The 57,015-nt window shown below is 72.8% G+C and carries 48 protein-coding genes (1 of these 48 only partly in view); 29 read left to right on the forward strand and 19 right to left on the reverse strand.

The window, feature by feature from the left end; all coding sequences use genetic code 11:
- From DZA62_RS37035 to leuS, 4 genes are all read right to left on the reverse strand, one after another.
- Window positions 1–242, reverse strand: partial view of a DNA internalization-related competence protein ComEC/Rec2 gene (locus DZA62_RS37035; RefSeq protein ID WP_116952165.1) — the start only. The gene continues 2,776 nt to the left of window position 1, outside the view; only the first 242 of its 3,018 coding nucleotides appear in the window; it begins with the start codon at window positions 240–242; its stop codon lies off the left edge, out of view.
- 140 nt (window positions 243–382) lie between these two features.
- Window positions 383–1,096 carry a helix-hairpin-helix domain-containing protein gene (locus DZA62_RS36550; RefSeq protein WP_198664257.1) on the reverse strand — a complete coding sequence of 238 codons (714 nt, stop codon included), beginning with the start codon at window positions 1,094–1,096 and terminating at the stop codon, window positions 383–385.
- Window positions 1,097–2,019: 923 nt separating this feature from the next.
- Window positions 2,020–3,063, reverse strand: coding sequence for a DegV family protein (locus tag DZA62_RS27580; protein ID WP_198664258.1), 1,044 nt, complete (start codon window positions 3,061–3,063; stop codon window positions 2,020–2,022).
- A gap of 6 nt (window positions 3,064–3,069) precedes the next feature.
- The gene (leuS, locus tag DZA62_RS27590; protein ID WP_232827617.1) at window positions 3,070–5,922 is read right to left on the reverse strand and encodes a leucine--tRNA ligase; all 2,853 of its coding nucleotides are present in this window, start codon (window positions 5,920–5,922) and stop codon (window positions 3,070–3,072) included.
- A gap of 194 nt (window positions 5,923–6,116) precedes the next feature.
- Between leuS and DZA62_RS27595 the strand changes: the two genes are divergently transcribed.
- A complete protein-coding gene (locus tag DZA62_RS27595; RefSeq protein WP_116952167.1) occupies window positions 6,117–7,331 on the forward strand; it encodes a TerC/Alx family metal homeostasis membrane protein in 1,215 nt (404 codons plus the stop codon).
- 6 nt (window positions 7,332–7,337) lie between these two features.
- Here DZA62_RS27595 and DZA62_RS27600 read toward each other — a convergent pair whose 3' ends face one another.
- Window positions 7,338–7,973, reverse strand: coding sequence for a vitamin K epoxide reductase family protein (locus DZA62_RS27600; protein WP_116952168.1), 636 nt, complete (start codon window positions 7,971–7,973; stop codon window positions 7,338–7,340).
- A 105-nt stretch (window positions 7,974–8,078) separates the two neighbouring features.
- Between DZA62_RS27600 and DZA62_RS27605 the strand changes: the two genes are divergently transcribed.
- From DZA62_RS27605 to DZA62_RS27625, 5 genes are read left to right on the forward strand one after another with little or no spacing between them, the layout of a single operon-like run.
- Window positions 8,079–8,810, forward strand: a complete 732-nt coding sequence (locus DZA62_RS27605) for a DUF4129 domain-containing protein (protein WP_116952169.1) — start codon at window positions 8,079–8,081, stop codon at window positions 8,808–8,810.
- A complete protein-coding gene (locus DZA62_RS27610; protein ID WP_157987948.1) occupies window positions 8,807–9,271 on the forward strand; it encodes a hypothetical protein in 465 nt (154 codons plus the stop codon). Before DZA62_RS27605 ends, DZA62_RS27610 begins: the two co-directional genes overlap by 4 nt.
- Window positions 9,268–10,245 (forward strand): AAA family ATPase, encoded by a 978-nt coding sequence (locus DZA62_RS27615; protein WP_116952171.1) that lies wholly within the window; start codon window positions 9,268–9,270, stop codon window positions 10,243–10,245. The genes DZA62_RS27610 and DZA62_RS27615 overlap by 4 nt, the downstream gene beginning before the upstream one ends.
- Window positions 10,242–11,573, forward strand: coding sequence for a DUF58 domain-containing protein (locus DZA62_RS27620; RefSeq protein WP_116952172.1), 1,332 nt, complete (start codon window positions 10,242–10,244; stop codon window positions 11,571–11,573). The genes DZA62_RS27615 and DZA62_RS27620 overlap by 4 nt, the downstream gene beginning before the upstream one ends.
- On the forward strand, window positions 11,570–11,998 hold the full coding sequence (locus DZA62_RS27625; protein WP_116952173.1) for a hypothetical protein: 429 nt from the start codon (window positions 11,570–11,572) through the stop codon (window positions 11,996–11,998). The genes DZA62_RS27620 and DZA62_RS27625 overlap by 4 nt, the downstream gene beginning before the upstream one ends.
- Window positions 11,999–12,198: 200 nt before the next feature.
- Here the strand turns inward: DZA62_RS27625 and DZA62_RS27630 are convergent, their stop codons facing one another.
- Window positions 12,199–13,926: an aminotransferase class V-fold PLP-dependent enzyme gene (locus DZA62_RS27630; RefSeq protein ID WP_116952174.1), complete on the reverse strand. Its 1,728-nt coding sequence runs from the start codon at window positions 13,924–13,926 to the stop codon at window positions 12,199–12,201.
- 162 nt (window positions 13,927–14,088) lie between these two features.
- Here DZA62_RS27630 and DZA62_RS27635 point away from each other — a divergent pair, with 162 nt between their 5' ends.
- The 3 genes from DZA62_RS27635 to DZA62_RS27645 all read left to right on the forward strand — a co-directional run bounded on the left by DZA62_RS27635 (window position 14,089) and on the right by DZA62_RS27645 (window position 20,289).
- A complete protein-coding gene (locus tag DZA62_RS27635; RefSeq protein WP_116952175.1) occupies window positions 14,089–16,221 on the forward strand; it encodes a PhoX family protein in 2,133 nt (710 codons plus the stop codon).
- Window positions 16,222–17,291: 1,070 nt separating this feature from the next.
- Window positions 17,292–19,427: a PhoX family protein gene (locus DZA62_RS27640; protein ID WP_116952176.1), complete on the forward strand. Its 2,136-nt coding sequence runs from the start codon at window positions 17,292–17,294 to the stop codon at window positions 19,425–19,427.
- A gap of 127 nt (window positions 19,428–19,554) precedes the next feature.
- Complete coding sequence (locus tag DZA62_RS27645; RefSeq protein WP_116952177.1) at window positions 19,555–20,289, forward strand: cupin domain-containing protein; 735 nt, start codon at window positions 19,555–19,557, stop codon at window positions 20,287–20,289.
- A gap of 117 nt (window positions 20,290–20,406) precedes the next feature.
- On the opposite strand, the gene DZA62_RS27650 is transcribed toward DZA62_RS27645, so the two are convergent.
- Window positions 20,407–21,288: an NAD-dependent epimerase/dehydratase family protein gene (locus tag DZA62_RS27650; protein ID WP_198664259.1), complete on the reverse strand. Its 882-nt coding sequence runs from the start codon at window positions 21,286–21,288 to the stop codon at window positions 20,407–20,409.
- A gap of 86 nt (window positions 21,289–21,374) precedes the next feature.
- Between DZA62_RS27650 and DZA62_RS27655 the strand changes: the two genes are divergently transcribed.
- Window positions 21,375–23,243 (forward strand): glycerophosphodiester phosphodiesterase, encoded by a 1,869-nt coding sequence (locus tag DZA62_RS27655; protein ID WP_198664260.1) that lies wholly within the window; start codon window positions 21,375–21,377, stop codon window positions 23,241–23,243.
- 34 nt (window positions 23,244–23,277) lie between these two features.
- Here the strand turns inward: DZA62_RS27655 and DZA62_RS27660 are convergent, their stop codons facing one another.
- The 3 genes from DZA62_RS27660 to DZA62_RS36555 all read right to left on the reverse strand — a co-directional run bounded on the left by DZA62_RS27660 (window position 23,278) and on the right by DZA62_RS36555 (window position 27,070).
- Window positions 23,278–26,364 (reverse strand): M14 family metallopeptidase, encoded by a 3,087-nt coding sequence (locus DZA62_RS27660; protein WP_116952179.1) that lies wholly within the window; start codon window positions 26,362–26,364, stop codon window positions 23,278–23,280.
- A 146-nt stretch (window positions 26,365–26,510) separates the two neighbouring features.
- Window positions 26,511–26,873: a DUF2203 domain-containing protein gene (locus tag DZA62_RS27665; RefSeq protein ID WP_198664261.1), complete on the reverse strand. Its 363-nt coding sequence runs from the start codon at window positions 26,871–26,873 to the stop codon at window positions 26,511–26,513.
- A gap of 32 nt (window positions 26,874–26,905) precedes the next feature.
- Window positions 26,906–27,070 carry a hypothetical protein gene (locus tag DZA62_RS36555; protein WP_198664262.1) on the reverse strand — a complete coding sequence of 55 codons (165 nt, stop codon included), beginning with the start codon at window positions 27,068–27,070 and terminating at the stop codon, window positions 26,906–26,908.
- A gap of 272 nt (window positions 27,071–27,342) precedes the next feature.
- Here DZA62_RS36555 and DZA62_RS27670 point away from each other — a divergent pair, with 272 nt between their 5' ends.
- The 3 genes from DZA62_RS27670 to DZA62_RS27680 are packed head-to-tail and all read left to right on the forward strand — an operon-like array spanning window position 27,343 to window position 31,120.
- A complete protein-coding gene (locus tag DZA62_RS27670; protein ID WP_116952181.1) occupies window positions 27,343–27,864 on the forward strand; it encodes a (2Fe-2S)-binding protein in 522 nt (173 codons plus the stop codon).
- On the forward strand, window positions 27,861–30,269 hold the full coding sequence (locus DZA62_RS27675) for a xanthine dehydrogenase family protein molybdopterin-binding subunit (RefSeq protein ID WP_116952182.1): 2,409 nt from the start codon (window positions 27,861–27,863) through the stop codon (window positions 30,267–30,269). The genes DZA62_RS27670 and DZA62_RS27675 overlap by 4 nt, the downstream gene beginning before the upstream one ends.
- Complete coding sequence (locus DZA62_RS27680; protein WP_116952183.1) at window positions 30,266–31,120, forward strand: FAD binding domain-containing protein; 855 nt, start codon at window positions 30,266–30,268, stop codon at window positions 31,118–31,120. Before DZA62_RS27675 ends, DZA62_RS27680 begins: the two co-directional genes overlap by 4 nt.
- 49 nt (window positions 31,121–31,169) lie before the next feature.
- Here DZA62_RS27680 and DZA62_RS27685 read toward each other — a convergent pair whose 3' ends face one another.
- On the reverse strand, window positions 31,170–31,976 hold the full coding sequence (locus DZA62_RS27685) for a hypothetical protein (protein WP_116952184.1): 807 nt from the start codon (window positions 31,974–31,976) through the stop codon (window positions 31,170–31,172).
- A complete protein-coding gene (locus DZA62_RS27690) occupies window positions 31,976–32,485 on the reverse strand; it encodes a SigE family RNA polymerase sigma factor (RefSeq protein ID WP_116952185.1) in 510 nt (169 codons plus the stop codon). Before DZA62_RS27690 ends, DZA62_RS27685 begins: the two co-directional genes overlap by 1 nt.
- A gap of 143 nt (window positions 32,486–32,628) precedes the next feature.
- Between DZA62_RS27690 and DZA62_RS27695 the strand changes: the two genes are divergently transcribed.
- The 3 genes from DZA62_RS27695 to DZA62_RS27705 all read left to right on the forward strand — a co-directional run bounded on the left by DZA62_RS27695 (window position 32,629) and on the right by DZA62_RS27705 (window position 34,045).
- Window positions 32,629–33,117 (forward strand): anthrone oxygenase family protein, encoded by a 489-nt coding sequence (locus tag DZA62_RS27695; protein WP_116952186.1) that lies wholly within the window; start codon window positions 32,629–32,631, stop codon window positions 33,115–33,117.
- Window positions 33,118–33,167: 50 nt separating this feature from the next.
- Window positions 33,168–33,653 carry a MarR family winged helix-turn-helix transcriptional regulator gene (locus DZA62_RS27700; protein WP_198664263.1) on the forward strand — a complete coding sequence of 162 codons (486 nt, stop codon included), beginning with the start codon at window positions 33,168–33,170 and terminating at the stop codon, window positions 33,651–33,653.
- A gap of 62 nt (window positions 33,654–33,715) precedes the next feature.
- Window positions 33,716–34,045, forward strand: coding sequence for a putative quinol monooxygenase (locus DZA62_RS27705; protein WP_116952187.1), 330 nt, complete (start codon window positions 33,716–33,718; stop codon window positions 34,043–34,045).
- Here the strand turns inward: DZA62_RS27705 and DZA62_RS27710 are convergent.
- Window positions 34,020–34,442 (reverse strand): DUF2000 family protein, encoded by a 423-nt coding sequence (locus tag DZA62_RS27710; RefSeq protein WP_198664264.1) that lies wholly within the window; start codon window positions 34,440–34,442, stop codon window positions 34,020–34,022. The genes DZA62_RS27705 and DZA62_RS27710 overlap by 26 nt on opposite strands.
- A gap of 49 nt (window positions 34,443–34,491) precedes the next feature.
- On the opposite strand from DZA62_RS27710, the gene DZA62_RS27715 reads away from it, so the two are divergent.
- Window positions 34,492–35,298 (forward strand): helix-turn-helix domain-containing protein, encoded by an 807-nt coding sequence (locus DZA62_RS27715; protein WP_116952188.1) that lies wholly within the window; start codon window positions 34,492–34,494, stop codon window positions 35,296–35,298.
- A 35-nt stretch (window positions 35,299–35,333) separates the two neighbouring features.
- Window positions 35,334–36,347: an aldo/keto reductase gene (locus tag DZA62_RS27720; RefSeq protein WP_116952189.1), complete on the forward strand. Its 1,014-nt coding sequence runs from the start codon at window positions 35,334–35,336 to the stop codon at window positions 36,345–36,347.
- 5 nt (window positions 36,348–36,352) lie between these two features.
- Here the strand turns inward: DZA62_RS27720 and DZA62_RS27725 are convergent, their stop codons facing one another.
- A complete protein-coding gene (locus tag DZA62_RS27725; RefSeq protein ID WP_198664265.1) occupies window positions 36,353–36,691 on the reverse strand; it encodes a YciI family protein in 339 nt (112 codons plus the stop codon).
- Window positions 36,692–36,836: 145 nt separating this feature from the next.
- On the opposite strand from DZA62_RS27725, the gene DZA62_RS27730 reads away from it, so the two are divergent.
- From DZA62_RS27730 to DZA62_RS27740, 3 genes are all read left to right on the forward strand, one after another.
- Window positions 36,837–37,208 (forward strand): VOC family protein, encoded by a 372-nt coding sequence (locus DZA62_RS27730; RefSeq protein WP_116952191.1) that lies wholly within the window; start codon window positions 36,837–36,839, stop codon window positions 37,206–37,208.
- A gap of 655 nt (window positions 37,209–37,863) precedes the next feature.
- The gene (locus DZA62_RS27735) at window positions 37,864–38,661 is read left to right on the forward strand and encodes a DUF5134 domain-containing protein (RefSeq protein ID WP_198664266.1); all 798 of its coding nucleotides are present in this window, start codon (window positions 37,864–37,866) and stop codon (window positions 38,659–38,661) included.
- Window positions 38,662–38,841: 180 nt separating this feature from the next.
- Window positions 38,842–39,771, forward strand: a complete 930-nt coding sequence (locus DZA62_RS27740) for a trypsin-like serine peptidase (protein ID WP_116952193.1) — start codon at window positions 38,842–38,844, stop codon at window positions 39,769–39,771.
- A 193-nt stretch (window positions 39,772–39,964) separates the two neighbouring features.
- On the opposite strand, the gene DZA62_RS27745 is transcribed toward DZA62_RS27740, so the two are convergent.
- Both DZA62_RS27745 and DZA62_RS27750 read right to left on the reverse strand, forming a co-directional pair.
- On the reverse strand, window positions 39,965–41,299 hold the full coding sequence (locus DZA62_RS27745; protein WP_116952194.1) for a family 4 glycosyl hydrolase: 1,335 nt from the start codon (window positions 41,297–41,299) through the stop codon (window positions 39,965–39,967).
- On the reverse strand, window positions 41,296–42,048 hold the full coding sequence (locus DZA62_RS27750; RefSeq protein ID WP_116952195.1) for a DeoR/GlpR family DNA-binding transcription regulator: 753 nt from the start codon (window positions 42,046–42,048) through the stop codon (window positions 41,296–41,298). The genes DZA62_RS27745 and DZA62_RS27750 overlap by 4 nt, the downstream gene beginning before the upstream one ends.
- A gap of 182 nt (window positions 42,049–42,230) precedes the next feature.
- Between DZA62_RS27750 and DZA62_RS27755 the strand changes: the two genes are divergently transcribed.
- From DZA62_RS27755 to DZA62_RS27775, 5 genes are read left to right on the forward strand one after another with little or no spacing between them, the layout of a single operon-like run.
- Complete coding sequence (locus tag DZA62_RS27755; RefSeq protein ID WP_232827618.1) at window positions 42,231–43,328, forward strand: PfkB family carbohydrate kinase; 1,098 nt, start codon at window positions 42,231–42,233, stop codon at window positions 43,326–43,328.
- 43 nt (window positions 43,329–43,371) lie between these two features.
- Window positions 43,372–44,736, forward strand: coding sequence for an extracellular solute-binding protein (locus tag DZA62_RS27760; RefSeq protein ID WP_116952197.1), 1,365 nt, complete (start codon window positions 43,372–43,374; stop codon window positions 44,734–44,736).
- Window positions 44,737–44,776: 40 nt separating this feature from the next.
- The gene (locus tag DZA62_RS27765) at window positions 44,777–45,664 is read left to right on the forward strand and encodes a carbohydrate ABC transporter permease (RefSeq protein ID WP_116952198.1); all 888 of its coding nucleotides are present in this window, start codon (window positions 44,777–44,779) and stop codon (window positions 45,662–45,664) included.
- Window positions 45,661–46,464 (forward strand): carbohydrate ABC transporter permease, encoded by an 804-nt coding sequence (locus tag DZA62_RS27770; RefSeq protein ID WP_116952199.1) that lies wholly within the window; start codon window positions 45,661–45,663, stop codon window positions 46,462–46,464. The genes DZA62_RS27765 and DZA62_RS27770 overlap by 4 nt, the downstream gene beginning before the upstream one ends.
- Window positions 46,465–46,502: 38 nt before the next feature.
- The gene (locus tag DZA62_RS27775; protein WP_116952200.1) at window positions 46,503–49,199 is read left to right on the forward strand and encodes a sugar-binding protein; all 2,697 of its coding nucleotides are present in this window, start codon (window positions 46,503–46,505) and stop codon (window positions 49,197–49,199) included.
- A gap of 61 nt (window positions 49,200–49,260) precedes the next feature.
- Here DZA62_RS27775 and DZA62_RS27780 read toward each other — a convergent pair whose 3' ends face one another.
- Window positions 49,261–49,983, reverse strand: a complete 723-nt coding sequence (locus tag DZA62_RS27780) for a TetR/AcrR family transcriptional regulator (protein WP_116952201.1) — start codon at window positions 49,981–49,983, stop codon at window positions 49,261–49,263.
- 92 nt (window positions 49,984–50,075) lie between these two features.
- Between DZA62_RS27780 and DZA62_RS27785 the strand changes: the two genes are divergently transcribed.
- Together DZA62_RS27785 and mptB are read left to right on the forward strand one after the other, a co-directional pair.
- The gene (locus DZA62_RS27785) at window positions 50,076–51,071 is read left to right on the forward strand and encodes an aldo/keto reductase (RefSeq protein WP_116952202.1); all 996 of its coding nucleotides are present in this window, start codon (window positions 50,076–50,078) and stop codon (window positions 51,069–51,071) included.
- A gap of 295 nt (window positions 51,072–51,366) precedes the next feature.
- A complete protein-coding gene (gene mptB, locus DZA62_RS27790; protein WP_116952203.1) occupies window positions 51,367–52,836 on the forward strand; it encodes a polyprenol phosphomannose-dependent alpha 1,6 mannosyltransferase MptB in 1,470 nt (489 codons plus the stop codon).
- On the opposite strand, the gene DZA62_RS27795 is transcribed toward mptB, so the two are convergent.
- Window positions 52,820–54,373 (reverse strand): M28 family metallopeptidase, encoded by a 1,554-nt coding sequence (locus DZA62_RS27795; protein WP_116952204.1) that lies wholly within the window; start codon window positions 54,371–54,373, stop codon window positions 52,820–52,822. The two genes, mptB and DZA62_RS27795, sit on opposite strands and share 17 nt — an antisense overlap.
- Before the next feature lie 241 nt (window positions 54,374–54,614).
- Here DZA62_RS27795 and DZA62_RS27800 point away from each other — a divergent pair, with 241 nt between their 5' ends.
- Window positions 54,615–55,532, forward strand: coding sequence for an AEC family transporter (locus tag DZA62_RS27800; RefSeq protein WP_116952205.1), 918 nt, complete (start codon window positions 54,615–54,617; stop codon window positions 55,530–55,532).
- A 17-nt stretch (window positions 55,533–55,549) separates the two neighbouring features.
- Here the strand turns inward: DZA62_RS27800 and DZA62_RS27805 are convergent, their stop codons facing one another.
- Window positions 55,550–56,614: a Y-family DNA polymerase gene (locus DZA62_RS27805; protein ID WP_116952206.1), complete on the reverse strand. Its 1,065-nt coding sequence runs from the start codon at window positions 56,612–56,614 to the stop codon at window positions 55,550–55,552.
- Between the last annotated feature and the right edge of the window lie 401 nt (window positions 56,615–57,015).

Consider the following 57,015-nt stretch of genomic DNA (forward strand, 5'->3'; position numbering starts at 1 on the left):
ATCGCCCCGGTGACGACGACGGCGATCGTGCAGCCGACGAGGCCGACCCGCCAGTGGACCAGCACCCCGGCCAGCGCGCCGAGCCAGAGTCCGAGCGCCGCGGGGACGAGGCGCAGATCGAGTGGTTCGGCGGCCTCCGGCTCCGCCGGCGGGTCGGCCGGGGCGGAGGCTCGCAGCGCGGCGCCCGCCTGGATCGAGCCCGACGACCTCGACCGTGTCGCCCAGCGCCGAGGACCGGACACCGAAGGACGACCCGTCGCGCTCGCCGCGCCGTCCGCCGCAGCTGGGCGCACGGCCGGGAGGGCCGAGCCCGACGCCGCGCCGCGAGCGCGTGCTCTGCCCGCACGCGGCGGGGTGGGCATGCCTGGGGCTGGGGGGCGACTCACAGCGTCACCAGGGGTTCCAGTTCGGCGAACCGTTGCTCGCCGATGCCGGAGACCTCGCGTAGCTCGTCGATGCTGGTGAACCGCCCGTTCTGCTCGCGCCAGTCGAGGATGCGGCCGGCGAGCGTGGGGCCGATTCCGGGCAGGGACTCGAGCTCGGCGGCGGTCGCGGAGTTGAGGCTGACGGGTCTGGACGACGTCGCCTCGGGCGGGTCGCCGGCGGGTGGAGCGGGCTGCGCGGGCGGCGCGGCTGGAGGCGGATCGGCGGTGACGAGGACCTGCTCGCCGTCGGCGAGGACGCGGGCGAGGTTGATCGGGGTCAGGTCCGCGTCGGGCGTCGCGCCGCCGGCCGCGTCGATGGCGTCGACGACCCGGGAGCCGGACGGAAGCTCGACGACGCCGGGGCGGGCCACGAGGCCGGCGACGTGGACGATGATCGGAGCGGCTGTGCCCGTGGCCGGGGCACCCGGTTGATTCGGCGGCGCGCCGTCGGCGGGCGCCTCGGCCGACGGCGCTGTTGGGTCGGGTGTGTCGGCCGGTGGCGTGGTCCCGGCGACGGGTGTGCCGGTGGCAACGAGTTCGGGCTCGATGGGCACGACCTCCGGCCGAGCCCGCAGGAACAGGACGGCCGCGCCGATCGCTCCGATGAGCACGACGAGCACGATGACGGCGAGCTGGATCCGCTCCAGCCCCAGCCGCCCGAAGCGCACCACCGGTGCCGACGGTGCCGGATCTGGGGTCTGTGTGGGCGGTGGCGCCGCAACGCCCGACCGCGCCGCCGGCGGCACCGCCTCCGCCGACGAGTCAGCCGACTCGGCCGAGTGGGCGGGTCGCGCCGTGGGCCGACCCGAGTGGGCCGGTCGTGCCCAGGGTGGCCTCGACGCGACTGGTCGTGCGCCCGCGGGCTCCGCGTTCCGGGGCCGCGCGGGCTGCGCAGGCTGCGCGGCCCGCACCGTCCTCGGCGCTGATTCGGCTGTTCGTGGCCACGCCCGCCTCGAGGCGTTCGCTGGTGCGCCCAGGAGCGTTGCCTCCCGCGGCCGCACGCGCTGTGATGCCGACACAGCCAACGGGTCGGCCGCCAGTTCCGGGTCGACCGGCCGTTCCGGGTCGACCGGCCGTTCCTGGTCCACCGGCCGTTCCTGGTCCACCGGCGGTCCCGGGTCGACCAGTTGTTCCCAGGGCGGGGTGTCCGGCTCGTCCTGCCAGCCGGGCGGTTCGAACTCGGCAGCGGGCTCCGTTCGGCCAGCCCAGCGTCGACCGGCGACGTGCGCTACGCGGGAACGGGCGAGCGCCGCCGTGTGGTCGTCGACGGGGCGGGAACGGAACGATCGCATGCCTGCGACGCTAGGTCGCCGCACCGACCGCGACGGCCACCGAAAGCGGGGTTTGTGGACAACTGAAGGAACTGGTCAGGGCTGTGGACCGACCGGCACACGCGCCCCGGGGCGACGAGGCGGCTCACTCTCGCGCACGCCGGCGACGAGCTGCGGAACGGGGTCAGCCGACGCAGAACTCGTTGCCTTCGGGGTCCTGGAGGACCGTCCAGGCGTTGCCGAACTGCTCGACCGGGCCTGGCCAAGGCAGGCGGAAGAAGATCGTCAGCGCGGACCGGCCACAGCCGGCAGCAGGAGGCGCCTCAGTGCGGGCTGACCACGACCGCCAGCAGCCCAGGCCCGACATGGGCACCGATGACGGCGCCAACCTCGGTGACGACGATGGAACGCACGGAAGGGAGGCGGTCGGTGAGGCGGGCGGCCAGTTCGTCGGCGCGGGCGGCGTTGTCGAGGTGGTGGACGGCGAGGTCGACCCGGCCGCCGGCAGCCAGGGCGCGCTCGACGGCGAGGTCTTCGAGGCGGGCGCGGGCCCGCGCGGACGTGCGGACCTTCTCGAGGAGGTCCACCCAGCCGTCGCGGAGGTGGAGGAGCGGCTTGATCGCCAACGCCGTGCCCACCACGGCCGAGGCGGCGCCGACCCGGCCACCGCGGCGCAGGTACTCGAGGGTGTCGACGTAGAAGAAGGCGGACGAACGGACGGCGCGGTCGAGGGCGAGCGAGGCCACCTCGTCGGCCGTCAGCCCGCGCTCCGCCGCCGACGCGGCCACGAGGACGGCGAACCCGAGCCCCATGCCCAGCGACCGGGAGTCGACCACATGCACCGGGATCGGCGCGTCGCGCGCGGCGAGCCGGGCCGCGTCGGCCGTCCCGGACAGGCTGCCGGAGATGTGCACCGAGACGACGTCGGCGTAGCCCTCGGCGGCCGCCGACTCGTACACGTCGAGGAACGCTCGCGGGCTGGGCCGCGACGTGGTCACGGGGACGTGCGCCCGCAGCGCGTCGGCCACTTCGCGGGGACCGAAGCGCGGTTCGACGGCGACACCGCCGCGATGGAACGGCGCCCCCGAGGGGGCACGATGCGTAGCGGACGCGCCGGCCGCGGCACCGGCGCCGCCCGCCGGGCTGTCGCCGGCCATCCCGCCGGGCTGACCGCCACCAGCCACGCCGCCGCCGGCTGAACCGCCGGGCCGGACCCTGAAACCGACGTCAGCGCCCGGCGCCCACTCGTCGACGGCGACACCGTCGACGACCACCTGTAGCGGCACCACCCGGATGCCGTGCGCCTCGACGTCGCCGGCGGCCAGGTGTGCCGTCGAGTCGGTGACGATCGCGACCCGCCCCGTCAAGGGACGTCAGCCCGGGACGACGTTGACCAGCTTGGGCGCCCGCACGACGACCGTGCGGACGGGCCGGCCGTCCAGTGACCGCTGCACCGCCTCGGACGCCAGCGCCAGTTCGCGCAGCTCGTCGTCGGCGATCGACGGCGGCACCTCCAGCCGGTCGCGGACCTTGCCGGCGACCTGGACGACGCAGGTGACGGTCTCGTCGACCAGGTACGCGGGATCGGCCGACGGGAACGGCTCGCGCACCAGCGACTCCGCGTGACCCAGCCGCGACCACAGCTCCTCCGAGATGTGCGGGGCGATGGGCGCCAGCATCAGCACCAGCGCCTCGGCCACCTCGCGGGGAACGGTGTCCAGCTTGGTCAGGTGGTTGTTCAGCTCGATCATGCGGGCGATGGCGGTGTTGAACCGCATGGCCTCCATGTCGGTGCGGACGGCGTCGATGGTGCGGTGCAGCGCCCGCAGGGTCTTGGTGTCGGCCGGAGCGGCGCCGACGACGACCTCGCCCGACTGCTCGGAGACGATGTTGCGCCAGACCCGCTGCAGGAACCGCAGTGACCCGACGACGGCGCGAGTCTCCCAGGGCCGGGACAGGTCCAGCGGTCCCATGGACATCTCGTAGACGCGGAAGGTGTCGGCGCCGTAGTCGCGGTACATCTCGTCGGGCGTGACCATGTTCTTCAGGCTCTTGCCCATCTTCCCGTACTCGCGGGTGACCGGCTCGCCCTGGAACGTGTAGCCGTCGTCGTGTTCGACGACCTGGTCGGCGGGGACGTACACGCCACGCGCGTCGACGTAGGCGTAGGCCTGGATGTAGCCCTGGTTGAACAGCTTGTGGAACGGCTCCTCGCTGGACACGTGGCCCAGGTCGAACAGCACCTTGTGCCAGAAACGGGAGTACAGCAGGTGCAGCACGGCGTGCTCGACGCCGCCGATGTACAGGTCGACGCCGCCGGCGTCGCCGTCGGCGCGCGGGCCCATCCAGTACTGCTCGACCTCGGGGTCGACCAGCCGCTCGGTGTTGGTGGGATCCAGGTAGCGCAGCTCGTACCAGCACGACCCGGCCCAGTTGGGCATGGTGTTGGTGTCTCGGCGGTAGCGCTTCGGGCCGTCGCCCAGGTCCAGCTCGACGTCGACCCATTCGGGGACGCGGGCCAGCGGCGGCTCGGGCATGGTGTCAGCGGCGTCCGGCGGGTAGGTGCGCGGCGTGTAGTCGGGCACCTCGGGCAGCTCGACCGGCAGCAGGTGATCGGGGATGGCGATGGGCTGGTCGTTCTCGTCGTAGACGACGGGGAACGGCTCGCCCCAGTAGCGCTGCCGGCTGAACAGCCAGTCGCGCAGCCGGTAGGTGACCGTGCCCTCGCCGGCGCCCTTCGACTCCAGCCACGCGATGATCGCGGCCTTCGCCTCGGTGACGCCCAGGCCGTCCAGCGAGATCTCGTCGTTGGCGGAGTTGATCGCCGGGCCGTCGCCGGTGAACGCCTCACCGTCGAAGCCGTCGGACGGCTGCACCGTGCGGATGATCGGCAGGTCGAACCGCTCGGCGAACTCCCAGTCGCGCTCGTCCTGGCCGGGCACCGCCATGATGGCGCCGGTGCCGTAGCCCATCAGCACGTAGTCGGCGACGAACACCGGGATGTGCGCGCCGTTCACCGGGTTGACGGCGAACGAGCCGGTGAACACTCCGGTCTTGTCGCGGCCTTCGGTCTGCCGCTCGACCTCGGTCTTCGCGGCGGCCTGCGCGCGGTAGGCGGCGACGGCGTCGTGAGGCGTCGCGTGCCCGCCGGTCCAGGCGTCCTTCGTCGCCGCCGGCCAGGCCGCCGGCGTCAGCGCGTCGACCAGCGGGTGCTCGGGCGCCACCACCATGAACGTCGCGCCGAACAGGGTGTCGGGGCGCGTGGTGAAGACCTCCAGCTCGCCGGCCTCGGTGGTGAACCGGACGTTCGCCCCGGTGGAGCGGCCGATCCAGTTGCGCTGCATGGTCTTGACCTTGTCGGGCCAGTCGATGCGGTCCAGGTCGTCGATCAGGCGGTCGGCGTAAGAGGTGATGCGCATCATCCACTGGCGCAGGTTGCGCTTGAACACCGGGAAGTTGCCGCGCTCGCTGCGGCCGTCGGCGGTGACCTCCTCGTTGGCCAGCACCGTGCCCAGCCCGGGGCACCAGTTGACCGGCGACTCGGACACGTACGCCAGCCGGTGGTCGTCGACGATGCCACGGCGCTCGACGTCGCTCAGCGAGGCCCACGACGCGCCACCGGGCACCGGCCGCGCGCCGCTCTCGAACTCGGACACCAGCTCCGCGATGGGCCGCGCACGCCCCTGCTCGTCGTCGTACCAGGACTCGAAGATCTGCAGGAAGATCCACTGCGTCCAGCGGACGTAGCCGGGGTCGATGGTCGCGAACGTGCGCCGGTTGTCGTGCGCCAGCCCCAGCCGGCGCAGCTGCCGGCGCATGGTGGCGATGTTCTCTTCGGTGGTCTTGCGCGGGTGCTGCCCGGTCTGGACGGCGTAGTGCTCGGCCGGCAGCCCGAACGCGTCGTAGGCCAGCGCGTGCAGGACGTTGTCGCCCAGCATGCGGCGGTAGCGGCCGAACACGTCGGTGGCGATGTAGCCCAGCGGGTGACCGACGTGCAGGCCCCTGCCGGACGGGTACGGGAACATGTCCATGACGAAGAACTTGCGCTCGGGCAGCTCGGTGCCCGGCTCGGCCAGCGGGCCGGACGGGTTGGGGGCGTCGAAGGTGCCCTCGTGCTCCCAGCGGTCCTGCCAGCGCTGCTCGATCTGGCCGGCCACCTCCGCGGTATAGCGGTAGGGCGCGTCGTCGGCCGGCGGCGTGGTCGTGCCGGTCTGCATCTGGCTCATCGGAATTCGTCCCTCATCTGTGGTGTCGGGCCCCGGAACAAGAAAAGACCCCTCACGCAGGAGGGGTCAGCCGCGCCGACGTGACGCCGCTGGAGGGCGTCCGCTACCAGTCAGCGCGGCCCGATAAGGAGCAGCAAGCCTCGCACATTGTCAGGATAGCGCACACGCGCGCCCGACGCCTCTAGGGTGACGGCATGGACGTCCCCGGCTGGGTGTGGACGCTGACGGTGGCCGGCATCGCCGCGCTGCTGGCCTTCGACTACGTCGTCCACGTCCGGAAGGCGCACGTCCCGACGCTGCGCGAGGCCGCCGTGTGGTCGGCCCTGTACGTCGGCATCGCGGTCGTCTTCGGGGTGGGCGTCCTGGTGTTCGGCGGCACGGCGATGGGCACGGAGTACTTCGCCGGCTACCTCACCGAGAAGGCGCTGTCGGTCGACAACCTGTTCGTCTTCCTGGTGATCCTGCACAGCTTCCGCGTGCCGCGGGAGTACCAGCAGAAGGCGCTGCTGTTCGGCATCACGTTCTCGCTGATCGCCCGCTCCGCACTGATCTTCGTCGGGTCGGCGCTGATCACCACGTTCGCCTGGGTGTTCTACGTGTTCGGGCTGGTGCTGCTGGTGACGGCGGGCAACATGCTCAAGCCGCGCGGCGGCGAGCCCGACGAGGGCGAGAACATCGCCGTCCGCCTGGCCCGGCGGTTCTTCCACACCACCGACGACTACGAGGACGGCCGGCTGTTCACCGTCCGCGACGGCCGCCGTGCGATGACGCCGCTGGTCCTGGTGATGGTGGCGCTGGCCGGCACCGACGTGCTGTTCGCGCTGGACTCGATCCCGGCGATCTTCGGGCTGACGCAGAACGTGTACCTGGTGTTCACCGCCGTCGCGTTCTCGCTGCTCGGCCTGCGGCAGCTGTACTTCCTCATCGACGGTCTGCTGGACCGGCTGATCTACCTGGCGTACGGGCTGGCCGTGATCCTGGGCTTCATCGGCGTGCGGCTGATCCTGCACGCCCTGCACGAGAACAACCTGCCGTTCGTCAACAACGGCGAGCCGGTCGAGGTGGGCGAGCTCAGCACGGGCCTGTCGCTCGGCGTCATCGTGGTCGTGCTGGTGGTGACGGTGGTGGCGTCGCTGGTCAGCCGCACCGGCCGGGCCCAGACGGCGATCGCCAACGCCCGCCGGCACGCGACCGCCTACCTGGACTCCGAATACACCGCCGACCCGGCCGAGCGGGAGCGGATCTTCCAGTGTCTGGTGGACGAGAAGGAGCAGATCATCGCGCTCGGCCCCCGGTACCGGCAGATGGCGCGCGACGCCGACGGCCTGCTGGAGCTGGCCGAGCGGGCCAAGGCCAGCCACGACGCGGCAGTGGCCCGCGGCGACGTCCCCGCGGGCCACCACCATTGAGAAGCGTCAGAACACGAGGTACCAGCGGTCCCAGAACTCGATGGTGATGAGGATCGCGAGGATCAGGAACCAGACCGTGACGATGAGCCCGCGGCTGTCGACGACCGCCCGGCGCAGCCACGCGGGCGCCTTGAGGTGCCCTTCGGAGAGGTTGTAGCCGGTCGTGTAGACGAAGATCGGGATGGTGACCGCCCACACCACCATGCAGTACGGGCACAGCGCGCCGATGTAGTAGGTGGTCTGGGTGAACAGCCAGGTGACGAACACCGCGCCACCCAGCGCGCCGGCGTTGAGGCCGAGCCAGAACCAGCGCGGCAGCTTGGCGCCGGCCAGCGCGACGACGCCGGCGGTGATGACGATGGGGAACGCGGCCACGCCGATGACCGGGTTCGGGAAGCCGAACAGCGACCCCTGCCAGCTCTCCATGACCGTGCCGCAGGTGACGACCGGGTTGAAACTGCAGGAGGGTGTGTAACTGGGGTCCTCGAGCAGCCGCACGCGCTCGATGATGAGCATCGCCGACGCGAACAGCCCGATCGAGCCGCCGATGGACAGCAGCCAGCCGAGGACCTTGATCGAGGCGCGCGTCTCGGGCAGCTCGAACTCGGCGTCCTCGAGGTGTTCTTTCTCCTGCACGGCCATGACTCACCTGGTGTTCGAAGGGATCCGACGGATCATCAACGTACGCTACCCGCGTTTGGTGCCGCAGGGGCGAACGGCCTTGAGCGATGTGCGACGATTGCACCAATGCACTGGTCCGGGCGACGTTCCACCGGCGGGCCGCTGGCCGCCGCGGTGGTCGCCGTGGCGGCTCTCGTCGTGGTGCTCGCGCTGGCCGCGGGCCCGGCCGACGTCCAGACGCCCCGCTGGTTCAGCGGTGAGCCGGGGTCGTCGGACGTCGAGCCGCTCCCGCCGCCGCCCACGGCCGACCTGGGGCAGACCGCGGCGCCACTGCCCGACGACGAGACCGGCGGCGGGTTCGACGTGCCGTGGCCGGTCGTGCTGGTTGTCGCGGTGGCCGCGGCCGCGTACCTGATCTACTACGTACTGCGCCGGCTGCTGCCCGAGCTGCGTCGTCGGATGGCCCGCCGGCGGACCACGCTCGGCGGCCTGGTCGAGGCACCCGCCGGCCCGGCGGACGAGGCGGCGGACCTGCGCGACGGCGCCCGTTCGGCCGCGACGGCGCTGGCCGGGCCCGCGCCGGACGCCGCGGCGGCGGTCATCGCGGCCTGGCTGGCGCTGGAGTCGGCGGCGGCGGGCAGCGGGGCGCCCCGGGCACCGGCGCAGACGCCGACCGAGTTCACCGCCGCGCTGCTGCGGCGGCATCATGCGGACGAGGAGGCGGTGGCCACGCTGCTCGGGCTGTACCACCGGGCCAGGTTCGCGGCGCGGCCCGACCTCGGCGCCGGCGACGTCGAGCGGGCCCGGCGGGCACTCGACCTGGTGGTGGGGACGATCGGGACGGCGGAGGCGCGTTGAGCCGCCGGGTGGTCGTCCAGGCGATGCTGCTGGGCCTCGCCGCGGGCGCGGTGGCCTGGGTGTTCGGCGTGCAGGGGCCGCGGCCGATCCTCATCGGCGCGTGCGTGACGGCCGGGACCTTGGCGGTGCTGAGCATCCCGCCCGGCTGGTACGGCAGCTGGCCGCACCGCCCGCGGCCCCGGTCCGGCGGCGGCTCCGGCCAGGTGTGGCGGCTGGCCAACCGGCTGCGCCGCTTCCAGAACGACCACGACCCGGCGCTGCAGCGCCGGCTGCGCACCCTCGCCGTCGCGCGGCTGCGCCGTCTGGGCCTGGAGTGGGACGACCCCCGGGCGGCCGAGAGGCTCGGGCCGGACGTGCACGCGGCGCTGTCGGCGCCGGCGATGCGACCCAGTCTGCACGACGTCGACGTCGTGGTGAGCGCGATCGAACGACTCGATCAACCCGAAGGAGCCGGTCCATGACGACGTCCAGCAGCACCGCCCTCTCCGTCGCCGACGTGGCCCGGGTGGGCTCGGCCGTCCTCGACGGGGTCGGCACGGCCGTCGTCGGGATGCGGCGGACGCTTCGCCTGGCGCTCGCCGCGGTCCTGGCCGGCGGGCACGTCCTGTTCGAGGACGTCCCAGGGCTGGGGAAGACGCTGGCCGCGCGCAGTCTCGCGGCGGCCCTGGGGCTGGAGTTCCGCCGACTCCAGTGCACGCCCGACCTGCTGCCGGGCGACGTCACCGGGTCGTTCGTCTGGGACCCCGGCACCCGCGAGTTCGGCTTCCGCCCGGGCCCGGTGTTCGCCGGGCTGCTGCTGGCCGACGAGATCAACCGGACGCCGCCCAAGACGCAGTCGGCGCTGCTGGAGGCGATGGCGGAGCGGCAGGTGACGGTGGAGGGGCGGACGTTCGCACTGCCTCGGCCGTTCCACGTCCTGGCGACGTCGAACCCGGTCGAGTACGAGGGCACTTATCCGCTGCCGGAGGCGCAGCTGGACCGCTTCATGCTGCGCCTGTCGGCCGGCTACCTGGAGCCGCCGGACGAGGCGCAGGTGCTGGCCCGCCGCATCGCCCGGCGGCAGGAGGCGGCCGAGGTCGAGGCGGTCGTCGACGCCGAGACGGTGCGCGGGCTGCAGGGCGGGGTCGAGGGCGTCGACGCCGACCCGTCGATCGTCGCCTACTGCGTCGACCTCGCCGCGGCGACCCGGCGGCACCGCGCGGTCGAGGTGGGCGCGTCGCCGCGTGGGTCCTTGGCGCTGCTGCTGGCCGCACGGGCGCTCGCGGTCCTCGACGGCCGCGACTACGTGCTGCCGGAGGACGTCAAGGAGGTCGCGGTGCCCGCGCTGGCGCACCGGCTGACCCTCACGCCGGAGGCGTGGACCACGCGGCTGAGCACCGCGGACATCGTCGCCGAGGTGCTGGGGCAGGTGCCCGGACCGGCGTCGGGCCGATGACCCGCGACTACGTCTGGCGGGCCAGCCCCGCGCTGGCCCGCTCGCTGTTGCTGCCGGCGCTGCTCGCGGCGGCCGGCCTGGCGCTGGGCCGCGCCGACCTCGTCCTGCTCGGCGTCCCGCTGGTCGTCGGCACCGCGCTGGCGCTGGGGACGGCGGCCGAACGGCGGGCGCGGCGGCCACCGCCCGACGTGCGCGCCATCGGCCCGCGGATCCTCGACGCCGGACTCCCCGCCCCGGTCGCCGTCAGTGTCGGGCCGTCGGACGCGCAGTTGGTGACGACGGTGCTCCCGGCGGCCGAGGCGGACGGCGACGCCGACGTCGTCACCGTCGCCGCGCCCGCCGACGGCACGCGGCAGCTGGTCGTCGAGGTGACGGCGCCGCGGTGGGGCGCGCAGCAGCTGGCCCGGCCGGACCACCTCGCGGCCACCGCCGACGGCCTGCTGGTCGCGGGTCCGGTGCCGGGCGCGCCGTACACCGCGCAGGTGCTGCCGGCGGTCACCGCCGCGCTGCCGCCCGGCCCGCTGCCGCCGCGACCGGCCGGCATGGTCGGCGCGCACCGCACCCGCCGTCCAGGCGAGGGCACCGAACTGCACGACGTGTCGCCGTTCCAGCCCGGCGACCGGATGCGACGCATCGACTGGCGGGTGACGGCGCGCCAGGCCGGCCCGCGCGAGACGCTGTACACGCGGCACACGCTGGTCGATGCCGACGCGGACGTCGTCTGCTGCCTGGACAACCGCTACGACCTGCCGGCCGACGTCGCGGCCTGGCTCGAGGTCGGCGAGCACGACCAGCCGCCGAGCCGCACCAGCATCGACGTCGCAGTCGACACCGTCGCGTCGGTCGCGGCCGCCTACATCGTCCACGGCGACCGCGTCGGCGTACTCGACCTCGCCCGCCCGCTCGACCCCGTTCACCTGGGCAGCGGCCGACGGCACCTGCTGCGGCTGCGCACCCACCTCGCCCGGCACACGCGGCGCCCCGGCTCCGGCGACGCGCTGCCGGCTCCACGGCACGCCCCGCGCCTGCCTCAGGGCGCGATCATCGTCGTCACCTCGGTCTTCCTCGACGACGCGCCGGCCACACTCGCCGTCACCTGGCGCCGGCGCGGACACCCGGTGCTCGCCGTCGATGTGCTGCCGACGCCGCTGGTCCTCGACGCGGCCGACGCCGCCACCACGATCGCCGCACGGCTGGTGCTGGCCGAGCGGCAGGAGCGGATCCGCGCGTTGGAGGCGGCCGGTGTGCCGGTGAGCGCGGCCGATCCGGCGGCGCTCGGGCTCAGCCTGGCCCGGCTGCGGCTGCTCGCCCGCGGGGTGCGACGGTGACCGCGGCGGCGGCGCCCGGCGCCCTCGGCCCGGCGCTGCCGGGATGGGCGCTGCGCCCGGTGCTCGCGGTGGCCGTCCTGGTGACGGTGCTGGCGGTCGGCGGCTGGACGTCGGTGTCGCCGTTCGTGCTACTGCTCGCGTTGCTGGTGGGCGGCTCGACGACCGCGATACCGGCCTCGCACGCCGCGACCGCGTTCCTCGCGCTCTGCACACTGTGCGGGCTGGCCGCCGACGGGTCGATCAGCGGCTGGCTGAGCCTCGCCGTCCTCGGCGCGCACGCCACCCACGTCACGGCCGCGCTGGCCGCCGTCGTGCCGCCGCGGGCGACGGTGGAATGGGCGGCCCTGCGCCCGACGCTGACGCGCTTCGCCCTGGCCCAGGCGGCCGGCCAGGCACTCGTCGCGCTGGCGTGGCTGCTCTCCTGAGCCGCCAGCCCCCAGCCCTCAGCCCCCGCCGCCAGCCCCAGCCCCCCAGCCCGCCCCGAGTTGATCTTGGAGTTGTTCGGCCATCTATCGGGCATTTCGGACCGCAATGGCCGAACAACTCCAAGATCAACTCGGGGCGGGCGGGCGGGACGGGAGGGAGGGCGGGACGGGCGGGGCCGTCGCGCGGGCCGACGGCCGCGTCAGGGGCGGGCGCAGCGGTCGTCGACGAGGACCTCGACCGACCGGTCCCCCGCCAGCACGCACGACGGCGGCAGCACGAACCAGCGCAGCGCCTCGAACTCGTCCGAGAGCCCGGTCGGACCCTCCTCGAGGGTGCCGGGCCGGCCGGCCAGCACCGCGCGGGCGTCGGACAGGTGCGCGGCGAGCACGTCTTCGCCCACCCGCTCGTGCCGCTCGGCTCCGATCAGTGCGCCGTCGTCGCCGTAGCGCAGCCCGGTGAGCCGGACCGGCGGCCGCGACGTCCCCTCGCGGTGCCGCCACAGCCCGGTGTGCGGGTCGAACCCGTAGTCGGGCAGCAGGCGGTACCCGTCGGCGGCGATCAGCGCCACCGCGTCGACGAGGTAGTCGCGGACGGTGTCGGAGACGAAGTAGTTGAAGTTCAGCCGGGTCCAGCCGGGCTTGATGCCCTCGCAGCCGACGCCGACGACGTCGCGGAACCCCCTCGACTCGTCGGGCCCGACGGACAGCAGCCGGTGGCCGTACGGACCGGCGCACGAGCAGCCGCCCCGCGCCTGGATGCCGAACAGGTCGTTGAGCAGCGCGACGACGAAGTTGTGGTGCAGGAAGCGGTCGCCGTGGCGGATGCGGAACGACACGATCGACAGTCGCGGGACGTCGCGGTTGCCGAGCACGTCGACCTGCGGCACGTCGTTCCACCGACGCAGCGCGTATCGCCAGTGGGCCTCCTCGCGCTCCTGGATGAGGTCGGTGCCGACGGCGTCCTTGAGCCCGAACACCAGCCCCGCCCGGATCGACTCGACGATGGCCGGCGTGCCGCCCTCCTCGCGGGCGACCGGGTCGTCGAGGTAGCGGTGCTCGTCGGGACTGACGAACTCGACGGTGCCGCCGCCGGGGACGGTCGGGACCTGGTTGCGCACCAGCGCGCGGTCGACCACCAGCACGCCCGGAGTCTGCGGCCCGCCGACGAACTTGTGCGGCGACAGGAAGATCGCGTCCTTGTGGTCGCCGGCGCCGGGCGCGCTCTCGGCCATGCGGATCGGGACGTACGGCGCGGCGGCGGCGTAATCCCAGAACGACAGCGCGCCGTGCTCGTGCAGCAGCGCCGCGATGCGCTCGGTGTTCGTCAGCACGCCGGTGACGTTGGACGCGGCGGAGAAGCTGCCGATGCGCAGCGGCCGGTCGGCGTAGGCGCGCAGGAGGTCGTCGAGCTGGCGCAGGTCGATGTGGCCGTCGGCGTCGGTGTCGACGGCGACGACGTCGGCGATGGTCTCGCGCCACGGCAGCTCGTTGGAGTGGTGCTCGTACGGCCCGACGAACACCACCGGCCGGTTCTGCGGGACGTCGTAGAGGACGCCGTGGCGCTTGGGCGCTCCGGCCGGCAGCCGCAGCTCCAGGATGCCGATCAGCTTGTTGACGGCGGACGTGGCGCCGGACCCGGTGAACACCACCAGGTGCTCCTCGGTGCCGCCGACGGACGAGCGGATGGTGCGCCGGGCGTCCTCGCGCAGCAGCGTGGTCTGCAATCCGGTGCCGGAGCTCTCGGTGTGTGTGTTGGCGTAGAGCGGCAGCACCTGCTCGCGGACGAAGTCCTCGATGAAGTCGAGCGACCGGCCCGACGCGGTGTAGTCGGCGTAGGTCATGCGGCGCGCGCCGTACGGCCCGTGCAGGACCTCACCCTCGCCGATGATGCCGCTGCGGATGCGCTCGATCAGCGACGTCGTGACCATGCCGGCCCCCTCTCCCCTGCCTCCCAGCATGCACCCTGGGTGCCCGCCGGAGCACGCCGGAACCAGCCGCCGTACCTTTCGTGACTTTTTGGTAGCCAACGGGTGAATGTTTACCTACGCTGTGACACCACGTTCGTGCCCCCGGCTGAGGGAGTCACACCGATGCCCAACCACGACGACAACCCAGGCCGACGGCGGCTGCTCCCGCTGCTCGACCCCACTCGCGGCGGCCGCAGCGCCATGACCTGCCGCTATCGATGCGCCGACGCGTGCGCACACGAACCACCCAACACCAGCGACAACGCCTACTTCGGCGACGTCGTCGAGGCCGCCGTCAGCCGGCGCGGGCTGCTCCGCGGCGGGGCGGTGGCGGCCGCCGTCGTCGTCGGGTCCGGCGCGGCCGGGACACTCGCCGCCGTCGCGTCCAGCGACGCGGACGACGCCGCGGGCGCCGCGACGCCGCCCAGGCCGGACCACCCGGACGGTCCCGAGTACGGCCGCCCGGTCGGTTTCCGCCCCGTCGGCGACAACTCGCTCGACGCCGTCGTCGTCCCGAACGGGTACGACTGGTCGGTCACCATCGCGTGGGGCGACCCGGTGCTGCGCGGCGCGCCGGAGTTCGACTTCGAGGACCAGAGCGCCGCCGCCCAGCGTGAGCAGTTCGGCTACAACTGCGACTTCGTCGCCGTCTACCCGCTGAACCGCCGCTTCGACCGTGCGCTGCTCTGGGTGAACCACGAGTACACCAACGAGGACCTGATGTTCCGCGGCTGGACCGGCGCGGAGGCCGCCACGGTGGAGCAGTTGCGCATCGCGATGGCCGCGCACGGCGGGTCGATCGTCGAGATCGAGCGGGTCGGCGGCACCGGCGAGTGGCGCCCGGCCGGCGGCGGCCGCCGGCACAACCGGCGCATCCACACCGGCACCCCGTTCCGGGTCACCGGGCCGGCCGCCGGCAGCGACCTGCTGCGGACGGCCGCGGACCCGTCCGGCACCGAGGTGCTCGGCATGCTCAACAACTGCGCCGGCGGCACCACCCCATGGGGCACCGTCCTGACCGGCGAGGAGAACGTCAACCAGTACTTCGGCGCGTCCACCGGCATCACCGACCCGACGACGGCCGCGCGGTACGCCCGCTACGGCATCCGCACCACCGCCGGCACCGACCGCGCCTGGGAACGGGCCGACCCGCGCTTCGACCTCGCCACCGAGCCGAACGAGCCCAACCGCTTCGGCTGGATCTGCCAGATCGACCCGTACGACCCGCGTTCGACGCCGCAGAAGCTCACCGCGCTGGGGCGGTTCAAGCACGAGGGCGCGACGACGGCGCTGACGGCCGACGGCCGGGTCGCCGTCTACATGGGCGACGACGAGCGGTTCGAGTACGTCTACAAGTTCGTCTCGTCCGGCCGGTTCCGCGGCGGCGGCAGCGACCGCGACCGCCGGCACAACCTCACCCTGCTCGAGGACGGCGACCTCTACGTCGCGCGGTTCACCGGCGACAGCCCGGCGAGCGAGATCGACGGCTCCGGCCGGCTGCCGTCGGACGGGCTGTTCGACGGCACCGGCGAGTGGCTGCCGCTGGTCGTGGGCGGCGAGAGCGCGATCGACGGCATGAGCGTCGAGGAGGTGCTGGTGTTCGCCCGGCTGGCCGCAGACCGCGTCGGCGCCACCAAGATGGACCGGCCCGAAGACGTCGAGCCGCATCCCGTCACCGGCACCGTCTTCATGGCGCTGACCAACAACGACCGCCGCACCCCCGCCCAGGCCGACGAAGCGAACCCGCGGGCCACCAACCGGTGGGGCCAGGTCCTCGCCCTGGACGAGGACGGCGGCGACGCGGCCGCCACGTCGTTCACCTGGTCGCTCGTGCTGGTCGCCGGCGACCCCGAGGACCCGTCGACGTACTACGCGGGCTTCGACAAGTCGCAGGTCAGCATGATCAGCTGCCCGGACAACGTCGCGTTCGACCCGTCCGGCCGGCTCTGGCTGGCCACCGACGGCATGCCCGGCTCGGTCGGCGCCAACGACGGCATGTTCGTCATGCCGCTCGAGGGCGACGACGCCGGGCACCTGCGCCGGTTCGCCTCGGTCCCGGTGGGCGCCGAATGCTGCGGGCCGTGCATCACGCCCGACGGCCGCACCGCGCTGATCGCCGTCCAGCATCCCGGCGAAGAGGACGGCGCCTCACCCGAAGCGCCCGCGTCGACGTTCCCGTACGGCGACCAGCCGCGCCCGTCCGTCGTCACCGTCTGGCGCACGAGCCCGACCGGCGGCCCGTTCATCGGGGACTGAGTCCGGGGGGTGGGAAGGGCGGGCCGGCGTCCCTCGTCCGCGGCGCCGGCCCCGTCCCACCACTCTGCCGCGGTGCCGGTTCGGCCGGCGGCGTGACTGGGTGGTTCGGTTCGCCGGGTGGTTCGGTACGCCGGGCGGTTCGGTACGCCGGGCGGTTCGGTACGCCGGGCGGTTCGGTACGCCGGGCGTGCGTGTGTCGGGGTCGTGCCGTTGGCCGTCCCCCTGCTGCCCATTTTCTCAGCCGCGCACCCGCGCCTCAAGCGGACCTGCTTGGGCGCTTCGCGCCGACGATGACCGCTTGACCCGCGGCCGCACGGTCTCAGAACGGGCAGCTATCAGGGGGACGCGGCGGGTCTGGGCACACCTCGGGCTTCGCGGGCGTGGTGCCGGGATCCATCGGTCGAGTTGTCCGGAACCAGCGGTGCAGGGTCAGCGGTCAGCGTCGGTCTGGCGGCTGCCGGCTTTGACCCGGCCCACCGTCGACCCGGTCGCGCCCACCGTCGACCCGGCCACCGCTGCCGTCGCCCCGACCACTACAGGCCGCCGCCCCGGCCCCGTTGATGTCGGCGCGCGCCGCGGCGAGAACGGTGATCAAGAGACGGCCCACTGATGCCCTGGCGGCACGCAACCGCCCGTGAACACCGGTTCACACACCACTTCACCAGGCGTTCTCCCACTCCACCAGGCATGCACGCCTCGCAGAGCGGGAGAACGCCTAGGGATGTACGCGATCGTTGATGATCATCGGCGTCCACCAGCGCAAACGGCACACCGACGTCCGGAACGTACCGGCCGGCGCGACCCGCCGCAGCGGCCCACCGGTGAGACGGGCCACGACCGGGCCGACGAGCCGGAGGCGATCACGTCGGGATCGGTGTCCCGGCGCGGTCGCTGGCGATCGTCCGGTCATGATCCATCACTCCGGGCAAGTGTGCTGGTCAGAGGCTTAACGAAGGCTTGCCTAACTCATGCGTCCTTCACCTTCTGTTCGTTCTGATGTGGTGGCTCCCGTTCGCACCTGTTCCTAGGTTCTGGTGAGAACGTGCCGGAGAAGTGACGAAGGGACTCCCATGCCCGAACCCGAAGGCGCCCAGCGCCGCCGCCTGCTGCCCGTCCTGGGCGGCGTGCATGGCGGCCGCAGCGCCATGACGTGCAAGTACCGCTGCGCCGACGCCTGCTTCCACCCGGTGCCGAACGAGAGCGACAACGAGTACTTCGGCGACATGGTGAACAAGGCGATGTCGCGCCGCGGCCTGCTGCGCAGCGGCGCCGTCGCCGCGCTGGTCGTCGGTTCGGGCGTCGGGGGCGGTGCGCTGGCCGCAGCCGCCGCGCCGGCGAGCGCGAGCACGACGTCGTCGGGCCCGAAGCCGCCGAACCCGGACTTCTCGGACGTGCCCGAGCGCGGCCGCCCGGTCGGCTTCCGCTCGGTCGGCGACAACACCCTCGACACCATCGTGGTGCCCAACGGCTACGACTGGTCGGTGACGGCGGCCTGGGGCGACCCGATCCTGCCGGGCGCGCCGGAGTTCGACTTCGAGAACCAGACCGAGGCCGCGCAGCTGAAGCAGTTCGGCTACAACTGTGACTTCGTGGCGATCCTGCCGCTCGACCGCAACTTCACCAAGGGTCTGCTCTGGGTGAACCACGAGTACACCAACGAGGAGCTGATGTTCCGCGGCTGGACCGGCGCCGCCGCGGCCACGGTCGACCAGCTGCTCGTCTCGCAGGCCGCGCACGGCGGCTCGGTGGTCGAGATCGAGCGCGTCGCCGAGACCGGCGAGTGGCTGCCGGTCGGCGGCCGCCGCCGCTTCAACCGGCGCATCCACACCAAGACCCAGTTCGCGGTGACGGGCCCGGTGGCGGGCAGCGACCTGCTGAAGACCAGCGCCGACCGCACCGGCACGAAGATCCTCGGCATGCTGAACAACTGCGCCGGCGGCACCACGCCGTGGGGCACCATCCTGACGGCCGAGGAGAACTTCAACCAGTACTTCGGCGCGTCCGCGGCCGTCACCGACCCCACGACGGCCGCGCGCTACGCCCGCTACGGCATCCGCACCGCCGCCGGCACCGAGCGCGGCTGGGAGAAGACGAACAAGCGCTTCGACCTCGCCCAGGAGCCGAACGAGCCCAACCGGTTCGGCTGGATCGTCGAGATCGACCCGTACGACGCGAGCTCGACGCCGCGCAAGCACACCGCGCTGGGCCGGTTCAAGCACGAGGGCGCCACGATCTCCATCGCCGAGGACGGTCGCGCCGTCGCGTACATGGGCGACGACGAGCGCTTCGACTACGTGTACAAGTTCATCTCCAAGAACACGTACCGCCCCGGCACCAGCAAGCGCGACCGCGACTCGAACCTGCGGCTGCTGGAGGAGGGCGACCTCTACGTCGCCAAGTTCACCGGCGACAGCCCGGCGTCCGAGATCGACGGCACCGGCAAGCTCCCCTCCGACGGCGAGTTCGACGGCACCGGCCAGTGGCTGCCGCTCGTGGTCGGCGGCAAGAGCAAGGTCGACGGCATGAGCGTCGAGGAGGTGCTGACGTTCACCCGCCTCGCCGGCGACAAGGTCGGCGCCACCAAGATGGACCGTCCCGAGGACGTCGAGCGCAACCCCGTGACCGGCACCATCGTCATCGCGCTGACGAACAACACCGCACGCAACGCGGCCAGCGGGGTCGAGGAGCCGAACCCGCGTCTGAACAACAAGTGGGGCCACATCGTCGGCATCGACGAGGACGGCAACGACGCGGCGGCGCTCACCTTCTCGTGGCGGATCCTGGTGCTGGCCGGCAACCCGTCCGACCCGTCGACCTACTACGACGGCTACGACAAGTCGCAGGTCAGCCACATGTCCTGCCCGGACAACGTGGCCTTCGACCCGGCCGGCCGGCTGTGGATCTCCACCGACGGCATGCCCGGCGCCAGCAGCATCGCCGACGGCCTGTTCGTCATGCCGGTCGAGGGCGACGACAAGGGCCACGTACGCCGGTTCGCCTCCGTGCCGCGCGGCGCCGAGTGCTGCGGCCCGTTCATCACGCCGGACGGCCGGACCGCCACCATCGCGGTGCAGCACCCGGGTGAGGGCAGCGGCGCCTCGCCGGACAACCCGATCTCGACGTTCCCGTACGGCGACCAGCCGCGGCCGTCGGTGGTCACCGTCTGGCGCAAGAGCCCGACCGGCGGCCCGTTCATCGGCGACTGAGGTCCACCGGAACCATCCGCAGGCAGAGGGGCCCCGGCGCCGTCCAGGCGCCGGGGCCCTTTCGCGTCTCCGTCTCCGCGACTAGGGTGGGAGAGCGCTTTCCGTCATCGAGACCAGGAGGATGCGCATGAGTGCAGGGCGTCCGGGGTTCCCCGGCGGAACGGCGGTCAGCCACCTCACCGTCTACGACTGGCCCGGCGCCGACGGTCTGGCCGGCGGGTCGCCGCACCTGCACACGGCATCGGGCGAGGGTTACGTGGTCGTCGGGGGCAGCGGCCGGCTGCAGACGCTGAGCGGCGACGGCGCCGCCGAGCACCCACTGGCGGCCGGCACCGTCCTGTGGTTCACACCGGGGACGGTCCACCGCCTGGTCAACGACGGCGGGCTGCAGATCGTCGTCGTCATGCAGAACGCGGGACTGCCCGAGGCCGGCGACGCCGTCTTCACCTTCCCCGCCGAGGTACTGGCCGACCCGGACCGGTACGCCGCGGCCGCCGCGCTCCCCGACGGCGACGAGGACGCCGTCGCGATCGCCGCGCGCCGCCGCCGCGACCTCGCTCTCGAAGGGTTCGGCGAGCTGCGCGACCGCGTCGCCGCGGACGGCCCGGCCGCCCTGGATCGCCTGCACGAGCGGGCCGGCGCGCTGGTCGCCGCGAAGGTGCCCGGCTGGCGGACGACCTGGGAGCGCTCCGTGCGGTCCGGCGTCGACGAGACCGACCGCGTGCTGACAGCCCTGGGCGGCGGCGACGCCGGCCACCTGCGCACGGCGTCGGTGCACGTCGGCGAGCGACGCGAGCAGCCCTACCGGTACGGCATGTGCGGCCGGCTGTGCACCTGGGACGTCGCCGCCGTGGCCGGATGACCACGTTCGCCGCGGGTCCACGAGGCCCGCGGACCTCGTGAACCGGGAGGCGCCCTCGTGATGGGCGCGGCGAGACGGCGAGGCACGCCCGGGCCGGCCCCACCCGGCCGGTCCCGGCTACGGCAGATCGCGCGCCGGCAGGCCGGCCAGCCGGGTCGCCGTGAACCCGATCAGCTCGCGGGCGGCGGTCAGGTCGACCGGCGCCGTCCGCCCGGTAAACGCGCGCCGCCGCGGGACGTCCGGGTGGAACGCGGCCAGCAACTGCTCCGTCGGGTACGGCGTCGAGTTCTCCGGCGCGGCGACGAACACCGTGTGCGCGCCGGGCCGCGTCGGCCGCAGCGCCAGCTCGGCCGCCCTGGCGGCATCACGGGTCTCGAGATAGAGCCACAGGTCCGGCGCGGCATGGCCGGGGTCGGCGGCGATCTTCTCCAGATAGCCCGGCAGCCGGCCGTCGGCCACGGCGGCGTCGCCGAACCCGGCGACCATCGGGAACCGCAGCGCCACGACGTCCATTCCGTGGCGGCGGTGCATGGCCTGCGCGGTCAGCTCGTCGACCACCTTCGACAGCGAGTACGGATCGGCGGCGCGGCTGGGCGTGCGCTCGTCCAGCGGCAGGTACTCCGGGTGCGCCGGCTGCTGCGGCCCGTACCGGTAGCCCAGCGCGTTGATGCTGCTGGCGATGACGGCGTTGCGCACGCCCCGCTCCCCCGCGGCGTCGAGGACGGCGAACGTGGCGGCGGTGTTGCCGGCGAAGACGGCGTCGGGCGAGCCGAGCTCGGGCGCCGGGATGGCGGCCAGGTGCACCACGGCGCCGGCGCCGGCGAGCGCCTCCACCACGGCGCCGCGGTCGGTCGCGTCGCCGACGACGACGCGGTCGGCGGCGAGGTCGCCGGGGTCGTCGAGCACGAGCGCCGTGACCGCGTGACCGGCCTCGGCGAAGTGGCGGCAGGCGGTGCGGCCGATGAGGCCGGCGGCGCCGGTGATCAGTACTCGAGTCACGAGTGGTCATCCTCTCACCCGGTGTTCAACCGGCATTCAGTGACGATCCGTAGCATCCCGGAAACCCCCGACACCTGGAGGACCTCGTGCGCCTGCCCAGACCGTCCCTTCTCCTGGCCGCCGCCCTGCCGGTCGCCGCGCTGAGCGCGGCGCTGGTCGCGGCACCGGCCGCCGCCGAACCCGAGCCCGAGGAGCCGGCCGTCGTCCTGACCGAGGACTTCTCCGGCGGCGCGATCCCGGACGGCTGGACCGCCGCCGAGGGCGAGTGGTCGGTCTCGGACGGCCGGCTGGTCGGCGTCAGCACGTCGTCCAACCAGCAGTCGCGCATCACCTTCGGCCCGCACCTGCGGAACTACCGGGTCGAGGTGACCGCCCGGTTCGAGCAGGTCATCAACGCCGCCCGGTGGACCGCCGTCGGCCTGGACATCGCGCCGGACGGGTCGACGCCGTGGTGGATCGCCACCATGCGAAGCGGCACCACCGCGTCCAACGGCCTGGAGTTCGGCCAGCGCACCACCTCGGACTCGTGGAACGTCACGAACACCGCCGCCGCGCCGCACGCCGCCGGCACCGGCCGCGACGTGCGCATCGCCGTGGAGGTGCGGGGCAGCAGGGCCCGCTGGATCTTCGACGGCCAGGAGGTCATGCGCACCAGCGCGCTGCAGCGTTCCGACGCCGGTGTGCTGGGCCTGATCGTGAACGGCAGCACCGTATCCTTCGACGACGTCGTGGTCACAGAGCTGGAGGAGGAACCGGTGATCCGTCCGGTCGGCCCGGAGTCGACGCCCGCCGTCGTGGCGCACCGCGGGTACTCGTCGGTGGCGCCGGAGAACACGCTCGCCGCGGTGGAGTCCGCGCTGCGCAGCGGCGCCGACTACGTCGAGGTCGACGTCGCCAGCAGCTCCGACGGCGTGCCGATCATCCTGCACGACAACACGCTGGACCGCACGACCGACGGCACCGGCGCGCTGCCCAGCGTCACCTCCGACTACATCGACGGCCTGGACGCCGGATCGTGGTTCTCGTCGGCGTTCCTCGGCCAGCCGGTGCCGACGCTGCTCGACGTGCTGGAGCTGATGAAGGGCCGGGCGCCGGTCCTGCTGCTGGAGGTCAAGGGCCCGGAGACGTACGCCGAGCTGGAGGTCGTCGTCGGCCAGCTGCGCGAGCAGGGACTGATCGAGCAGACCATCCTGCAGAGCTTCGACGTGCAGGTGCTGCGCGACGTGCGGGCGATCGAACCGGAGCTGCGGCTCGGCCTGCTGCGCTCCAGTCTCGACGCCGACCCGGTCGCCGTCGCCCAGGACCTCGGCGTCATCGCCTACAACCCGGCCTGGACGGCGCTGCAGACCCGCACCGACGTCGTCGAGGACCTGCACGCCGCCGAGATCGCCGTCATGCCGTACACGATCGACGACCCTCAGCAGTGGGCGATCCTGCGCGACCTCGGCGTCGACGGCGTCATCACCAACAAGCCGGGCGAGCTGGTCGGCTGGAACGCGCGGCACGTGCAGACGGTGCCGGACGAGCCCACGGTGGCGTTCGCGGCGCCGGCCGACGGTGCCACGCTGACCCGCGGCGACGTGCTGGTGCCGGCGGTGACGTCGGAGCGGGCGGAGTCGATCGCGCTCACGCTGGACGGCGCCGAGGTCGCCGAGGGCGCCGCGATCGCGGCCGACACGCTGGCGGCCGGTGAGCACACCCTCGAGGTGACGGCGACCGGCGTCAACGGGACCGCCACCGCCACCACGACCGTGACGGTGCAGCCGTCGGCGACCGGCCTCGTCCGGCTGGCCACCGGCCCGGAGGTGAACCGGACGCTGCGCGACCAGCTGCTGCGCGCCATCGACCGGTCCGACTGGACCCGGGTCGCCTCGATCGCCGAGAACGGCGTCGGCGGCGACCAGCTGCCGGCCGAGCTGGCGGCGCTGATCGCGGCCGACGCCCGGGCGCTCTAGCGAACGCCCGGGCGCCGCGGCCGGCGGGTCGCCGTCAGCGCAGCAGGTGCTCCAGCGCCTGCCCCATGACGGCGGCCCGCTCGGCCGCGCCGTCGATGCCCTCCAGGCCGAACCCGGCGTAGAGCGTTCCGGGCGTCGCCGTCACCGCGGCCTCCGGGAAGCCGCCGGCCGTCGTGCGGACGTAGTCGTTGGCGTTCGGCGCGCTGCCCTCGGGCGGGCCGGGCACCTCCCAGCCGCCGAGGTCGGTCTCGAACGACGTGTCGCCGTCGCCGGTGCTGACGGTGATGTCGTCGAGGAACACGCCCAGTCCCTGGACCGCCCAGTCGCTGGCGTAGCTGATCGACACCTCGACGTCGCCGCCGGCGTAGGCGGAGAGGTCGACCTCCCACTCCTGCCAGCCACCGGAGTTGCCCGACGCCGCGTTCCACTCGCCGGTGGTGCCGGTCGGCAGGCAGGTCGTGTCGTCGACGACGGTCTGGTAGTGGTCCAGCCGCGGGTGCAGGGCGTTCCAGCCGGCCGGGCAGCTGCCGCCGGCGGTCTCCTGCGTCGTGTGCCCGTTCGCGTCGGGCAGGGTCGTCCAGTCGTCGGTTCCGGCCGGACGGGCCTCGACGAACAGGTGGTCCCAGGCGCCCTCGGTGTCGTACGACGTCCAGAACGACAGCGTGGCGCCGCCGGCCGGGACGCTGATGGTGTTCGTCAGCCGCTTGAACGAGACGTCACCGATCTGCGAGTAGACGTAGAAGTCGCCGGTGTGCGGCTCGAACGGGCCGCCCTCGCGGTCCCAGCGCGCGGCGACCCAGCTGTCGAACTGCGGGTGGGTGTCCGGGTCGAGAATGCCGCTGGTGACGATCTGCGAGTTGCTGTGGTCCTGGTTCCCGGCCGGGTCGAAGCCCCAGGCCATGCCGTCGAACGGGCCCTCGTCGGCGCCGATGACGTCGAGCAGGCCGTCGTCGGTCGTGCCGGCGTTGTCGACCACCAGGTAAGCGCCCAGCCAGTACTGCAGGACGTCGTTGGTGAGGTCGCCGGAGCCGGCCAGCACCCGGCAGCGCGCGGCGACCACGGGCGAGGACGAGCACTGCGCGTTCGCCGCGGTCGGGTCGTAGGCCTGCAGCCCGAGGTTCTGGGTGTACTGGCTGCCGGCGTACTTGCCGGTGTAGAGCACCCGGCCGCCCTCGTTGAGGAAGTCGCGGACCTCCAGCAGCTCGTCCATGGCCAGCCGCGACGCGTTGCCCGCCGCCCAGCCGGCCTCGCGGGTGACGACGTCGTCGCCCGTGTACCAGACGACGGCGTCGTAGTGCGACAGCACGCCGAGGGCGTCCGGCGCGGTCCGGCCGCGCGCGTCGACGTCGTACAGGTCGTAGCCCACGCCGTTGGCCGTCAACGCCTCCTCGTAGGCGGCCAGGTGGTGCGGGCCGCCCGGCTGCTGCACCGGCGAGGCGCCGGTGTAGTCCTCGGCGGCCAGGATCAGCACGTCGTTCGCCGACTCCTCGACCGCTGTGTAGGAGAAGGAGTCGCTGGACTCGCCGCCGCCCTCGAACCACACCTCGACGGTGTCGCCCGGGTCGGTCCCGGTGACGACGCCGCTCATCACCCGGTAGTAGACGTTGGTGCCGCCGCCGTAGCGGTCGCCGCCCTTCCACTCCTCCGTCGGCGCGCTGACCACGGGGCCGCCGTCGACCCGGTACTTCAGCGTCACCTCGCCGAGTTCGCGCTTGGCCAGCACCCGCACCTCCTGCGGGTCGCCGTAGGAGTACTCGAAGGTGAAGTCCGCCTGGGGCAGGCCGGCCTTGTAGGTGTCCTCGCTCTGCAGGTAGAACGGCTTCGTCGTCAGGCCGAGGTGCGACACCGGGTCGTCCGGGTCGGCCGCGGACTTCGCGACGTCCAGCGCGAACGGCAGCACCTTCTCGAACTCGGCCTGTACCAGCGCCTCGTCGTCGGGGAACACGAACCCGCTGCCCGGGACGCCCTCGCCGAGCTCCGGCGTCCACGCGAGAGTGCCGCGCTGGGCGTGCGCGAAGTCGGTGGTCTCGCCGTTGGTCACGTAAAGGACGTCCGACGACAGGCCGGGCTCCCAGCCGGCGATCGCCGGGGTGTCCAGGTTGCCGGACAGCGCGTAGTAGATCGGGTCGTCCGCGCTGGGCGTGCCGATCTGCCAGCCCTCCGGGTAGATCAGCCATTCACCGGCGGAGTGCCAGTTCACGTGGAAGGCGAAGTCGACGCGGTCGTAGAGCGACAGCATCGCCTGCGTCTCCGGCTCCGACCCGGCCGCCGGCCCGCGGTAGGTGTCGCTCGAGATCAGCGACGACGAACCCTCCTCGTCGTAGCCGAAGTGCTCGGGGTAGTTGCGGTTCGGGTCGACGCCGTCGAGCGCTGTGGTGACGCCGTCGCCGTCGTTGTCGCGCAGGTTCTTCCGCCACAACCGCTCGGCGTCGAACGTGTACTGGTAGCCGTCCGGGTTGGCCACCAGCACGAACCAGTACTCGTTGCGGCGCAGCAGGCTGCGCACCTCGCGGTCGTTGGACCGCCAGCGATCCACCAGGTCGTTGAGGAGCCGGCGGTTGACCTCACCGGAGATCCACTCGCGGGCGTGCTGCAGCGAGCTGTACAGCACCGCCGGGCGGGTGCCGTCGGCGATGCCGCGGGCGCCCTGGGTCAGCTTGAGCGCGATGATCTCTCGGCCCTCGTACGTCTCGCCGAGCACGACCAGCTTGGCGATCTGCGGGTTGTCCTTCGCCAGTTGGTAGAGCTCGTCGCGCAGCCCGCCGTCCTCGTCCCAGGACCGCCAGACGGTGTACCCGGCGGCCGCCTGCCGGGCCGCCGCCTGGGTCGCGCTGAGTCCGTCGGCGTTGCGCTTCACCTGGACGTCGACGCCGCGGCCGCGCAGGGCCCGCACCTCGTCGTCGGTGAGCACGAGGTCCATCGTGACGCCCGTGGCGGTCGGTTCGGCGGCGACGACGTCGAGGCCGTCGGCGCTGATCTCGGCCGCCTGCTGGGTGGTGACATCGGCGGTGTAGGCCTCCAGTTCGCCGCCGTCGTCGGCGCCCGCTCCGCTGGTGACCAGCAGCGAGACGCCGAGCCCGAGGGCGGCGGCAGCAGGGAGGAGACGTCGGGGCACGCGCATGGTGGACTCCTTCGTCCGTCGGAGACGACCGTGGTCGTGAACGAACTCGAGAGCCGGGGCCCGCTGCGGTCAGGCGCCCCCCGGGCCCGCCCGGTCCGGACCGTATCGGTTCCCGGTGATCTTGTGAAGCCGCTGGTCCGGACCACTCACGGCAGCGGTCGCCGCCCGGCGAAGCCGAGATCGGCACGGTGGTACCAGGCGAGCTCGGCGTCGCCTTCGAGCCAGCACAGCAGCACCGGTTCGCCGTCGAGCACCGACGGGAAGTCCAGCAGCAGCGGCGCGATGCCCTTCACCTCGGGGCCGGCGGCGACGATGGACGACAGCAGCTCGTCGAGGCGGGCCTGCGCCGCTTTCAGCTCCGGCAGGCCGCCGAGCGGTGACGACGTTCCGCGCTGGACGGCGGTGCCCAACTCGGCGAGGTCGGCGCGGACCTCGATCAGGGAGTCCAGCGTCGGGCGCAGCCGTTCCAGCACGGCGCGCGCCTCGGCGGCGGTGTAGAGGTCGTTCACTCCTCGATTGTCGCGGAGCGGACGGCCCCGCGTCAGCGCCGCGGCAGCAGGACCCGCAGAGTGTCGGCCGGGCCGAGGAACCGGTGACCACCCACGCAGTGGACGGCGACGTGCTCGACCGGGCCGGCGGTGCCGGACAGGCGGCCGCGCGACGTGACGGTGGCGGGCAGGGCGCATTCGGGGCAGTCGAAGAGCATGGTGCTCTCAGCGTGCCCAGCCACGGGCGTTGATCGCCATGACTCGTGAGCGGCGTCACCTGTGCGGTGGATCACACGGGTACGGGCGAAACACTTGCGGTGTCCGCATCGGCGGACTTTGCTGGAACCAGCAAGCGCGCATCGGGATCCGGACGCCGCCGGCGGCTTCCTGGATCACGGCACGAGGAGGTGACAGCGCGCCGCGGTTGCTCCCGTTGCGCTCGGTCGGGCCGGACGAGGCTGCGCCGGTCCCTGGCGTAGGCGGGAGTCCCATGACCAGAATCACCATGACGGTGGACGGCGTCCGGTACGACGACGACGTCGAGCCACGCACCCTGCTCGTCCAGCATCTGCGTGACCGCCTCGGCAAGGTCGGCACGGTCGTCGGCTGCGACACCAGCAACTGTGGCGCCTGCACCGTCCTGCTGTCCGGGAAGAGCGTCAAGAGCTGCTCCGTCCTGGCCGTGCAGGCCGACGGCGCCGACGTCACCACCATCGAGGGCCTGGCCGGCACCGACGGCGAGCTGCACCCCGTCCAGGCGGCCTTCCACGAGTCGCACGGCCTGCAGTGCGGGTTCTGCACCCCCGGCATGATCATGTCGGCGGTCGACCTGCTCACCGAGAACGCCGACCCCTCCGACGCCGAGATCCGCGAGGGCCTCGAGGGCAACCTGTGCCGGTGCACCGGCTACCAGAACATCGTCAAGGCGGTCCGCTCGGCGGCGGAGTCGATGCGCGCCAGCGTGCCGTCGACGCCGGAGAGCGCCGCGACGACGGAGGGGGTGACGACGTGACGGTCACCGAGCACCGTCCCACCGGCGAGGTCGGCCGCGACCGCCGCCGCAAGGAGGACGCGCGGCTGATCACCGGCCGGACCTCCTGGACCGACAACCTGTCCCTGCCGGGCATGCTGCACCTCGCCATCCTGCGCAGCCCCATGGCGCACGCGCGCATCACCGGCATCGACGTGACACCGGCCCGTGGCGCACCGGGCGTCATCGACGTGTTCACCGGCCAGGACGTCGCCGACATCCAGGGCAGCCTCCCGTGCGCGTGGGCCGTCACGCCCGACATCAAGCAGCCGGCCCACCCGCCGCTCGCCGTCGACGAGGTGCGCTTCGCCGGCGAGCCGGTCGCCGTCGTCGCCGCCCGCGACCAGGCGAGCGCGCTGGACGCGCTGGAGGCCATCGACGTCGAGTACGAGCCGATGCCGGCCGTCATGGACATGGAGGCCGCGCTCGCCGACGGCGCTCCGCTCGTCCACGAGAGCCTGGGCACCAACAAGTGCTACACCTGGGTCTTCGACTCCGCCGAGGCCGGGACCGGCGGCGACGTCGCGAGCGCTGCCGAGGCCGCCGACGTCGTGGTGCGCAGCCGGTACGTGCAGCAGCGGCTGATCCCCGCGTTCATGGAACCGCGCAGCGTCGTGGTCGACCCGACGCAGGACCAGATCACCGTCTGGTCGTCCACGCAGGTGCCGCACTTCGTGCGGTTCTTCCTGGCGTTCATGCTCAGCATGCCCGAGCACAAGATCAGGGTCATCGCCCCGGACGTGGGCGGTGGCTTCGGCGGCAAGCTGCAGGTCACCGCGGAGGAGTTCATCTCGTTCCTGGCCGCGCGCCGGCTCGGCCGGCCGGTGAAGTGCACCGAGTCCCGCGCGGAGTCGATGCTGGCCGCCCACCACGGCCGCGACATGATCCAGGACGTCGAGATCTCGGCCCGGAGCGACGGCACGGTGACCGGGCTGAACGTGCGGCTGCTCGCGAACATGGGCGGCTACCTCCGGCTGCTCACTCCGGCGACCCCGCTGCTCGGCCGGTACATGTACAACGGCATCTACAAGTTCCCGGCGCACCGGTTCGAGTGCACCGGCGTCTTCACCACGACCACGCCGACCGACGCCTACCGCGGCGCGGGCCGGCCGGAGGCGACGTTCGCCGTCGAGCGGGCGATGGACGACCTCGCCGCGAAGCTCGGCATGGACCCGATGGAGCTGCGCCGCCGCAACTGGGTCCGCCACGACGAGTTCCCGTTCGACACGGTCACCGGGCTGACCTACGACTCCGGCAACTACGAGGCCGCCACCGATCGGGCCATGGAGCTGTTCGGCTACGACGAGCTGCGGCGCGAGCAGCGGGCGCGGCGCGACTCGGGTGACCCCGTCCAGCTGGGCATCGGCATCTCGACCTACACGGAGATGTGCGGCCTGGCGCCGAGCCGCTGGCTCGGCTCGCTCGGCTACGCCGCCGGCGGGTGGGAGTCGGCGTCCATCCGGATGCTGCCGACCGGCAAGGTCGAGGTGCTCACCGGCACGTCGCCGCACGGCCAGGGGCACGAGACGGCATGGAGCCAGATCGTCGCCGACCAGCTCGGCGTGCCGTTCGAGGACGTCGAGGTCATGCACGGCGACACCCGGACCTCCTACAAGGGCCTGGACACCTACGGCTCACGCTCACTCGCGGTCGGCGGCATCGCGCTGGTCGAGGCCTGCAAACGGGTCGTCGAGAAGGCGCGGCCGATGGCCGCGCACATGCTGGAGTGCGACCCGGCGGACCTCGAGTTCGCCGACGGAGCCTACCGCGTCAAGGGGACGCCGGGCGCGGCGAAGTCGATCACGGAGTGCGCCCTCGCCATCTTCGCGGCGCACGACCTGCCCGAAGGCGTCGAGCCGTACCTCGACGCCGACGCCAGCTACGACCCGGTCGACTTCTCCTTCCCGCACGGCACGCACCTGTGCGCCGTCGAGGTCGACACCGAGACGGGCATGGTGACGATCCGCTCGTACGTGGCGGTCGACGACATCGGCCGGGTGGTCAACCCGCTGATCGTCGAGGGGCAGGTGCACGGCGGCGTCGCGCAGGGCATCGCGCAGGCGCTGTTCGAGGAGGCCCGCTACGACGAGGACGGCAACCTCACGACCGGCACGTTCGTCGAGTACACGATCCCGAGCGCGGCCGACCTGCCGCAGATCGTCACCGACCGCACCGAGACGCCGGCGCCCGGCCACCCGCTCGGCGCCAAGGGCGTCGGCGAGGCCGGCACCATCGCCTCGACCCCGGCGGTCGTGAACGCGGTGGTCGACGCACTGCGGCCGCTCGGCGTCACCGACGTGCGGATGCCGTGCACGCCGGAACGGGTCTGGTCGACGATCGCGGCGGCGCGTGCCGCGTCGTCCGGGGACGGAGGTGAGGCGCGATGATCCCCGCGGCGTTCGACTACACCCGCGCGGCCACGGTCGAGGACGCCGTCACGGCGCTGGCCGGGGCCGGCGACGACGGCAAGGCACTGGCCGGCGGGCAGAGCCTGCTGCCCATGCTGCGGCTGCGGCTGGCCGCGCCGGCCATGCTGGTCGACCTCGGCGGCCTGACCGAGCTGCGCGGCGTCCGCGACGACGGCGATGCGCTCGTCATCGGCGCCATGACCACGCACGACGACGTCATGCGGCATCCGCTGGTCCACGAGCACGCGCCGCTGATCGCGCAGGCCGCCGAGACCGTCGGCGACCGGCAGATCCGGCACCTGGGCACCTTCGGCGGGTCACTCGCGCACGCCGACCCGGCCGGCGACCTGCCCGGCGTCGCGCTGGCGATGGACGCGGTCATGTCGGTGGCCGGCCCGGGTGGCATGCGGGAGGTGCCGGCGAGCGAGTTCTTCGTCGACTACTTCACGACGGCGCTCGGCCCCGGCGACGTGCTGGTGTCGGTGCGGGTGCCGAAGCTGACCGGCTGGACCACGCACTACGAGAAGTTCCACCAGCTGGCGCAGTCGTGGTCGGTCGTCGGCGTCGCGGCTGCGGTGCGCCGATCCAACGGGAGCATCGCCGAGGCCCGGGTCGCCCTCACCAACATGGGCGTCACCCCGGTCCGCGCCCGCGGCGTCGAGGAGGCCCTCAGGGGCGCCCCGGCGACGGCGGACGCGGTGGCGGCCGCGGCCGGACGCGCCCTCGAGGGCGCGTCGCCGCTGACCGACGGCACCGCGTCGGCGGAGTACCGGACCCAGCTGGCGCCCGTCCTCACCCGGCGGGCGGTCATGGCGGCCGGCGGCCTCTAGCTGGTCGGCGAGGGGCCACCACCGGCGAACGGTGGTGGCCCCTGCGCCGTCACTCGCCGTCGGGCAGTGCTCGATCGGGCCTGGGCGGGACGTAGAACGGATCGGTGGTGGGTATCTCGTCCTCCCAGGCCACGGCAAGGTTCGGCGAGGGGAACGTCCACACCGCCGCTTCCTCGGGGGTCGGAACGTGGCCGTCGCGGACGAACCGGGCCAGCCAACGGCGGTCGTCCGCGGGGCGCTCGCCGCGGACCACCTCGATGCTCGCGGCGGGACCCGGCTTCAGCATGCCGTCGATGACACGGTCGGCCGACGACCCGGTGCAGCCGCTGGTCACGGGCTCGTCGGGACCGTCGCGTTTCTCCACAGAGCAGCCCATGCCGTCCTGGGCCACCACGATCCAGAAGCGGGTGTCGTCGAACCGGCCGAGATAGCGGCTCGTGCTGCCGGCGTATCTCCCGTACGGTTCGCCCGGCCGCTCGTGCTCCGACGTCCCGGGCGGCAGCTCGTCCTCGGGACGCTGCGGCTCGGTGAAGATGCTCATCATCGGGGACAGCTGGTCCAGCATCGCCTGGGCCTCGGGGGTCATCCGGTCGTCGGTCGCCGGCGGCGTCTGCGTCGCGGTCGAGGTGGTCGCGGGCGTCGTGGTCCCGCCCTGCTCGGGCAGCCAGGACGGCACGGCCGCCACGATCGCCGCCACGCCGGCGACGGTGATCCCTCCCGCCACCACCCGGCGGCGCCGGCGCGCCCGCAACCGCCGCTCGCCGCCGGCCCGGACCGCGTCCAGGTCGAACGGGGCCGGCGCCACGGTGCGGCCCGCGGCCCGGTGCAGCTCGTCGATCAGTTCCTCGGTGGTCATCACGCCTCCTCCAGGTCGAGCTCCGCGTGCCATCGGCGGCGCAGATGGGCCAGCGCCTCGTGGCACTGCCGTTTGACCGTTCCCTCGGCGACGCCGAGGTGCTCGGCGACCTCGCGGATCGGCCGGTCCTCGACGAACCGGAGGACGACGATCGCGCGCTGCTTCACGCTCAGGCCGTCGAGGATCCGGGCCAGGTCGAGCCGCTCGGCCACGCCTGCGTCGTCGCCGGGAGCGGCCGAGTCGGGGACGACGTCGGTGACCCGCTCCCGCCGCCACCACGCCCGCCGGGTCTCGGTGGCGGCCTGCCGGACCAGGACGGTGCGCGCGTAGGCACCGAGGTCGGCAACGCCGCCGAGCTTCGGCCAGGCGACGTACATCCGCTCCAGCGCGCCCTGCACGAGGTCGTCGGCACGGTGCCAGTCGCCGCTGACCGCATAGGCGAAGCGGCGCAGCCCCGGCAGTTCGGCCGTCGCCCAGTCCGCGAAGTCCTCGCGGTCGTTCGTCCCCATCGCCCCTCCGTCGCCGAGCCGTGGCCGTCATGGTGCTGACGCGCCGGGACGCCCGCGAGGTTGTGCCTCGACCGGCGCGGGTCCAGCGATGTGTCCGAGAGAGCCTCTAGGATCACCATTCACCGTCGTCTGGAGGCCCCGCGATGCCCGACAGCGTGTTCTTCGCTCTGACGCTCGCCTCGGCGGTGTCCGCCGGGCTGATGGCGGGCATCTACTTCGCCTTCTCGAGCATGGTGATGCCGGGGCTGCGCCGCCTGCAACCGGGCGAGGCCGTGCGGTCGATGCAGTCGATCGACGTGGCCCTCCTCAATGCGTGGTTCCTCAGCGCGTTCGTCGGCTCGGCGGTGCTGTCAGGCATCTCGGTGGTCTTCGCGTTCGTGCGCTGGGGCGAGGAGGAGGCCATCTACCTGCTGATCGCCGGCCTGCTGCTGATCTTCGGCTCGCTCGTCCTCACCGGCGCCTACCACATCCCGCGCAACAAGGCCCTGCACCTCGTCGACCCGGAGAGCCCGGAGGCGAAGGAGCGCTGGGAGACCTACGACGCGGAGTGGACGTCGTGGAACCACGTCCGCGCGGTCGCCAGCCTCGCCTCGGCCATCCTGTTCGCGGCCGGGCTGGCCACCGTCCAGTAGACGTTCTGCGGCGCAGACGATCTGCTGCGCAGACGACATAGCATGGGCGCGTGACGATCCAGGGCATCGAGGACGACCTCGGCTGGCGGCTCGGCGTGCTGTTCCGCGCGTACCTGCGGGCGGCCGACGCCGCCACGGCCGGCATCCCCGGCGACCACCGCGGCCGCCAGGTGCTCGCCGTCGCCGCGCGCGAGGAGCCGCGCACGCAGTCCGCGCTGGCGCTGCGGCTGGGCATCGACAAGACGGTGCTGACCTACCTGCTCGACGCGCTGACGGAAGCCGCCCTGGTGGAGCGGCAGCCCGACCCCGACGACCGCCGCAACCGCCGCGTCGTCGCCACCGCACGCGGCCGCGAGTTCCTGGCCGAGGCCGACCGCCGCATGGCGCTGGCCGAGGACCACGTGCTCAGCAGTCTCGGCGACGCCGACCGCGCGACGCTGCGGGCGCTGCTCGGGCGGCTGGCCGCCGGACTTCACGCCGCCGACCCGGTCGACGACCCGTGCCGCATGATGATGGAGATCGGTTCCTACTCCTAGGTCGCATCCCGCGTGTCCGATCCGTACAAGCGCCGCGCCCGCCCGCGTGCCACCCTGACGACGTGACGTACGCATACCAGGGCACCATGCGCACCCGGCCCGGACGCCGCGACGAGGTCGTCGCGATCCTGCTCGGCGGCGCCGACGGCCTGCGCGACGGCGGCTGCCACCTCTACGCGGTCGGCGTCTCCGAGACCGACCCCGACCTCGTCGTCGTCAGCGAACTGTGGGCGTCGAAGGAGCACCACGACGCCTCGCTGCACCTGCCCGAGGCGAAGGCCGCCATCGCCGCCGCGATGCCGATGCTGACCGGCGAGTTCACCGGCGCCGAGGCACGTATCGCGGGTGGCCTCGGCGTCGACGTGCTCACGGATGCAGCCGCGCGCCCTTGACGATCTTGTCGACGGCGTTCTTCGGGCCGTGTACCCCCAGCCCGGCGAGGCCGAGACCGGCTCGCCCGACGGCGCGGACGGCGGCCCGGTTGTCGCGGTCGTTGCCGGTGCCGAACAGCTCGCGGGTGAAGATTGCCGGCCGCAGGCCGCGGTCCAGCGCCCGTCCGTGCGCGGCGGTCAGGACGGCGGCGTCGCCGGCGAACACCAGCACCGGCTGGCGGAACATCGGCAGGTAACCGGTGCCGTCGGCGTCCTCGTAAGGCTCGCCGATCAACTCCGGGCCGGTCGCCGCCAGGCCGCTGACCAGGAACGCCGTCACGTTGAGGCGTTGCCAGACGGCGAGGTCGTCGGCGAGCAGGACGGCGATCTTCGTGGCGAAGCGGATCTCGTCGGTCACCTCTCCAGCGTCCGCCGGCCGGCCGCCACGGGTCTTGTACGGTGTTAGCGTGTTCGCCCCCGCCGGCGCCACGGTCCGCGCCTGGCATCCCGACGTGCCCGGACTGGTCGAGGTGTTCCACGCCCGGTTCACCCACCACGCCTATCCGGCGCACACGCACACCGCGTGGACGCTGCTCATCGTCGACGACGGCGCCATCCGGTTCGACCTCGACCGGCACCACCACGGCGCCGCCGGGTCCGCCGTCACGCTGCTGCCACCACACGTGCCGCATGACGGCCGGGCCGCGACGCCGGCCGGATTCGGCAAGCGGGTCCTCTACCTCGACCCGGACGTCCTCGGCGAGGAGCTGATCGGCGCCGCCGTCGACCACCCCACGTTCGCCGACCGGCAGTTGCGGCTGCGCGTCCACCAGTTGCACCGGGCGCTGGAGCGGCCCGGCGACGCGCTGGAGGCGGAGAGCCGGCTGACGCTGATCGGCGCCCGGATCGCCGCTCTGCTGGCCACCGGCCGCGCCGCGCGCGCCGCGGAACCACCGCGGCCACCGTCGCACCTGGCCGGGCGGCTGCGCGACCTGCTCGACGCGAACCTCGCCGACGGCGTCACGCTGCGGGCCGCGGCCGCACAGCTGCACGCCCACCCCACCCACCTGGTGCGCTCGTTCACGACGGCGTTCGGCCTGCCGCCGCACCGCTACCTGCCCGGCCGCCGGGTCGAGCTGGCGCGTCGGCTGCTGCTCGCCGGGCAGCGTCCGGCCGACGTCGCCACGGCCGCCGGCTTCTACGACCAGGCGCACCTGACCCGCCAGTTCACCCGCTACCTCGGCGTCAGCCCCGGCCGGTACGCGAGGGCTTGACCTGGAGCGCGCTCGAACTGGCAACGTGGGGGCGCATGACTGCGACGACGCGAACGCTGGGCCGCGGCGGCCTCGAGGTCAGCGCCCTGGGCATGGGCTGCTGGGCCATCGGCGGGCCGTTCTGGGCCGGCGACCAGCCGTGCGGCTGGGGTGAGGTGGACGACGACGAGTCGGTGGCGACGGTCCGGCGGGCGGTCGAGCTGGGGGTCACCCTGTTCGACACGTCCGACGCGTACGGCACCGGGCACAGCGAGACGATCCTGGGCCGCGCGCTGGCCGGGCGCCGCGACGAGGTCGTCATCGCGACCAAGTGGGGCAACACCATCGACCCGGCGACGCGGCAGCTCACCGGCACCGATCCGACGCCGGCCTATCTGCGCCGGGCGGTCGAGGGGTCGCTCACGCGGCTGGGCACCGACCGCATCGACCTGTACCAGCTGCACCTCAACGACCTGCCGATCCCCGTGGCCGCCGACCTGCTCGGCACGTTGGAGGACCTGGTCGAGGAGGGCAGCATCCGCTGGTACGGCTGGAGCACCGACTACGCCGACCGCGCCGCCTCCTGGGGCGAGGCCGGCCCGCACTGCACCGCCGTGCAGCACGCCTTCAGCGTGCTGCACGACGCCGCCGGGGTGCTGGCCGCGTGCGAGCAGCACGGCCTCGCCAGCCTGAACCGCAGCCCGCTTGCGATGGGCCTGCTCACCGGCAAGTTCACCGCGTCGTCGACGCTCGGGCCGGACGACGTGCGCGGCATCGCGCCGGACTGGCTCGCCTACTTCCGCGACGGACGCCCCGTGCCGCTCTGGCTGGAGCGCGTCGCCGCGGTCCGCGAGGTGCTGCGCAGCGGCGGGCGGACGCTGGCGCAGGGGTCGCTGGCGTGGATCTGGGCGCGCAGTGGTGCGACGATCCCGATCCCCGGCTGCCGGACGGTCGCGCAGGTCGAGGAGAACGCGGGCGCACTGGCGCACGGGCCGCTCGCCCCGGCCGAGCTGGCCGAGGTCGAGCGGCTGCTGGCGGACCTGCGTGCCGAGCCCGTCGCGGCGATGTAGCGACGTCAGCCGCTGATGACCTGGCGGACCTCCATGGCCCAGCGGCAGGCGTCGGGCCAGCGGGCGGCGATCTCGACCGCCCGCTCCTCCGATGCCACGTCGACAGCGAGGTAGCCGGCGAACTGCTCCTTGGCCTCGAGATATGGGCCGTCGGTGACGATCGTGCCGCCGTCGCGCACCTGTACCGTCTTCGTCCGCGCGGCGTCGACGAGCGCCTCGCCGCCGGCCCACTCGCCGGACTCCTGGAGCTCCTTCATCAGGACGTCGACCTGCGTGAAGATGGCCGACTTCTCGTCCTCGGCCATGGTCTCGAACGCGGCGGCGTTGTTGTAGATGAGCAGCATGTATTTCACGGTGCGACCCTTCGCGTTCCGGCGTCCCCGGTGGACGCCTCTCGGGCGAGACGTCGGAGGCGGCGCCCGCTTCTCGACATCCTCGTCCACGGCCGGCCGGCGTGGGTACCGTCACAGGTGACGAGAGGAGATCGACATGTTCGAGAAGACCAGGGCCTTCAGCGGCTTCTCGGTCGACGACATCGCGGCGGCGCAGCGGTTCTACGCCGAGACGCTGGGCCTGGAGGTCAGCGAGGCGAACGGCCTGCTGACGCTGCACCTCGCCGGCGGCAACCACGTGCTCGTCTATCCCAAGGGCGACGCCCACACCCCGGCGTCGTTCACCATCCTCAACTTCCCGGTCGACGACATCGACGCCGCCGTCGACGAACTCGCCCGCCGAGGTGTCGAATTCCTGCGCTACCCCGGCATGGAGGCCGACGCCAAGGGCGTCCACCGCGCCGACGGCCCGCCGATCGCCTGGTTCGCCGACCCCGCGGGCAACGTGCTCGCCGTCCTGCAGGAATGACCCGCACACACGAAGGGTCCGGCTCGCCCCGGAGCCGGACCCTTCGTGTCCTGCGGTGACTCGTCCACCCCCGTCACGGGACGAGCTACCCCAGGACGCTGGAGCGCTGCGGCGTCACCTGGCGACCACCACCGCATCCGGATCATCCCCACGCCCGCGCGAGGCGCTCTTCAACCAGCTGAGCGGCCAGCTCTTGCGAGACCTGGTGGGACGCCGCCGCCTGTGCCTGCCCTTCATCGTTCCTCCCTTGTGGGTTGGAATGACCCCCGAGAAGCGGGACACAGCCGCTCAGGGCCAGCGTGATGCCGGTCGGTCCCTGAGCGGGACTCCAGTGTTCTGTTGTGACTCCACTATGACACCGGCTGTTACAGAACTTCAAGAGAAATGACGATGTTGTTTTCCAGCCCACACCAGTAAGCGCGGTAGCGCATGATGACAGGTAAATTACTTGCTGTCTTGACGTAGATCAAGACTGTTCTTGAGAAGTTGTGTGCATTACCGTTAAGACACGGCGCCGCCTGCGCCGGAGCACGGCCGACGTGCGAACATCGAGCGGGATGTGAGGCCGATGTCCCCGATCGAAATGGCTCGCCTCGTGGCCGTGGTCGTGTTCCTGGCAGTGGCCGCCTATTCGGCCGCCCGATTCGCTTGGTCGGTGACACGACGAGGGCCGCGCACCGGCATCCTGGCGGCCGACGTGCCGGACCTCTCGCACGCGGTCATGGGCCTGGCGATGGCCCTGATGGTCAGCCCGGCCGGACCGGAGATCCCGGCGCCACTCGGCATCGCGGCGTTCACCGTGCTGGCGGCCTGGTTCGCTGCGCGGCTTCGGCATGACGGGCCACTGAGTCGCGCCGCCCTGCCCACGGCCCTGCGCGCCGATGGCCGGGGCGATGCCTGCGACTGCGGCCCCACTGCCGCCGCGGAGCCCGCCCGGCCCGGCGACGGCGAGCTCGGCGGCGACCCGCACACCAGCGACGGCGCGCGCCCCGGCGCCCTGCCCCGTCTCACCGATCTCACGAGCCGAGACCGGCACGCCGCCGGCCACGGCGGATATCACCTGCACCACCTCGTCGGCTGCGCCGCGATGGTCGTCATGTACCTGACCGGCCACGGCGCGCTCGCCGCCGACGCCATCGCCGCCACCGCGGCCGCCGGCGCCGAGACCGCGGCGACCGGCGCCGCACAGGACGCCGTCGCCCTCGACGTCCACGGGGCGCACGCCACCATGCCCGCGCTGGCGGCGCTGTGCTGGGCGTTCGGCCTCTACTTCCTGGTCGCGGCCACCTCACTGGGCTTCCGCGTCGGAGAGTCGTCCGTCCGGCGCACCCCGGCCGCACCGACGCCCGCCGGGCCCGCGTCAGCCCGCCTGCTGACCTCGCCCGCGGGCGCGTGTGCCACCGAGGTCGCGCTCAGCGCGGGCATGGCGGTGCTGTTCTTCAGCGCGCCCTGATCTCACCGCGCCCACACGCCGGTTCGGTTGACCGCCGCGTGACTGATGGTCCTGGGTGTTGTCCTGATCTACTCCCAGAGAAGTCAATTCCGACATACCTGTACATGACAGGATGATGACTGTATGTTGAGGCATCTCGTCGAACCCCGACGAAACTGTCTCATCAGGGAGGAATGGGCAATGAGGAGACCCGTCATTCGATCTCTCCTGGCCGGCGCCGCACTCGTGGTGTCCGGCTTCGCTGCCACTCCGGCACTGGCCGGAACGGATGTCACGACGGCGACCGCCGACGGCGTCCGGGCGTCCGAGGTCGTGCACCAGGAACTGGCGACGACACGGGCACAGCAGCGCGCCGCGGAGGCCTATTGGACGCCCGAGCGCATGCGGGCGGCCGTCCCCGCCGACGCCACGGTGGCCGGCGACGCGAGCACGGCCTCGCCGACGTCGCGCGACATCGCGCCCGCCGCCGTCCCCGAGAACCCGCGCCCGCAGCTGGGCAAGGTCTTCTTCACCGTCGGCGGCGTCGACTACGTCTGCTCGGGCACCACCACGAACAGCTCCAACGGCGACGTCGTGACGACCGCCGGCCACTGCCTGCACGAAGGCGACGGCGGGGCGTTCGCCTCACAGTTCACCTTCGTCCCCGCCTACAACAACGGCTCCGCGCCGTACGGCCAGTGGTCGGCGTCGGACCTGTACACCTCCAGCGGCTGGGCCAACAGCGGCGACTTCAACGTCGACGTCGGCTTCGCGGTCATGAACGAGAACTCGTCCGGCCAGAGCCTCACCGGCGTCGTCGGCTCGTACCCGATCGCGTTCAACCTGTCCCGCGGCCTGAGCTACACGTCCTACGGCTACCCGGCGGCCGCGCCCTTCAACGGCCAGACGCTGTACTCGTGCAGCGGCACCGCCCGCAACGACCCGTCCGGCCTGCAGACACAGGGCATCACCTGTGACATGACCGGCGGCTCGTCCGGCGGTGGCTGGATCACCGGTGGCCGGCTGAACTCAGTGAACAGTTACAAGTACAACAACGACGCCAACACGATGTACGGCCCGTACTTCGGCAGCACGGCGCAGTCCATCTACAACGCGGCCGCGACCGCCTGACGGCCGACCAGACCAGCGCCGCTCCACCGGCGATCCCCCGTACGCCGGTGGGGCGGCGCTGCCACGTGGGTGCGGGCACCCCCGCGGCCCGCACCCACGACGTTGATCTTGGAGTTGTTCGGCCATCGCGTCCGAATTGCCCGATAGATGGACGAAGAACTCCAAGATCAACTTGGCTGGGGTGGGAGAGGCGTCAGTCCTCGGTGAGAACGGCGCGCAGGTCAGGCAGCGCGCCCAGCTCGGCCTCGACCAGCCGCTCCGCCGTCGTGACGGAGTCGACCAGCGGGTGGCTGGCCAGCGCCGCCACCGCCGCTCGCCGGGAACCGGACCGGGCCGCCGCGATGGTGGCCCGCTCGGTCGCCTTCACCGACGCCACCAGCGCGGCCGCCGCCGGGTCCAGGGCGCCGGCCGCCAGCGGGTGGGCGCCGTTGCGGCCGACCAGGCAGGGCACCTCGACGACGGCGTCGGCCTCGACGCCGGGGAGGGCGGAGCGGTTGCGGACGTTGAGCACCAGGGTGGCGCGCTCGTCCGCGGCGATGGCACGCATGAGTGTCAGAGCGACGCGGTCGTAACCGCCGCCGTCGAGGTCGGCGGTGTCGCGGTCGCCGACGCCGGCGGCCTCGCGGCTCTCGGACATGTAGGTGGCCTCGCGCTCGCGCCGCACCTCGTCCCACCGCTCGGCCGCGCCCGCACCGCCGGCCGAGCCGACGTAGAACCCGGCCTGCTGCTCCAGCAGGAACTCCCCACGGGTGGCCGGCGCCGCCTGCGCCGACGCGATGGCGTCGCGGGTGAAGTAGTAGTAATAGAGGTACTCGTTCGGGATGGCGCCCAGCGAGCGCAGCCAGGGCGCCCCGAACAGCTTCCCCTCCTCGAACGTGCCGAGCAGGTCGTCCGACGCGAGCAGGCCGGGCAGCACGTCGCGCCCGCCGACCAGCACCCGCCGCAGCCAGCCGAGGTGGTTGAGCCCGGCGTAGTCGAACCACGCGTCGCTCATCGGGACGTCCAGCGCGCGGGCGACCCGGCGGAACAGCCCGACCGGGGAGTCGCAGATGCCGATGACGCGATCGCCGAGCACCGAGCTCATCGCCTCGGTGACCATGCCGGCCGGGTTGGTGAAGTTGATGACCCACGCGTCGGGCGCCTCGGCGGCGATCGTCGACGCCAGCCGCAGCGCGACCGGCACCGTCCGCAACCCGTACAGCACGCCGCCGGCGCCGGTGGTCTCCTGGCCCAGCACGCCCTGGCCCAGCGCGGTCCGCTCGTCGCAGGACCGTCCGGCCAGGCCGCCGACACGGATCGCCGAGAAGACGAAGTCGGTGCCGCGCACCGCCGCCGCGAGGTCGTTCTCGACCACCAGCTCCGGGCCCCGGCCACCGGAGCGTTCCTCGAGCACCGCCCGCACGGCCCGCACCCGTTCGGCGTCGGTGTCGTACAGAACGACCGTGTCGACGCCGGACTCCTCGCTCGCCAGAGCGCGGTGCACCAGCGGGACGCGGAAACCGCCGCCCCCGAGGATCGTCAACCTCATACGAGAACCACCTTCACACCGCTCTCCCGGAGCGCCCCGAGGGCCTCGGTGCCCTCGGCAGCATCGGTCACGACGACGTCCAGGGCGTCGGGTCCGCACACGGTGGCGAACCCCGTCCCTGGGAACTTCTCCGCGTCGGCGAGCAGGATGACCTGGTCGGCCGCCGCGATCATGGCCCGGCGCACCGGCACCTCGACCACCGTGGTGTCGACGACAGCGCCGTCGGCGCGCACCCCGCTGGTCCCCATGAACAACTTGCCGGCACGCAGCTGGCGTACGGCGTCCTCGGTGAGGAAGCCGACCAGCGACTTGTAGTTGCGCCGCACCACCCCGCCGAGCAGGATCAGCTCGATGTCCGGGTCGGGCAGCAGCTCCTCGTACACGGCCATGTTGGCGGTCATGACCGTGACCTTGCGACCGCGCAGGTGCACGGCCAGCCGGTGCACCGTCGTGCCGATGTCGAGCAGCAGCACGTCGCCGTCCTCGACCATGTCGGCCGCCCGCCGGGCGATGGCGTCCTTCGCGCGGTGCGCCTCGGTGGCGACGGCCGCGAACGACGGCTCCAGCGACGGGCTGGCGGCCGCGCCGCCGCGCACCCGGGTGAGCAGACCCTGCTCCTCCAGCCACGCGAGGTCGCGCCGGATGGTCGCCTGGCTGACACCCAGCCGGGTGCCCAGCACGGTGACGGACACCGGACCCTCGGCACGGAGGGTCTGCATGATGAGCTCATACCGGCGCTGCGCAAGCACGGCTGCACCATATCAGTCATCTTCGCTCAATCGAACAGTAGTCACGCCGAAACGTGATCAGAGCTGAGCGAAATGCCGGGTTCGGGCTGGTGGCGACACGAGCGATGCATCACAACCGCTCATATCTTGTCATTTGCGCGCACCCCCACTAGGGTTCGACGCAACCCTTGGGAGGAATGGCCGTGTCGAACATCGCTCGTGACCCGTACCGCGCTCCGTCGCGGCACGACCCGCTGGCCGCGCAGCGCTCGGACGGCGCTCCCGAGCTCGACGTCTTCCTCACCGGGACCGTGTTCTTCGACATCATCTTCATCGGCATGGAGGGCCCGCCGAAGCAGGGCACCGAGGTGTGGGCCGACGGCATGGGCTCCAGCCCGGGCGGCGTCGCCAACCTCGCCGTCGCCGCCGCGCGGCTCGGGCTGCGCACCGGTCTGGCCGCGGCGTTCGGCGAAGACCTCTACGGCGATTACTGCCGGCAGACACTCGGGGTCCAGGAGGGCGTCGACCTCACCTACTCGCGCTACGTCACCGGCTGGCACTCGCCGGTCACGGTGTCGATGGTCTATCAGCGCGACCGCGCCATGGTCACCCACGGGCACCGTCCCGAGGCGCTGGACCGGCTGGTCACGCACCCGCCGCAGGCCCGGTCGTGCTTCGTCGACCTGGGCGGCGAGCGGCAGCCGTGGGTCGACTCCGTGGCGGCCTCCGGCGGCCGGGTCTTCGCCGACCTCGGCTGGGACCCGGAGGACCGCTGGGATCTCGGCCGGCTGCGCGAGAGCCTGTCCGGCTGCTTCGCCTTCTCCCCCAACGCCGTCGAGGCCATGAGCTACACCCGCACCGACAGCCCCGAGGCCGCGGTCGAGAAGCTGGCCGAACTGGTGCCGCTGGCGGTCGTCACCAACGGCGCCGACGGCGCGCTCGCGTTCGACAAGGACCTCGGCCGCCCGGTGAAGGCGGCGGCGGTCCCCGTCGAGGCGCTCGACCCCACCGGCGCCGGGGACGTGTTCGTCGCCGGTCTCATGGTGGGTACGCTGGCGGGCTGGCCGCTGCTGCACAGCCTGCGGCTGGCCAACCTGGGTGCCGCGCTCTCGGTGCGGCACTTCGGCGGCGCGCTGGCGTCGCCCGGCTGGGGCGACATCGCGGTGTGGTACCGCGAGACGGGATCGAAGGACCCCGCCCTCGCCGGCGACTACGAGTTCCTGAACACGATCGTTCCGGACAACGCCGTCCCGGAGGTGTCGCGTGCCATCGCGACGCTGGGATTCCGGGCCGGCCGCTGACCGGACACCTGGGCACACCGACATTTTCCGAAAGGGCCGACTCATGACGCTGTCGATCACGAGGACCAGCACCCGGCTGTGCGCGGCTGCCGCCGTCGCACTGCTGATCGGGGCGTGCGCACCGGGCGACGACGGTGACGACGGCGACGCGAGCAGCGCGCCCACCGCGGGCGACGTCGCCACCGACCCGTCCGATCTGGGCGACGTCACGCTGACGGTGTGGGACCAGGAGGTCCGCGAAGGCCAGACCGAGCAGATCGAGGCGCTCAACGCCGCGTTCGAGGAGGCCTACCCGAACATCACCATCGAGCGGGTGTCGCGTTCCACCGACGACCTGCGCACCACGCTGCGCCTCGCGCTGTCCGGCGACGACGCGCCCGACGTCGTCCAGGCCAACAACGGCCGCCCCGAGATGGGCCAATACGTCGCGTCCAGCCTGCTCACCCCGCTCGACGGCTATGCCGAGGGCTACGGCTGGTTCGACCGCTTCCCCGAGTCGGTGCGCGCGCTCGCGTCGTACAGCGACGACGGCGCCACCTACGGCGAGGGCGACCTCTACGGGCTGCCGCAGATGGGTGAGATCGTCGGCCTCTACTACAGCAAGTCCAAGCTGGCCGCGCTCGGCATCGAGCCGCCCGAGACCACCGACGACTTCGTGGCGGCGCTGCAGGCGGCGCAGGCGGCCGGCGAGGTGCCGATCCAGTTCGGCAACTCCGAGCCGTGGGCCGGCATCCACGAGTTCGGGTTCGTCCAGAACCAGTTCTCCGACGCCGACACCATCCGCAACCTCGGGTTCGGGCGGCCGGGCGCGTCCTGGACGTCCGACGACAACGTCGCGGCGGCCGAGGCGACCCGCGAGTGGGTCGACGCCGGCTACTTCGTCGACGGCTTCAACGGCGTCTCCTACGACAGCGCCTGGCAGGCGTTCGCCCAGGGCACCGGCGTGTTCTTCGTCGGCGGCACCTGGCTGGTCGCCGACCTCACGTCGGCCATGGGCGACGACGTCGGCTTCGTGCTCCCGCCGGCCGGCGCCAGCGGCTCGCACCTCGTCACCGGCGGCATCAGCATCCCGTGGGCCATCCCGGCCAACAGCGATGCCAAGGAGGCCGCGGCCGCCTACATCGACTTCATCACCAGCTCCGACGCCATGACGGCGGTCACCGAGGCCGGCAACCTCCCGGTCATCGAGGCCGACCAGCAGACCACCACCGGGCTGCAGTCCGAGGTGTTCGCCGCGTGGGCGCAGGCCGGCCAGGAAGACCTCGTCGTGCCGTACCTCGACTACGCCACCGAGACGTTCTACGACACCATCACCGTCGCGGTGCAGAACCTCATGGGCGGCCAGAGCGATCCGCAGCAGTTCCTCGACACGCTCGAGGCCGAGTACACCGCGGCCACCGGCAGCTGATGGCGGCGGCAGGTGCCCGCCCGGCGGAGGGCACGCACTCATGCAGGTGAGCAGTAGGGGGCCCGGCGAACCACGCCGGGTCGCCTACCTCTACATCCTGCCGGCGCTGCTGGTCTTCGGCCTGTTCGTCCTGGTCCCGCTGGCACGGACGGCGCAGTTCTCGCTCTACGAGTGGAACGGCCTGGGCTCCAGCACGTGGGCGGGACTGTCGAACTACCGCGACGTCTTCACCGAGCCGCAGCTGCGCGGCGCGTTCGTCCACGCGCTCGTGCTGATCGTGTTCTACGCGGTCATCCCGGTGACGCTCGGGCTGCTGCTGGCCGCGGCGATGAGCCGGGCGGTGCTGCGGGGCATGGGGTTCTTCCGGGTCGTGCTGTTCCTGCCGCAGGTCATCCCGATGGTCGTGGTGGCCATCGCGTGGCGCCAGATCTACGAGCCGAACGGGCCGCTCAACGACGTGCTCCGGTTCGTCGGGCTGGACTCCCTGGCGCGGCCGTGGCTCGGCGACTACACCTGGGCGCTGCCGTCGGTGGGCATCGTCGGCACCTGGGTCGGCACCGGTCTGTGCCTGGTGCTGTTCCTGGCCGGCATGTCGCGCATCCCGCGCGAGCTGTACGAGGCGGCCCGGCTCGACGGCGCCGGCCCGTTCCGCGAGTTCCGCGCCATCACGCTGCCGTCGCTGCGCGGTGAGATGGCGGTCGCGCTGACGCTGACCGTCATCGCCGCACTGAAGACGTTCGACCTCGTCTACGTCATGACCAGCGGCGGGCCGGGCACCGAGACCACCGTGCCGTCGTACCAGGTCTACAACAACGCGTTCCTGCTGGGCCGGGTCGGCATCGCGACCGCGCTGGCGGTGGTGCTGACGCTGATCGTGTTCGTGGCGACGGTGCTGATCAACCGGGTCGGCGAACGGGGAGAACGATGATCTCGCGCGGAGAACGGCTGGCGAACTACGCCGTGCTGGCGCTGTTCGCGGTGATCGCCGTGTTCCCGGTGCTGCTGATCCTGCAGACGGCGCTGTCGAACGACCAGATCGGCGGCGGCGGATCGTTCCACTTCGAGAACTTCGCCGACGCCTGGGATCAGGGCCACTTCGGCTCCTACCTGCGCACCAGCATCGTCGTCGCGATCCTGGTGGTCGGGCTGTCGACGCTGTTCTCGGTGCTGGCCGGCTACGCGTTCGGCACCATGCGGTTCCGCGGCTCCGAGGTGCTGTTCTACGTCATCCTGCTGGGCATCATGGTGCCCGCGGAGGCGCTGGTCATCGCCCTGTACTTCGACCTGCGCGAGCTGGGGCTGACGAACACGCTGGTGGCGATCGTCATGCCGCAGGTGGCGCAGTCGACCGCGTTCGGCACGTTCTGGATGCGCGCCTACTTCCGCGGCAGCTCCCGCGAGGTCGTCGAGGCCGCCCGCCTCGACGGCGCCGGGCACTGGGCCACGCTGTGGCGGATCCTCGTGCCGATGGGCCGGCCGGCCGTGACCACGATGATCGTGCTGATCTTCATGTGGACGTGGAACGAGTTCCTCATCCCGCTGATCATGGCCACCGACGAGAGCCTGCGCACCGCACCGCTGGGCCTGGCCTTCTTCCAGGGCCAGTACACGTCCGGAACGGCGCTGCTGGCCGCCGGGGCGACGCTCGTCGCACTGCCGGTCGTCGTGCTCTACCTGTTCCTGCAGCGTCACTTCATCCGGGGGATGGTCGAGGGCGCGGTCAAGTAGCGCCCCGAAGTGTTCGTCACAACTCGAGAGGAGTCACCATGCGAGCAGCCAGACCCGCTGCTGCAGCCGCCACCGCAGCTCTCCTCGCGGCGACGCTCCCCGCGGTCGCCGCACCGGCCGCATCGGGAACGCCCGCCCCGAAGTCGGACGCCGTCGATCTCGACGTGCTGTTCGTCGGCGCCCACCCCGACGACGAGGCCGGCGCGCTGGCCGCGTTCGGCCAGTGGAACGAGGCCGCGGACCTGAGAGCCGGCGTCATCACCGTGACCCGGGGCGAGGGCGGCGGCAACGCCGTCGGCCTCGAAGAGGGTCCGGAGCTGGGCATGCTGCGCGAGGCCGAGGAGCGCAGCGCCGTCGCGAACGCCGGCATCGAGAACGTCTACAACCTCGACGAGCTCGACTTCTTCTACAACGCCAGCGCGCCGCTGACCGACGAGGTGTGGGGTGACGACGCCCTGGAGAGGGTCGTGAGAGTCGTCCGAAGCACCCGGCCCGAGGTCATCGTCACGATGAACCCGTCGCCGACGCCCGGCAACCACGGCCACCACCAGCAGGCCGCGAGGCTGGCCGTCGAGGCGTACGAGGCCGCGGCCGACCCGGACGCGTTCCCGGAGCAGCTGTCCGAGGAGGGCCTGTCGACCTGGAGCGTGTCGCGCATCCTGCGCAGCGGCGCCACCGGCACCGGCGTCGGCGGCTCGGCCTGCGAGACGACGCCGTACCAGCCGGCCGACCGCACCGACCGCGTGTTCGGCGCCTGGCAGGGCCGGACGTCGACGCAGACCGGCGAGTTGTGGGCGCTGCGCGAGCGCAAGGCACAGTGGGAGTACGTGAGCCAGGGCTGGGCCGGGTTCCCGCCGCCGCCCACCGACCCGGAGGCGAACGGCTGCGACTGGTTCACGCTGATCGCCAGCCGCACGCCGTACCCGATGCCGGGCACCGGTCAGACGGCCGCGCTGCAGGGCGCGTTGCTGCCGATCGACGGCGGTCTGCCGCTCGGCACCGAGGTGACGATCGACCCGGAGCCGTTCCTGGTGCTCCCGGGCCAGTCGTTCACCGCGACGGTCACGGTCAAGGCGCCGGCCCGCAAGCCGCTGGTGCAGCCGGCGCTGACGGTCGCGGGGCCGGACGGCTGGACGGCACAGGTGCCGTCCGGTGCGCTCCCCCGCACGCTGGCCCCCGGCCGCGAGGCGAGCGTCGACATCACCGTCACGCCGCCGGCCGAGGCCGCCGCGGGTGAGCGGGTCGCGCTGAAGGCGACCCTCTCGACCCGTACCGGCAGCGGCGCGAACGAGGCCGCCGTCGAGGTCACCACGGACGTCCGCGGCGAGCTGGCGCAACGGCCGGAGGCCGAGGTCTTCGCGTCCTGGACCGGCGACGTCGACCTGCCGAAGCTGGAGAGCCTGATCGCGCCGATCGCCTCGGTCGGTGTCGGGCGCACCCAGCCGGTGACGATCAACGTCACGAACGACGGCGCCGCCGCGGCGGCCGGGTCGGTCACGCTCGACCTCGCCGACGGCTTCACCGCATCGCCGGCGTCGGCGCCGTTCGACGGCCTCGCGCCGGGCGCCACGACCACCGTCACGTTCGACGTCACCAACACCGACACCGCGCTGCCGACGTCGAACCGCGCCCCGAACGGCGGCTACCCGTTCCAGGTCGTCACCGACTACGGGTCCGGCACGGACACCCAGAACGCCGTGCTCGAGCTGGTCCCGTCGACGCAGATCCCGCAGGTGTCGTCGGCGCCGGTGCTGGACGGCGTCGCCGGCGAGGGCGAGTACCCGGGCGAGGTCATCGACAGCGGCACCCGCTGGGAGGGCGAGGAGGCCACGGCCGACGACGCGTCGTCGACCACGCGGCTCGCCTTCACCGACGACGCGCTGTACGTGTTCGTCGAGGTCAACGACGACACCCTCGGCACGGTGCTGCCGCTGGAGGACTGCAAGCGGCACTGGCGCACCGACTCCGTCGAGATCACCGTCGACCCGCGCGGCACGTCGTCGAACACGTCGACGACGTTCAAGACCGGCATCTTCCCCACCACGGTGGAGGGTGAGCCGTGCTTCCAGCGCGACGCCGACAACCACCAGGGCCCGGGTGCCGACACCGCGCCGGGCATGGAGGTCGCGTCCGTCGTGAACGAGCCGTACGACGGCTACACCGTCGAGGCCAAGATCCCGTTCGACGTCCTGCCCGACGCCGTCGACCCGGCGCGGATGGGCTTGAACGTGCTGGTCTACGACTCCGACACGCAGGACAAGACCGGTCAGACCCGCATCGGCTGGTCCACGTTCAACGGCGTGCAGGCCGACCCGTTCCGGTGGTCGCTGGCGACGTTGCCGGGGCTGGCCGACGCCGGCTCCGACCCGGTCGCGCCGACGATGCCCGACACCGCCGCACTGAGCGTCGACTCGCCGCAGAGCATCGCGCAGTCGGCCGTCGACGGCGTCGGTCTCGGCGGCGGGCGGGAGCTTCCGGCCCGCACGGCCTCGATCACGTCGGCGCGCGCGTCGGACTCCGGTGAGATCGAGGTGCGGCTGCGGACCCGCGAGTCCGGCCGGGCCAACGTCTTCCTCTGGGACGGCGAGAGCGTGGCGGGCTCGGTGTCGGTCGAGGTCGGTTCCGGCCGCACGACCGTCGACGTGCCGGTGACGGGCGGGTCGGACGACCTGACCGCGCTGGTCGCGTTCATCACCGACGACGGCACGCTGGCCCTGGCCGAGCCGGTCGGCTGACAGATCGTCCCGCTCCGCCGGTGCCCGTGGCCCGGCGGAGCGGGACTCTCCACCCGGCTGATCAGGCCTCGCCGGCGAGGCGGTCCAGCCACTGCTCCAGCAGCGCCCGCTCGGCGGCGGTGAGCGGCGTCCCGGCGCCCTCATCGCCGCCGCGCAGGGCCTCGCGCAGCGCGACCGCCCGGCCGACCACCGGCGCGACGCCGTCGCCGGGCGCGGACACCGCGTCGTCGACCAGCGTGCGCAGCACGGCGTCGCGAGCGAGGCCGGACAGCGAGTGGTCGCGTTCTGCCTCGGGCGTCGCGATCAGCGTCAGCACGACCCCGACGGCGGTCGCGTGACTCAACCGCGCGGCCCGCTCGACGCTCATGGTGAGCCGGCCGGCCGCCGCCACCCGGCCGACGAGCCGATGCAGGATCGCCGTGGCGTCCCGCCCGGCGGCCGACTCGTCGGCGCGCCGGCCGTTGCCGTACATCAGCACGTAGAACGCCGGCCGGGCCAGCCCGAACTCGACGTGGAGGTCCCAGCCGCGGCGCAGATCGGCCACGGGGTCGTCGGTCTCGCCCATGGCCCGCTTGTCGCGCAGGTACTGCTCGAACCCGTACGCCGCGACGGCGTCGAGCAGCCCGGTCATGTCGCCGAACAGCCGGTACAGCGTGGGTGCCTGCACCCCGGCCGCGGCGCTGACGGCGCGCGTCGACACCGCCTCGCGGCCCTCGCTCTCGAGCAGGCCGGCGGCGGCGCGCAGGATGCGGTCGCGGGTCGCTTCTCCGTCGGCAGATGTCATGGAATCAACGATAACGGGGTTGCGTTAGCATCGCTATCGAATCACTGCTAACGTCAAAGTGTTATCAGTGGAATCCACGAAGGAGTCCCTCCATGCGCACCACCACCCTCGGCAGCGCCGGGCCCGCCGTCTCCGCCCTCGGCCTGGGCCTGATGGGCATGTCGGACCTGTACGGCCCGGCCGACCGCGACGAGTCGATCGCCACCGTCCATGCCGCCCTCGACGCCGGCGTCACCCTGCTCGACACCGGTGACTTCTACGGAATGGGCGCCAACGAGCTGCTGCTGCGCGACGCCCTGCGCGGCCGTAACCGCGACGACGTCGTCGTCAGCGTGAAGTTCGGCGGCCTGCGCGGCCCGGACGGCGGCTGGCTGGGCTACGACGCGCGGCCCATCGCGGTGAAGAACTTCGCCGCCTACAGCCTGCGCCGCCTCGGCGCCGACCACATCGACATCTACCGGCCGGCCCGGCTGGACCCGGCGGTCCCCATCGAGGAGACCGTCGGCGCCATCGCCGACCTCGTCCAGGCCGGCTACGTCCGCCACATCGGGCTGTCCGAGGTGGGCGCCGACTCCCTGCGCCGCGCCGCCGCCGTCCACCCGATCGCCGACCTGCAGATCGAGTACTCGCTGCTCTCCCGTGGCATCGAGGAGCGGGTGCTGCCCGCCGCCCGCGAGCTCGGTATCGGCGTGACGGCGTACGGCGTGCTGTCGCGCGGGTTGCTCAGCGGGCACTGGCGCCCCGACCGCGAACTGCCGGCGGGCGACTTCCGCGCCACCAGCCCGCGCTTCCAGGCCGGCAACCTCGAGCACAATCTCGCGCTGACCGAGGCGCTTCGCACAGTCGCGGAGCAGCAGGGCGTGACGGTCGCCCAGGTGGCCATCGCCTGGGTCGCCGCGCAGGGCCCGGACATCGTGCCGTTGGTGGGCGCCCGCACCCGGGAACGGCTGGCCGAGTCGCTCGGCGCCAGCAGCCTGACCCTCGGTGCCGACGACCTCGCCCAGATCGAGCGATCGGTCCCGGCCAGCGCCGCGGCGGGCGACCGTTACGCCGACTACGCCTACGCCCACCTCGACAGCGAACGCTGACGTCCGGGCGATCCGGTCGCGAATCCCAGGTGTCAGTGCCCGCCCATAGGGTGGGACCCCTCCCATCGGGCGGGGGTCCACGTCGGGTCGAAAGCCACCTGCCGGGCCAGGACGGCCCGGCGGGCGGCTCCGCGAACCACGCACCCGGAGACCGACGGTCGCCCGCCGGGGCCGGGTTCGGGTGGTTCCGGCGGACCATTCACCGCGGCGCCCCGCACCGTTCATCGCGGCGCCGTCCGCTCCACGCCGTGGTCTGGCTTCTTGACGGGTGACGTCCCCCGACGGCAGGAGCCCGATGTCCGTCCCATCGCCGCGCGCCACGTTGGTGGCCGGTGCGGCCGCGTCGGCGACGGTCGCGGTCACCGTCACGCTGGCCGGGCCGATCCCGGGCGTCGTCGTGCCGGACGGTCCACTCGGCCTGTGGCGGGCCGCCGGCGAGGGCCGGCCGGCGTGGAGCATGGTGGCGGTCGCGGGCATCACCGCGTTGTCGCTGGTCTTCGTCCGGCTCTACCTGCTGGCCAGGGACGGCGTCGTCGACGTCGGGTACGTCGCGCGGACGGCGGCCGTGTGGACGGCGCCGGTGCTGCTGGCCCAGCCGATCCTCAGCCTGGACGCGTACTCCTACGTCGCGCAGGGCCAGCTGCTGGTCATGGGCATCGATCCGTACGTGACCGGCCCGATCGCGTTCGGCCCCGGCCCGCTGCTGGATCCGGTCGCGCCGGTCTGGCGGATGACGCCGGCGCCGTACGGCCCGTTGTCGCTGACGCTGCTGGGCTGGTCCGCCGACGTCACCGGCGCCCAGCACGTGCCGTTCGTCCTGGTGTTGCGGGCGCTGGCGATCGTCGCCGTCGTGGTCGCGGCGGTGGCCGCGGCGCGGCTGGCCCGGCCGGGTGCGCGGGCCGTCGCCGTCGCGCTGGTGGCGGCGAACCCGATCGTCGTGCTGCACCTGATCGGCGGCGTGCACCTGGACGTGCTGGTCGGCGCGCTGGCGCCGCTCGTGCTGCTGGCGGTGCGCAGACGCTGGTGGTGGCTGGCGGCGCTGACCGCAGCGGCCGCGTTCGCGATCAAGCTGCCGGGCCTCGTCCTGGTCGGCTACGTGCTGTGGGCGCGGTTCCGGCAACCCGGTCGGCGCTGGGCCGGCACCGCACAGGTGCTGGCGATCACGGTGGGCGCGACGCTGGCCGCCGCGGCCGCCGTCCCGGACGGCTGGGGCTGGCTCGCCACGCTCGACACCCCGGGCAAGGTGGACCTGCTCTACACCGTCCCGGCGGCGATCGCCGGGGTCGCGTACGGGGTGCTCGGCCTGACGGTCGGCGGGGTGGGCTTCGGCGAGCTGCTCGACTGGTCGCGAGTGCTGTGCGCGGCCGCCGGCGCCGCGCTGATCGGCTGGCTGATCGTCCGCGGCGGCGACCCGTCGATGCCGGTGCGGCGGGCCGGCGCGCTCGTCGGGACCGCACTCGTGGTGCTCGCACTGGCGGCGCCGGTCGTCCACGCCTGGTACCTGTCCTGGGCCCTGGCCCTGCTGGCGGCCTGCGCGGGCGTCGTCGGGCATCGGTGGCTGATCGGCCTGAGCGTCGCGCTGTCGTTCTCGGCGCTGCCCGACCCGCTGACCCGCTGGCACCACGGGCTGCTGCCGCTGACGCTGCTGATCCTGGTGGTGACGCTGGCGTTGACGTTCTGGTGGCTGGCCGACGCGCGCCGGCGCCCGCCCGGTGAACGAGCGGGCGCCGGCACGTCCGGTCTGACGGTCAGCGGCGCGGCTTGACGCCGTTGACGGTCGAGGTGTCGTAGGCGAAGGTCAGCACGGCCGAGCCGATGACGTCGGCGTTGATGTCCAGCGCCTTCGTGTTGACGTTGCCGACGAGGTCGTACTCCGCGCGCAGCGCGTCGTAGATCGTGTCGTCCTGGCCGTCGCCGGTGAGGTTGTCGCAGAACCCGTGGTAGCAGGGGTCGTACGGCACGTTCGCCAGGCCGCCGTACAGCTGCGCCTGCTCCTCGGACTTCGCGCCCTCGGCTCCGGTGAACAGACCGCCCGCCGGGATGCCCTCGGCGATGAACGCGCCGTAGTCCGAGCGACCGGAGAACTCGCTGTCGTTGAACGGCTGGTTGCGGCGGGTGTAGATCTTCTCGAACACGTCCTCGATCTGCGCCGAGCCCTCCGGGATGAAGCCCTCGGGCGCGGTGCCACCGGAGTTGTCGCCGTCGTACACGCCGAACATGTAGTTGGGCGAGGCGACCATGTCGAAGTTCAGGTAGAGCGCGATCTTGTCCCGCTCCTCCTGCGTCAGGTCCGGCACGTAGAAGTTCGAGCCGAGCAGGCCGGACTCCTCCGCTCCCCACCAGGCGAAGCGCACCTGGTTCTTGAGGTTCTGCCGGTTGATCTGGATCGCGGTCTCCAGCAGCGCCGCGCTGCCGCTGCCGTTGTCGTTGATGCCCGCGCCGTCGTGGACGCTGTCGAGGTGCGCGCCGGCCATGACGACGTTGTCCGGGTTGCCCTTCCGCGTCTCGGCCAGCACGTTGTACGTCGTGCGGGTGTCGGCCGTGAAGTCGACCTCGACGCGGACGGTGGCACCGGGCGTCGCGGCCAGGCTGGCGCCGGCGTCGAACGTCGCGAACACCGCCGGGACGGCGAGGCCGGTGGCGTCGCCGATCATGCCGACGAGCCCCGTGCGGCCGACCTGGCCCTCGTTCATGACGACGACGGCGGCCGCGCCGGCCGCCTGCGCGTTGAGCACCTTGGCGGCGAAGCCGCAGGTGCCGCGCTGGACCAGCGCGATGCTGCCGGGGGCCATGCCGGTGAAGTCGCCTTCCTCGCAACCGCTGGTCGACGTGTTGGCCGGCAGGCCGGGCGCGTCGAGACGGACGTCGGCGGCGAACAGCGCGCCGGTGGCCTCGCCCTGCGGGACGCCGGTGTCGAAGTCGTTGCGGATGAACTCGCTGCCCTCCTCGTACGTGCGCGGTTCCGGGCTGATCCGCTCGAGCTCGGAGCGCTCGTCGAAGAACTCGAACTCGAACTCCTGGACCTCCGGCGTGTAGCCGGCCGCCTCGAGCTGCTCGACGACGTAGTCGACGGACGCCGCGTAGCCAGGGAGCCCCGAGGCCCGGTTTCCGCCGTTCTCGTCGCTGATCTCCTGCAAGGCCTCGAGGTGGCCCATGACCGCCTCGAGGGTGATGAGCTTGTTCATCTGCCGGATCGTGACGTTGTCGCTCGCCGCCTCGGCGGGGACGGTGAGCAGACACGTCGCGGCGAGTACGCCAGCACTGGCGACGGCGGCCGTGCGCCTTGTCGGTCGTCTCGTCATCGGGCAACCTCCTGCACAGGTTCCTGGATGCCGGCCTGCGGACCGGAAAATGATGTCCGAGACACTAGACGGCGCGGCGTCCTTTCAGAAGACCCCCGCGGTGTCGGATTGATGACGGTCGGTCCGGGCGGCGCGCCCACGTAGGCTGGTGCCGTTCGACCGTGGACGACGGCGTCGCGGAGGAGCGGCCCTCGTCGCGCACCGAAGGCCGCCGGCGTGAACGGAGCGAACCCGAGCACTCATGACCAGCGTCGTCACCGGGTTCGCCGTCATCGTCGTCATCATCGCCGTCGGATATGTGCTGGGCCGGACCGAACTGCTCGGCCCCGCCGGCCCCATGGTGCTGACCCGGCTGGCGTTCTGGGTGGCCAGCCCCGCCCTCATGTTCCACACGGTCGCCGAGGCCGACCTCGACGTCATCGTCGCCGAACCGCTCATCGCGACCGCCGGCAGCGTCGTCGTCGTGATGGCGGTCTTCGCCCTGGTGGGCTGGTGGCGGCGCTGGGGCGTCTCGTACAGCGCACTGGGGGTGCTCTGTTCCGGCCTGGTGAACGCCGGCAACCTGGGCATCCCGATCGCGGCCTACGTGCTGGGCGACGCGACCCTGGTGGCGCCGATCCTGCTGATGCAGACCATCGTGATCGTCCCGGCCGCGCTGACGGTCCTGGACCTCGCCGGGCGCGGTGCCTCGATGCCGGTGTGGCAGCGGTTCCTGACGCCGTTGCAGAGCCCGATCACGGTCGCCTCGCTGGCCGGTGTGGTCGTCGCGGCCACGGGAGTGACCGTGCCGGAGCCTCTGATGGAGCCGTTCGTGTTGGTGGGCGCCATCTCGATCCCGTCGGTGCTGATGGTGTTCGGCATCTCCCTGTGCGGCAGCAGCTGGCCCGGACGGGGACCGGATCGCGGGCCGCTGGCGCTCGCCGTCGGGTTGAAGACGCTCGTGCACCCGGCGGTGGCGTACGGGCTCGGCCTGGCGCTGGGGCTGTCGACGCCTGAGCTGCTCGCCGTCGTCGTGCTGTCCGCGTTGCCGACGGCGCAGAACGCCCTGACGTTCGCGCTGCAGTACGGGCATGCGCAGGTGCTGGTGCGCGAGGCGATTCTCGTGACGACCGTGCTGTCGTTGCCGGTGCTGGTCGTGGTGGCGGCGCTGCTCAAATAGCGCGCTCGCCCCGCGTCCTAGACACCGCCGGTGTCGAGCGTCAGCTGCACCGCGGCGTCGGCCGGGAGGAGGCCCGTCACCGTGATGCCGGCCTTCTCGACCCGGACGCCGCCGGCCGGCAGCAATGCTCTGACCGTGGCGGCCAACCGCCGCGGTTCGGCGGTGGGTTCGGCCAGCCGGGTGCGGTCGCGATGCTCGAGGCGGTTCGCGTACGTCAGCCCGACCGTCACCACGGTGCAGGTGAACCCGGCGTCGCGCAGCCGCCCGGCCAGCTCCGCCGTGAGCGTCTCGACGTCGACGGCGGCGCCGCGGGGCACCATGCGCTGGACGCTGAACGAGCGGCGCGGGCGTTCGGGCCGCACGTTGGCGTCGTCGGTGCCGGCGGCGATGGCGGCGAGGCGCCGGGCCATCAGCGTGCCGGCGATGTCGCGCAGGTGTTGCGGATGCACGACCGCGATGTCGGCGACGGTGCGGATGTTGTGCTGGCGAAGCCGCCCGAGAGTCACCTCGCCCACACCCCACAGCTCGTCGATCAGCAGGGCCGGGCGCAGGTAGCGCTCCTCGGCCGGCTGGATGACGCGCAGGCCGCGCGGCTTCGCGGATCGGGACGCGAGCTTCGCCATGAGCTTCGTCCGCCCGGCACCGACCGTGACCGGCAGACCGATCTCCTGCCCGACCGCCCGCCGCACCGTGGCCGCCAGCTGGTCGATCGTCGCCCACGGGGTGGCGCGGGTGTCGAGGAAGGCCTCCTCCATGGAGCCGGCCTCGACCCGTGCGGCGAACCGTCCGAACACGGCGAACAGCGCTCGACTGGCCACGGCGTAGGCCTCGGAGCGCAACGGCACGACCCGCAGCCGCGGGCACGCGGCGACCGCGTCGGTGACGGACATGCCGGCCCGCACGCCCCACTCGCGCGCCTCGTAGCTGGCGCACGCGACGACGACGTCGCCGGCGGCCATCGGGATGCCCCGCAAGGACGGATCGTCGCGCTGCTCGACCGCCGCGAAGAACGCGTCGGCGTCGACGTGCAGCAGCGGCCCGCCCGGGAGTGCCCGGGCGAACTGGTCGTCCTCGCTCGGCAACGCGACGAGGGCCTGCGGTTCGGCGTCGATGTGTTCAGCCTAGGCGGAGGCACTGACGAGGTCGCGTGCGCGCATGCGCCCTGGCTTCTTCGTCCCCGGCCTTCGAGACGGCCATGCGGCTACCGACCGAAGCGCCGGGCCACCGGGTATGGAACGTGGCGAAGGGCCGCCCCCGGCGGGGAAGCCCTTCATTCGATCAACTCTCCGCAGCCGCGTCTGGTTCCCGCGAGACGAGCCGATTCCGCGGCGATCCGGCGGGTCGTGCCGGAAGGCCCCGGCGAGCTCCTGGACGAAGGCTCAACCGCGACCGTGCCGCGATCCGGTGAGAACGCCCGCCGGTGCCCGCACAGCCGACCGTGAACGCACGAACGCCCACCCGGAGAGCCCGGGTGGGCGTTCGA

This window comes from Jiangella endophytica (assembly GCF_003427025.1).
Taxonomy (GTDB): Bacteria; Actinomycetota; Actinomycetes; order Jiangellales; family Jiangellaceae; genus Jiangella; species Jiangella endophytica.

Coding starts and splice junctions, on each gene's coding strand:
- DZA62_RS27685 (WP_116952184.1), bottom strand. CDS start 31,976: ATGACCACCGAGGAACTGATCGACGAGCTGCACCGGGCCGCGGGCCGC.
- DZA62_RS27605 (WP_116952169.1), top strand. CDS start 8,079: ATGCACTGGTCCGGGCGACGTTCCACCGGCGGGCCGCTGGCCGCCGCG.
- DZA62_RS27775 (WP_116952200.1), top strand. CDS start 46,503: ATGCGAGCAGCCAGACCCGCTGCTGCAGCCGCCACCGCAGCTCTCCTC.
- DZA62_RS27740 (WP_116952193.1), top strand. CDS start 38,842: ATGAGGAGACCCGTCATTCGATCTCTCCTGGCCGGCGCCGCACTCGTG.
- DZA62_RS27785 (WP_116952202.1), top strand. CDS start 50,076: ATGCGCACCACCACCCTCGGCAGCGCCGGGCCCGCCGTCTCCGCCCTC.
- DZA62_RS27725 (WP_198664265.1), bottom strand. CDS start 36,691: ATGCTGCTCATCTACAACAACGCCGCCGCGTTCGAGACCATGGCCGAG.
- DZA62_RS27745 (WP_116952194.1), bottom strand. CDS start 41,299: ATGAGGTTGACGATCCTCGGGGGCGGCGGTTTCCGCGTCCCGCTGGTG.
- DZA62_RS27615 (WP_116952171.1), top strand. CDS start 9,268: ATGACGACGTCCAGCAGCACCGCCCTCTCCGTCGCCGACGTGGCCCGG.
- DZA62_RS27680 (WP_116952183.1), top strand. CDS start 30,266: ATGATCCCCGCGGCGTTCGACTACACCCGCGCGGCCACGGTCGAGGAC.
- DZA62_RS27795 (WP_116952204.1), bottom strand. CDS start 54,373: ATGACGAGACGACCGACAAGGCGCACGGCCGCCGTCGCCAGTGCTGGC.
- DZA62_RS27660 (WP_116952179.1), bottom strand. CDS start 26,364: ATGCGCGTGCCCCGACGTCTCCTCCCTGCTGCCGCCGCCCTCGGGCTC.
- DZA62_RS27770 (WP_116952199.1), top strand. CDS start 45,661: ATGATCTCGCGCGGAGAACGGCTGGCGAACTACGCCGTGCTGGCGCTG.
- DZA62_RS27670 (WP_116952181.1), top strand. CDS start 27,343: ATGACCAGAATCACCATGACGGTGGACGGCGTCCGGTACGACGACGAC.
- DZA62_RS27765 (WP_116952198.1), top strand. CDS start 44,777: ATGCAGGTGAGCAGTAGGGGGCCCGGCGAACCACGCCGGGTCGCCTAC.
- DZA62_RS27645 (WP_116952177.1), top strand. CDS start 19,555: ATGAGTGCAGGGCGTCCGGGGTTCCCCGGCGGAACGGCGGTCAGCCAC.
- DZA62_RS27720 (WP_116952189.1), top strand. CDS start 35,334: ATGACTGCGACGACGCGAACGCTGGGCCGCGGCGGCCTCGAGGTCAGC.
- mptB (WP_116952203.1), top strand. CDS start 51,367: ATGTCCGTCCCATCGCCGCGCGCCACGTTGGTGGCCGGTGCGGCCGCG.
- DZA62_RS27640 (WP_116952176.1), top strand. CDS start 17,292: ATGCCCGAACCCGAAGGCGCCCAGCGCCGCCGCCTGCTGCCCGTCCTG.
- DZA62_RS27690 (WP_116952185.1), bottom strand. CDS start 32,485: ATGGGGACGAACGACCGCGAGGACTTCGCGGACTGGGCGACGGCCGAA.
- DZA62_RS27730 (WP_116952191.1), top strand. CDS start 36,837: ATGTTCGAGAAGACCAGGGCCTTCAGCGGCTTCTCGGTCGACGACATC.
- DZA62_RS27635 (WP_116952175.1), top strand. CDS start 14,089: ATGCCCAACCACGACGACAACCCAGGCCGACGGCGGCTGCTCCCGCTG.
- DZA62_RS27595 (WP_116952167.1), top strand. CDS start 6,117: ATGGACGTCCCCGGCTGGGTGTGGACGCTGACGGTGGCCGGCATCGCC.
- DZA62_RS27695 (WP_116952186.1), top strand. CDS start 32,629: ATGCCCGACAGCGTGTTCTTCGCTCTGACGCTCGCCTCGGCGGTGTCC.
- DZA62_RS36555 (WP_198664262.1), bottom strand. CDS start 27,070: ATGCTCTTCGACTGCCCCGAATGCGCCCTGCCCGCCACCGTCACGTCG.
- leuS (WP_232827617.1), bottom strand. CDS start 5,922: ATGAGCCAGATGCAGACCGGCACGACCACGCCGCCGGCCGACGACGCG.
- DZA62_RS27800 (WP_116952205.1), top strand. CDS start 54,615: ATGACCAGCGTCGTCACCGGGTTCGCCGTCATCGTCGTCATCATCGCC.
- DZA62_RS27620 (WP_116952172.1), top strand. CDS start 10,242: ATGACCCGCGACTACGTCTGGCGGGCCAGCCCCGCGCTGGCCCGCTCG.
- DZA62_RS27780 (WP_116952201.1), bottom strand. CDS start 49,983: ATGACATCTGCCGACGGAGAAGCGACCCGCGACCGCATCCTGCGCGCC.
- DZA62_RS27630 (WP_116952174.1), bottom strand. CDS start 13,926: ATGGTCACGACGTCGCTGATCGAGCGCATCCGCAGCGGCATCATCGGC.
- DZA62_RS27760 (WP_116952197.1), top strand. CDS start 43,372: ATGACGCTGTCGATCACGAGGACCAGCACCCGGCTGTGCGCGGCTGCC.
- DZA62_RS27600 (WP_116952168.1), bottom strand. CDS start 7,973: ATGGCCGTGCAGGAGAAAGAACACCTCGAGGACGCCGAGTTCGAGCTG.